At 70.1% G+C, this 56,872-nt stretch carries 51 protein-coding genes (1 of these 51 cut by a window edge); 19 read left to right on the top strand and 32 right to left on the bottom strand.

Going from position 1 to position 56,872, the window contains the following annotated elements:
* Positions 1-184: 184 nt before the first annotated feature.
* On the top strand, positions 185-1,849 hold the full coding sequence (locus ACIBQ1_RS53245) for an alcohol dehydrogenase catalytic domain-containing protein (RefSeq protein WP_397290203.1): 1,665 nt from the start codon (positions 185-187) through the stop codon (positions 1,847-1,849).
* On the opposite strand, the gene ACIBQ1_RS53250 is transcribed toward ACIBQ1_RS53245, so the two are convergent.
* Genes ACIBQ1_RS53250 through ACIBQ1_RS53260 form a run of 3 tightly spaced genes read right to left on the bottom strand, consistent with a single transcriptional unit; the run spans position 1,830 to position 5,641 of the window.
* Positions 1,830-3,797 (bottom strand): acetoacetate--CoA ligase, encoded by a 1,968-nt coding sequence (locus ACIBQ1_RS53250; RefSeq protein WP_397290205.1) that lies wholly within the window; start codon positions 3,795-3,797, stop codon positions 1,830-1,832. The two genes, ACIBQ1_RS53245 and ACIBQ1_RS53250, sit on opposite strands and share 20 nt — an antisense overlap.
* A 57-nt stretch (positions 3,798-3,854) precedes the next feature.
* Positions 3,855-4,712, bottom strand: coding sequence for a serine hydrolase (locus ACIBQ1_RS53255; protein ID WP_397290207.1), 858 nt, complete (start codon positions 4,710-4,712; stop codon positions 3,855-3,857).
* A complete protein-coding gene (locus tag ACIBQ1_RS53260) occupies positions 4,709-5,641 on the bottom strand; it encodes a LysR family transcriptional regulator (protein ID WP_397290209.1) in 933 nt (310 codons plus the stop codon). The genes ACIBQ1_RS53255 and ACIBQ1_RS53260 overlap by 4 nt, the downstream gene beginning before the upstream one ends.
* An 87-nt stretch (positions 5,642-5,728) precedes the next feature.
* Between ACIBQ1_RS53260 and ACIBQ1_RS53265 the strand changes: the two genes are divergently transcribed.
* Positions 5,729-7,312 carry a penicillin-binding transpeptidase domain-containing protein gene (locus ACIBQ1_RS53265; protein ID WP_397290211.1) on the top strand — a complete coding sequence of 528 codons (1,584 nt, stop codon included), beginning with the start codon at positions 5,729-5,731 and terminating at the stop codon, positions 7,310-7,312.
* Here the strand turns inward: ACIBQ1_RS53265 and ACIBQ1_RS53270 are convergent.
* The 5 genes from ACIBQ1_RS53270 to ACIBQ1_RS53290 form a co-directional block, all read right to left on the bottom strand.
* On the bottom strand, positions 7,309-8,013 hold the full coding sequence (locus ACIBQ1_RS53270) for an HAD family hydrolase (RefSeq protein WP_397290213.1): 705 nt from the start codon (positions 8,011-8,013) through the stop codon (positions 7,309-7,311). The two genes, ACIBQ1_RS53265 and ACIBQ1_RS53270, sit on opposite strands and share 4 nt — an antisense overlap.
* A gap of 132 nt (positions 8,014-8,145) precedes the next feature.
* The gene (locus ACIBQ1_RS53275) at positions 8,146-8,772 is read right to left on the bottom strand and encodes an HAD family hydrolase (protein WP_397290215.1); all 627 of its coding nucleotides are present in this window, start codon (positions 8,770-8,772) and stop codon (positions 8,146-8,148) included.
* Positions 8,773-8,871: 99 nt separating this feature from the next.
* Positions 8,872-9,318 carry a DUF2690 domain-containing protein gene (locus ACIBQ1_RS53280; RefSeq protein ID WP_397290217.1) on the bottom strand — a complete coding sequence of 149 codons (447 nt, stop codon included), beginning with the start codon at positions 9,316-9,318 and terminating at the stop codon, positions 8,872-8,874.
* 99 nt (positions 9,319-9,417) lie between these two features.
* Positions 9,418-9,927 (bottom strand): DUF6912 family protein, encoded by a 510-nt coding sequence (locus ACIBQ1_RS53285; RefSeq protein ID WP_397290219.1) that lies wholly within the window; start codon positions 9,925-9,927, stop codon positions 9,418-9,420.
* A gap of 97 nt (positions 9,928-10,024) precedes the next feature.
* Positions 10,025-10,705 (bottom strand): HAD family hydrolase, encoded by a 681-nt coding sequence (locus tag ACIBQ1_RS53290; RefSeq protein WP_397290221.1) that lies wholly within the window; start codon positions 10,703-10,705, stop codon positions 10,025-10,027.
* Between the two features lie 91 nt (positions 10,706-10,796).
* Between ACIBQ1_RS53290 and ACIBQ1_RS53295 the strand changes: the two genes are divergently transcribed.
* Positions 10,797-11,591: a F0F1 ATP synthase subunit A gene (locus ACIBQ1_RS53295; RefSeq protein ID WP_397290223.1), complete on the top strand. Its 795-nt coding sequence runs from the start codon at positions 10,797-10,799 to the stop codon at positions 11,589-11,591.
* Here the strand turns inward: ACIBQ1_RS53295 and ACIBQ1_RS53300 are convergent, their stop codons facing one another.
* The 6 genes from ACIBQ1_RS53300 to ACIBQ1_RS53325 form a co-directional block, all read right to left on the bottom strand.
* On the bottom strand, positions 11,592-12,929 hold the full coding sequence (locus tag ACIBQ1_RS53300; protein WP_397290225.1) for a glycoside hydrolase family 3 N-terminal domain-containing protein: 1,338 nt from the start codon (positions 12,927-12,929) through the stop codon (positions 11,592-11,594). It abuts the gene before it with no gap.
* 72 nt (positions 12,930-13,001) lie between these two features.
* The gene (gene ptsP / locus ACIBQ1_RS53305; RefSeq protein WP_397290226.1) at positions 13,002-14,669 is read right to left on the bottom strand and encodes a phosphoenolpyruvate--protein phosphotransferase; all 1,668 of its coding nucleotides are present in this window, start codon (positions 14,667-14,669) and stop codon (positions 13,002-13,004) included.
* Positions 14,666-14,926, bottom strand: coding sequence for an HPr family phosphocarrier protein (locus tag ACIBQ1_RS53310; protein WP_355371086.1), 261 nt, complete (start codon positions 14,924-14,926; stop codon positions 14,666-14,668). The genes ptsP and ACIBQ1_RS53310 overlap by 4 nt, the downstream gene beginning before the upstream one ends.
* A gap of 94 nt (positions 14,927-15,020) precedes the next feature.
* A complete protein-coding gene (locus ACIBQ1_RS53315; RefSeq protein ID WP_355371083.1) occupies positions 15,021-15,467 on the bottom strand; it encodes a PTS glucose transporter subunit IIA in 447 nt (148 codons plus the stop codon).
* A 10-nt stretch (positions 15,468-15,477) separates the two neighbouring features.
* A complete protein-coding gene (locus ACIBQ1_RS53320; RefSeq protein ID WP_397290228.1) occupies positions 15,478-15,714 on the bottom strand; it encodes a glucose PTS transporter subunit EIIB in 237 nt (78 codons plus the stop codon).
* A 32-nt stretch (positions 15,715-15,746) separates the two neighbouring features.
* Entirely contained in the window at positions 15,747-16,781 is a 1,035-nt protein-coding gene (locus ACIBQ1_RS53325; RefSeq protein ID WP_397290230.1) for an SIS domain-containing protein, read from the bottom strand.
* Between the two features lie 125 nt (positions 16,782-16,906).
* Here ACIBQ1_RS53325 and ACIBQ1_RS53330 point away from each other — a divergent pair, with 125 nt between their 5' ends.
* From ACIBQ1_RS53330 to ACIBQ1_RS53340, 3 genes are all read left to right on the top strand, one after another.
* Positions 16,907-17,647 (top strand): GntR family transcriptional regulator, encoded by a 741-nt coding sequence (locus ACIBQ1_RS53330; protein WP_192790230.1) that lies wholly within the window; start codon positions 16,907-16,909, stop codon positions 17,645-17,647.
* Between the two features lie 28 nt (positions 17,648-17,675).
* Entirely contained in the window at positions 17,676-18,989 is a 1,314-nt protein-coding gene (locus ACIBQ1_RS53335; RefSeq protein ID WP_397290233.1) for a PTS transporter subunit EIIC, read from the top strand.
* Positions 18,990-19,785: 796 nt separating this feature from the next.
* Positions 19,786-20,238, top strand: coding sequence for an Rv3235 family protein (locus tag ACIBQ1_RS53340; protein ID WP_397290235.1), 453 nt, complete (start codon positions 19,786-19,788; stop codon positions 20,236-20,238).
* Between the two features lie 66 nt (positions 20,239-20,304).
* Here the strand turns inward: ACIBQ1_RS53340 and secA are convergent, their stop codons facing one another.
* Complete coding sequence (gene secA / locus ACIBQ1_RS53345) at positions 20,305-23,094, bottom strand: preprotein translocase subunit SecA (protein ID WP_397290237.1); 2,790 nt, start codon at positions 23,092-23,094, stop codon at positions 20,305-20,307.
* A gap of 223 nt (positions 23,095-23,317) precedes the next feature.
* Between secA and ACIBQ1_RS53350 the strand changes: the two genes are divergently transcribed.
* Together ACIBQ1_RS53350 and ACIBQ1_RS53355 are read left to right on the top strand one after the other, a co-directional pair.
* Positions 23,318-23,578 (top strand): HGxxPAAW family protein, encoded by a 261-nt coding sequence (locus tag ACIBQ1_RS53350; protein WP_355371066.1) that lies wholly within the window; start codon positions 23,318-23,320, stop codon positions 23,576-23,578.
* Positions 23,579-24,516: 938 nt separating this feature from the next.
* A complete protein-coding gene (locus ACIBQ1_RS53355; protein ID WP_397290239.1) occupies positions 24,517-25,707 on the top strand; it encodes a winged helix-turn-helix domain-containing protein in 1,191 nt (396 codons plus the stop codon).
* A gap of 593 nt (positions 25,708-26,300) precedes the next feature.
* On the opposite strand, the gene ACIBQ1_RS53360 is transcribed toward ACIBQ1_RS53355, so the two are convergent.
* The 6 genes from ACIBQ1_RS53360 to mtrA all read right to left on the bottom strand — a co-directional run bounded on the left by ACIBQ1_RS53360 (position 26,301) and on the right by mtrA (position 33,521).
* A complete protein-coding gene (locus ACIBQ1_RS53360; protein WP_397290241.1) occupies positions 26,301-26,999 on the bottom strand; it encodes a response regulator in 699 nt (232 codons plus the stop codon).
* 172 nt (positions 27,000-27,171) lie between these two features.
* Positions 27,172-27,828 (bottom strand): ribosome hibernation-promoting factor, HPF/YfiA family, encoded by a 657-nt coding sequence (gene hpf, locus ACIBQ1_RS53365; protein WP_397290243.1) that lies wholly within the window; start codon positions 27,826-27,828, stop codon positions 27,172-27,174.
* Positions 27,829-28,457: 629 nt separating this feature from the next.
* The gene (locus ACIBQ1_RS53370; protein ID WP_397290245.1) at positions 28,458-29,141 is read right to left on the bottom strand and encodes a ComF family protein; all 684 of its coding nucleotides are present in this window, start codon (positions 29,139-29,141) and stop codon (positions 28,458-28,460) included.
* 227 nt (positions 29,142-29,368) lie between these two features.
* Positions 29,369-31,114, bottom strand: coding sequence for an LpqB family beta-propeller domain-containing protein (locus ACIBQ1_RS53375; protein ID WP_397290247.1), 1,746 nt, complete (start codon positions 31,112-31,114; stop codon positions 29,369-29,371).
* Complete coding sequence (gene mtrB / locus ACIBQ1_RS53380) at positions 31,101-32,825, bottom strand: MtrAB system histidine kinase MtrB (RefSeq protein WP_397290249.1); 1,725 nt, start codon at positions 32,823-32,825, stop codon at positions 31,101-31,103. Before mtrB ends, ACIBQ1_RS53375 begins: the two co-directional genes overlap by 14 nt.
* An 18-nt stretch (positions 32,826-32,843) precedes the next feature.
* Complete coding sequence (gene mtrA, locus ACIBQ1_RS53385) at positions 32,844-33,521, bottom strand: MtrAB system response regulator MtrA (protein WP_043620615.1); 678 nt, start codon at positions 33,519-33,521, stop codon at positions 32,844-32,846.
* Positions 33,522-33,793: 272 nt separating this feature from the next.
* Here mtrA and ACIBQ1_RS53390 point away from each other — a divergent pair, with 272 nt between their 5' ends.
* From ACIBQ1_RS53390 to ACIBQ1_RS53410, 5 genes are read left to right on the top strand one after another with little or no spacing between them, the layout of a single operon-like run.
* Complete coding sequence (locus tag ACIBQ1_RS53390; protein ID WP_397290251.1) at positions 33,794-35,059, top strand: glycerophosphoryl diester phosphodiesterase membrane domain-containing protein; 1,266 nt, start codon at positions 33,794-33,796, stop codon at positions 35,057-35,059.
* The gene (locus ACIBQ1_RS53395; protein ID WP_397290253.1) at positions 35,056-35,739 is read left to right on the top strand and encodes a DUF4129 domain-containing protein; all 684 of its coding nucleotides are present in this window, start codon (positions 35,056-35,058) and stop codon (positions 35,737-35,739) included. The genes ACIBQ1_RS53390 and ACIBQ1_RS53395 overlap by 4 nt, the downstream gene beginning before the upstream one ends.
* Positions 35,736-36,914 (top strand): DUF4350 domain-containing protein, encoded by a 1,179-nt coding sequence (locus ACIBQ1_RS53400; protein WP_397290255.1) that lies wholly within the window; start codon positions 35,736-35,738, stop codon positions 36,912-36,914. The genes ACIBQ1_RS53395 and ACIBQ1_RS53400 overlap by 4 nt, the downstream gene beginning before the upstream one ends.
* Positions 36,904-37,884, top strand: coding sequence for an AAA family ATPase (locus ACIBQ1_RS53405; protein WP_397290257.1), 981 nt, complete (start codon positions 36,904-36,906; stop codon positions 37,882-37,884). Before ACIBQ1_RS53400 ends, ACIBQ1_RS53405 begins: the two co-directional genes overlap by 11 nt.
* The gene (locus tag ACIBQ1_RS53410; protein WP_397290259.1) at positions 37,884-39,269 is read left to right on the top strand and encodes a DUF58 domain-containing protein; all 1,386 of its coding nucleotides are present in this window, start codon (positions 37,884-37,886) and stop codon (positions 39,267-39,269) included. The genes ACIBQ1_RS53405 and ACIBQ1_RS53410 overlap by 1 nt, the downstream gene beginning before the upstream one ends.
* A gap of 38 nt (positions 39,270-39,307) precedes the next feature.
* On the opposite strand, the gene ACIBQ1_RS53415 is transcribed toward ACIBQ1_RS53410, so the two are convergent.
* The gene (locus ACIBQ1_RS53415) at positions 39,308-40,300 is read right to left on the bottom strand and encodes a stage II sporulation protein M (RefSeq protein ID WP_397290261.1); all 993 of its coding nucleotides are present in this window, start codon (positions 40,298-40,300) and stop codon (positions 39,308-39,310) included.
* 51 nt (positions 40,301-40,351) lie between these two features.
* On the opposite strand from ACIBQ1_RS53415, the gene ACIBQ1_RS53420 reads away from it, so the two are divergent.
* Positions 40,352-41,290, top strand: a complete 939-nt coding sequence (locus ACIBQ1_RS53420; RefSeq protein WP_397290263.1) for an RDD family protein — start codon at positions 40,352-40,354, stop codon at positions 41,288-41,290.
* Positions 41,291-41,335: 45 nt separating this feature from the next.
* On the opposite strand, the gene ACIBQ1_RS53425 is transcribed toward ACIBQ1_RS53420, so the two are convergent.
* Positions 41,336-42,718, bottom strand: coding sequence for an LVIVD repeat-containing protein (locus ACIBQ1_RS53425; RefSeq protein ID WP_397290265.1), 1,383 nt, complete (start codon positions 42,716-42,718; stop codon positions 41,336-41,338).
* A 76-nt stretch (positions 42,719-42,794) separates the two neighbouring features.
* Complete coding sequence (locus ACIBQ1_RS53430; RefSeq protein WP_397290267.1) at positions 42,795-44,183, bottom strand: LVIVD repeat-containing protein; 1,389 nt, start codon at positions 44,181-44,183, stop codon at positions 42,795-42,797.
* A 168-nt stretch (positions 44,184-44,351) separates the two neighbouring features.
* On the opposite strand from ACIBQ1_RS53430, the gene ACIBQ1_RS53435 reads away from it, so the two are divergent.
* From ACIBQ1_RS53435 to ACIBQ1_RS53445, 3 genes are all read left to right on the top strand, one after another.
* Positions 44,352-44,987 carry a DUF305 domain-containing protein gene (locus ACIBQ1_RS53435; RefSeq protein ID WP_397290269.1) on the top strand — a complete coding sequence of 212 codons (636 nt, stop codon included), beginning with the start codon at positions 44,352-44,354 and terminating at the stop codon, positions 44,985-44,987.
* Between the two features lie 435 nt (positions 44,988-45,422).
* Positions 45,423-45,776 (top strand): hypothetical protein, encoded by a 354-nt coding sequence (locus tag ACIBQ1_RS53440; RefSeq protein WP_397290271.1) that lies wholly within the window; start codon positions 45,423-45,425, stop codon positions 45,774-45,776.
* A gap of 23 nt (positions 45,777-45,799) precedes the next feature.
* Positions 45,800-46,156 carry a YbaB/EbfC family nucleoid-associated protein gene (locus tag ACIBQ1_RS53445; protein WP_397290273.1) on the top strand — a complete coding sequence of 119 codons (357 nt, stop codon included), beginning with the start codon at positions 45,800-45,802 and terminating at the stop codon, positions 46,154-46,156.
* Positions 46,157-46,175: 19 nt separating this feature from the next.
* Here ACIBQ1_RS53445 and ACIBQ1_RS53450 read toward each other — a convergent pair whose 3' ends face one another.
* The 3 genes from ACIBQ1_RS53450 to ahcY form a co-directional block, all read right to left on the bottom strand.
* Positions 46,176-47,138 (bottom strand): hypothetical protein, encoded by a 963-nt coding sequence (locus tag ACIBQ1_RS53450; protein ID WP_397290275.1) that lies wholly within the window; start codon positions 47,136-47,138, stop codon positions 46,176-46,178.
* Positions 47,139-47,218: 80 nt separating this feature from the next.
* On the bottom strand, positions 47,219-48,454 hold the full coding sequence (locus ACIBQ1_RS53455) for an adenosylhomocysteinase (protein ID WP_397290277.1): 1,236 nt from the start codon (positions 48,452-48,454) through the stop codon (positions 47,219-47,221).
* 233 nt (positions 48,455-48,687) lie between these two features.
* Positions 48,688-50,115, bottom strand: coding sequence for an adenosylhomocysteinase (ahcY, locus tag ACIBQ1_RS53460; protein WP_397290279.1), 1,428 nt, complete (start codon positions 50,113-50,115; stop codon positions 48,688-48,690).
* A gap of 102 nt (positions 50,116-50,217) precedes the next feature.
* Between ahcY and ACIBQ1_RS53465 the strand changes: the two genes are divergently transcribed.
* The gene (locus ACIBQ1_RS53465) at positions 50,218-50,556 is read left to right on the top strand and encodes a MerR family DNA-binding transcriptional regulator (protein WP_185070981.1); all 339 of its coding nucleotides are present in this window, start codon (positions 50,218-50,220) and stop codon (positions 50,554-50,556) included.
* Position 50,557: 1 nt separating this feature from the next.
* Here the strand turns inward: ACIBQ1_RS53465 and ACIBQ1_RS53470 are convergent, their stop codons facing one another.
* A complete protein-coding gene (locus ACIBQ1_RS53470; RefSeq protein ID WP_397290281.1) occupies positions 50,558-51,634 on the bottom strand; it encodes an alpha/beta hydrolase in 1,077 nt (358 codons plus the stop codon).
* A 77-nt stretch (positions 51,635-51,711) separates the two neighbouring features.
* On the opposite strand from ACIBQ1_RS53470, the gene ACIBQ1_RS53475 reads away from it, so the two are divergent.
* On the top strand, positions 51,712-53,418 hold the full coding sequence (locus ACIBQ1_RS53475; RefSeq protein WP_397290283.1) for a phosphatidylglycerol lysyltransferase domain-containing protein: 1,707 nt from the start codon (positions 51,712-51,714) through the stop codon (positions 53,416-53,418).
* A 24-nt stretch (positions 53,419-53,442) separates the two neighbouring features.
* On the opposite strand, the gene ACIBQ1_RS53480 is transcribed toward ACIBQ1_RS53475, so the two are convergent.
* The 4 genes in view from ACIBQ1_RS53480 to ACIBQ1_RS53495 are tightly spaced (at most 49 nt apart) and all read right to left on the bottom strand, a layout consistent with a single transcriptional unit that may run on beyond the window.
* Complete coding sequence (locus tag ACIBQ1_RS53480; protein ID WP_397290285.1) at positions 53,443-54,378, bottom strand: cation diffusion facilitator family transporter; 936 nt, start codon at positions 54,376-54,378, stop codon at positions 53,443-53,445.
* 49 nt (positions 54,379-54,427) lie between these two features.
* A complete protein-coding gene (locus ACIBQ1_RS53485) occupies positions 54,428-55,534 on the bottom strand; it encodes an SIS domain-containing protein (RefSeq protein ID WP_397290287.1) in 1,107 nt (368 codons plus the stop codon).
* Positions 55,531-55,698: a Trm112 family protein gene (locus tag ACIBQ1_RS53490; protein ID WP_080042874.1), complete on the bottom strand. Its 168-nt coding sequence runs from the start codon at positions 55,696-55,698 to the stop codon at positions 55,531-55,533. Before ACIBQ1_RS53490 ends, ACIBQ1_RS53485 begins: the two co-directional genes overlap by 4 nt.
* A protein-coding gene (locus ACIBQ1_RS53495) for a phosphomannomutase/phosphoglucomutase (protein ID WP_397290288.1) crosses the window boundary here: on the bottom strand, positions 55,695-56,872 show its 3' portion. 172 nt of this gene lie beyond the right edge of the window; only the last 1,178 of its 1,350 coding nucleotides appear in the window; its start codon lies off the right edge, out of view; its stop codon occupies positions 55,695-55,697. Before ACIBQ1_RS53495 ends, ACIBQ1_RS53490 begins: the two co-directional genes overlap by 4 nt.

Raw genomic sequence — 56,872 nt, forward strand, 5'->3', positions numbered from 1 at the left:
CTCCATGACGGGCCGGGGCCTGCTACCGGGCGCTCCGATGCTTACCCGGACGGGACTTTCACCCGCAGGCCTGGACCAGCTTCCAGGACGCAACACGCAGGCAGCTTACGGGAGGACGATCGCGTATGAAATCTGCATGGATGACGCATTGGTTGTCTCGCCGCCGCCCCCTACGGTGGCCTGCATGAGAACGGTGATGGTCACGGGCGCGACCGGCACGGTCGGCGGACAGGTGGCGGCGCGGTTGACGGAAATGGGGGCCGAGGTCAGGCCGTTCGGCAGGGCCCAGGGCGATCTGGCGGACCCCGGGTCGCTGCCGCTCGACGGAGTGGAGTCGGTGTTCCTGGTGTGGCCCTTCGCCACGGCGGAGGGGGCGCGGGCGGTGGTCGACGCGATCGCGGGCCGGGCGCGCCGCGTGGTCTACCTATCCTCCGCCGCGGTACGCGACCACGAACGCGAGGTCGAGCGGCTGATCGAGAAGTCGGGGCTGGAGTGGACGATCCTGCGCCCGCACGCCTTCGCGGCCAACGCGCTGCGGTGGGCCGCGCAGGTGCGGGCAGGCGTGGTGCGCGGCTCGTACGGCCGGGCCGCCATGCCCGTGGTGCACGAACGGGACCTCGCGGAGGTGGCGGCACGGGCGCTGCTGGAAGAGGGTCACCACGGCGCCGTCTATGACCTGACCGGCCCGGAGTCGATCAGCCAGGCCGACCAGGTCCACCTCATTTCCCAGATCACGAAATTTCCGGCGCACTGGGAGGAGGTCCCGCCCGACCGGACCCGCGCGGAGCTGCTGGCCGGGGGCTGGCCCGCGCCGGTGGTGGACGGCGTGCTCCAGGCCCAGGCGGACCTGGTCAGCCACCCGGCCCCCGTCACGCGGACGGTCGAGGAGATCACGAAGACCGCGCCCCGCACGTTCGGCTCGTGGGTGGCCGAGCACGCCGCGGAGTTCCGCGTTCCCGGCGAGCCGCCCGAGACCATGCGTGCCGCCCGCATCCACGAATACGGGGCCGAGATCCGCTACGACCGGATCCCCACGCCGCGCCCGGGCCCGGGAGAGGTCCTCCTGGAGGTGGCCGCCACCTCGTTCAACCCGTCGGAGGTCGGCCTGCGCATGGGCCTGCTGCGCGAGGTGCTCCCGGTGAGCCTGCCGTGCACGCTCGGCGCGGACGTCTCGGGCACGGTCGTCGCGCTCGGCGCGGGCGTGACGGGCCTGGAGCCGGGGGACCGCGTGTTCGGGCTGGTGGACGGCGCCGCCGCGGAGTACGCGGCCGTGCCCGCGAGCGTCCTGGCCGAAGCGCCGCGGAGCATCCCGCTCACCCACGCGGCCGCCGTCCCGGTGGCCGGGCTCACGGCCTGGCAGGCGGTCCACGAGCACGCCCGCGTCGCCCGTGGCGAGCGGGTGCTGATCAACGGGGCGGGCGGCGGGGTCGGCATGTTCGCCGTCCAGCTCGCCAAGCTCGCGGGCGCGACCGTGTTCGCCACGGCGAGCCCCCGCAGCGCGGCCGCGGTCGCGCGGTACGGCGCCGACGAGGTGATCGACTACACGACCACGCCGCTCCCCGGCGGCATGGACGTGGTGCTGAACCTGGCCGCGCTCCCCGACGGGGACGCCGCCGCCCTGGCCGGGCTCGGGCGGCGGACGGTCACGATCGCCACCCCGATCGAGGGCGGCACCCACTTCGTGGCCCGCAACGACCCGGCTCAGCTGGCCGGGCTCGCCGCCCTCGTCGACCGGGGCGAGCTCGCCGTCGAGGTGGCCGCGGATCGCCCGCTGACCGAGCTGCACGAGGTCCACCACGCGGCCGAGCAGGGCCGAACCCGCGGCAAGATCATTCTGATTCCGGCCTGAAGTGGCGCAGCACCTCGGGGTTGGCCATGGCGTCGGGATTGGCCGCCTGCTCGACGGGCGTGCCCAGCAGGATCTTGCGTACGGGCACCTCCAGCTTCTTGCCGGAGAGCGTGCGGGGGATGCCCGGGACGACGTGGATCTCGTTGGGCACGTGCCGGGGCGACAGCTCCTTGCGCAGGGTGTCGCAGAGGGCGCGTTGCAGCGACTCGGTCAGCGTCGCGCCCTCGGCGAGCGTCACGTACAGCAGCAGCCGCCCCTCCTGCCCGAGCTGCCCGGTGTCGATGACGAGGCTGTCGGCGATCTCGTCGAACCGCTCGACGACCCGGTAGAACTCGCTGGTGCCCATCCGGACGCCGCCCCGGTTGAGCGTCGAGTCGGAGCGACCGTAGATCACGCAGCTCCCGTCCTCGTTGATCTTGATCCAGTCGCCGTGCCGCCACACCCCGGGGTAGACGTCGAAGTAGCTCTCGAAGTAGCGCCGGCCGTCGGGGTCGTTCCAGAACCGCACCGGCATCGACGGCATCGGCGCGGTCAGCACCAGCTCGCCCACCTCGCCGATGACCGGCTTGCCCGCGGAGTCGTACGACTCGACCTTCGCCCCCAGCGACCGGCACGGGATGACGCCCGCCCTGATCGGGTGGAGCACGGTCGCCCCGACGAACCCCGTGCACACGTCCGTGCCCCCGGAGAACGACCCCAGCGGGACCCCGGGCAGCTCCGCGGCCACCCACCCGAATCCCTCGGGCGGCAGCGGCGACCCGGTCGAGCCGATGCCGCGCAGCCGCTCCAGCCCGTCGAGGCGGATCCCGGCCTTCAGCGAGGCCATGATGTACGGCGCCCCGACCCCGAAGTAGGTCACCTTCTCGGAGTCGGCGATCCGCCACAGCGCGACCGGCGACGGATAGGTGGCCGCGCCGTCGTACAGCACCGGCGTGGCCCCCACCAGCAGGGCGCCGATGAGGTAGTTCCACATCATCCAGCCCGTGGTGGTGTACCAGAAGAACACATCGCCTTCGCCGATGTCCTGGTGGAAGGCGAGGGACTTGAGGTGCTCCAGCACCACGCCGCCGTGCCCGTGCACGATCGGCTTGGGCAGCCCGGTCGTGCCGCTGGAGTAGAGGATCCACAGCGGGTGGCCGAACGGCACCCGCTCGAACTCCAGCGGCCCCTCCTCGGCCCGCAGCCCCTCCCAGCCGATCACCTCGCCGTGCGGCACCTCGCGGGTGTGCGCCTCGGCGGGCCCGGCCTGCTGGGGCGCACTGCCCTCGTCGAGCGCCGCCAGGTAGGGGATCCACACGGTCGCGCGCAGCGTGGGCAGCTGGGCGGCGATCTCGTTGACGGCGTCGGAGCGGTCGTACGTCTTCCCGTTGTAGTGGTAGCCGTCGACCGCGATGAGCACCTTGGGCTCGATCTGCTTGAACCTGTCGACGATGCTCGGCACCCCGAAGTCGGGCGAGCCGGCCGACCAGATCGCGCCCAGTGAGGCGGTGGCCAGGAAGGCGATCAGGGCCTGCGGGATGCTCGGCAGGTAGGCGGCCACCCGGTCGCCGCGCCGCACGCCGAGCCGGGCCAGCCCCGCCCGGACGCGGGCGACCTCCTCGCGCAGCTCGTCCCAGGTCAGCTCCTGGCGGGCGCCGTCCTCGGACACGAACACCAGGGCGGTGCCCCCGGCGTGGCGCAGCGCGTTCTCGGCGTAGTTGAGCGTGCTCCCCTCGAACCACGTGACGTCCGGCATCGTCCCGGAGACCACCGGCCCGTCGCCCCGGTCCCCGACCACGTCGAAGTAGTCCCAGATGGACGTCCAGAACTCGCCCGGATCGTCGACGGACCACCGCCACACGTCCTCGTAGGGTCCCGGCCGTCCCAGCCACTCCAGGTACCGGGTCAGCCTGGCCTTCGCCACGACCTCTTCGCTCGGCTCCCAGAGAAGCGCGCCCTCAACAACCATGTGCCCATCCTGTCGCCCGTTCGCGGGAAAGTCATACCCGACCTCCCACATAACTTGCTACCGCCGTAGGTGGTCCACCGCCATACGCGCCGCCGTGCCGATCACCGCGTCGGCGCGCGGCTGGTTGAGCGCGGTGCTGAACGAACGGGTGCAAACGGCCACGGCGTAGCGCCGGCCGTCGGGGTACTCGACGACCCCCGACTCGCTGCGCAGCGTGGGCAGCGTGCCGGTCTTGCCGCTGACCGCGACGTCGTCGTACGGGAAGCCGGAGGCCAGCCGGTGCGGCCACACCTGCATGTTGAGCACGCCGCGCATCCAGGCGCACGACTCCGCAGAGGCCGCCTCGTCCCGCCAGATCATCCCGAACAGCTCGGCCAGCTCGCGCGGGGTGGACCGGTTCGTCCGCTCGGGGTCGAGCGCGCTCAGCCGCGCGATGTCCTCCGGATCCACGAACGGCCACCCGTGCCCGGTGTCGGCGCCCATGCTGCCGAGGAGCTCCCGAGCGCTCCGCGTCACCCGCGTCCCGTCCAGCCCGAACCCGGCCAGCATGCTGTTGACCGTCTCCAACCCGACCCGGCCCAGCACCATGTCGGCCGAGGTGTTGTCGCTCACCGCGATCATCAGGTACGCCAGGTCGCGCAGCGAGATCGTCACGTCGTCGAGCATCGACGAGAGCCCCGTCGACCCCGAGACCCTGTCCTGTGCCGTCACCGTCACGCGTTCGGACAGGTCCAGGAGCCCGGCGTCGGCCTGCCTGCAGAGCGCCGCCAGCAGCGGCACCTTGAACATCGACGCCGTGGGCACCGGCTCGTCCGCCCGGTGTCCCACCTCGTGCCCCGAGTCGATGTCGGCCGCGTACAGCCAGCCCCGCACGCCCGCCGTGCGGAACAGCGCGTCGAAGTCCGGAGTCCTCATGCCAGCATCCCCGGCCTGCGGCTGATCCGCCGCACGGACACCGCGCCCTCGTCCGTCATCCCGGCGCTCTCCTTCAGAGTGCGTACGGCCACGGCCGAGAAGTCGCCGACCAGTTCTTCGATCGGGGCGGCCGCCGCCTGGCGCCAGGCGGTGGAGACCCGGCACGTGATCGGCGAGCCTAGCAGCGGCCGCCAGGCCAGCCCCGGGAGGTCCGCCCTCGGCCCGAACGCCACCGCCGCACCCGCCATGACCAGCCCGAGCCCGGCGCCCTCGTGCACCTGCGCGGGGACGTAGCCGTGGCGGCGGCACTCCGAGAGCATCTCCGCGTACAGGCCCGGTTCGCCCTCCTGGGGCGGCATCAGCAGCTCCCGCCCCGCCAGGTCGGCCAGGTGCACCTCGCCCACGCCGGTGAGCGGGTCGCCCTCGGCCAGCAGCACGCCCTGCGCCTGCGCGAGCAGCTGACCGAAGCGCAGGCCGGGCGCGGCGACCGGGTGGCGGACGAGGCCGACGTCGATCGTTCCCTCCGCCAGCGCCGTCACCTGGTCGGCGGTCCAGATCTCGGCGGGCGCGAGGCGTACGGTGGGGTTGGTCTCGCGGAATCCCGCGACCAGGGCGGCGATGGCGGCGGCGGCCAGGTCGGGCGGGACGCCCACCTTGAGCACCGTGCCCTCGCCCTGCCTGGCCAACTCGTGCAGCCGGTCCACCCTGGCCACGATCTCGCGGGCCTCGCCCAGGAGCAGCCGGCCCGCCTCGGTGAGCCGCACCTGGCGGGCCGAGCGGTCGAACAGCCGCACGCCCAGCTCCTCCTCCAGGCGCTTGATGCGCTGGCTGAGCGGCGGCTGCGCCATGCCGAGCCGGATCGCGGCGTTGCCGAAGTGGAGTTCCTCCGCGACGACGGTGAAGTAGCGAAGGTGCCGGACGAGGTCCACGACCAGCCACTATATCCAGACTTATATCTATAAACCGCCCATACCAGTATTGGACACCTCTGCTGCCTCTCTGGTGTCCTCTGCTCCATGGCACCACAAACGGGGAAAATTCGGCGCCGTCGCTGGCCGTGGATCGTTTCGGGGATCCTGGTCCCGGTCGTGGCGGCGGGAGGCGTCATCTGGGCGCTGCGTACGGAGGGCTCGCCGGAGGAGACGGCCGACAAATACCTGACGGCCTGGTCCGCCCAGGACTATGCGGGGATGCGCGCCCTGGTGGCCGACCCGCCCGCCGACTTCGAGACCTGGCACCGCCGCTTCCGCGCCGACCTCAAGCTCACCGGGGCGGACTTCCACCGCCCCAGGCCGACGGGGGTCTTCGCGTCCTCCACCGACGTCGTCTCCTTCCAGGCCAAGCTGCTCGGGCAGCAGGACTGGACCTACAACGGCCAGCTCAAGCTCGTGGAGCGCGACCGCAGGTGGCAGGTCGCCTGGACGCCCGCCGCCATCCACCCGCTGCTCAAACCGGGCCGCTCGCTGCGCGTCATCTCCCAGCAGGGCGACCCGCTGCGGGTCCTGGCCGCCGACGGCACCGCGATCAACACGCCGGACGCGCCCGGCTCGGTGCAGCAGCTCGTGGAGGGCATCAAGCAGACGTTCCCCGACCGATTCGAGAAGCCGGCCCGCTCCCGGATCGACCTCTACGAGGGGGACGAACCCATCCAGACGGTCGTCCGCGCCGACGGCTACCGCCCGCTCCAGACCACCGTCGACCTGAAGGTCCACCGCGCCGGGGCCAAGGCCCTGGAGGGCGTGAAGCAACCGGCGTCCCTGGTGGCGCTGCGTGCCTCGACCGGCGAGATCCTCGCGGTGGTGAACAAGCCAGGTGGCTTCAACCGGGCCCTGCTCGGCAAGTATCCGCCCGGTTCGACGTTCAAGGTCGTGACGGCCTCCGCGCTGGTCGCGGACGGGGTCGAGCCGTCCCGCCAGGTCACCTGCCCCGCCGAGAAGAACATCGGCGGCTTCCCCTTCCACAACGCCGACTTCGAGGACTTCGGCAGGCTGTCGTTCCAGGACGCGTTCGCGCATTCGTGCAACACGACGTTCGGGGAGATGAGCGTTCGTCAGCTCAACGGCGGGCGGCTGGCGCAGGTGGCCCGCAGCTTCGGCTTCGGCACCCCGATCACCGCCGGCGTGCCCGCCGTACGGGCCGAGTTCCCGGACCCGAAGGACGACACGGACCTCGCCTCCGCCGCCATCGGCCAGGGCCGCGTCCTGGCCAGCCCGCTCAACATGGCCTCGGTCGCCGCCGCCATCGCCTCCGGCGCCTGGATCTCCCCGACCCTCGTCAAGGAGGAGCTGATCCCGGACGCCCAGCCCACCAACCCCCGGCCGCTGGAGGAGGGCGTGGTGGCGGCCCTGCGCAAGCTGATGCCCGCCGTGGTGACGGACGGCACCGCCCACGCCGTCCGGTTCCCCAAGGGCACGGCCGGCAAGACGGGCACCGCGGAGTTCGGGTCCGGCAAGGAGCCGCCGACCCACTCGTGGTTCATCGGCTACCGGGGGGACGTGGCCTTCGCGGTCATCGCCGAGGGCGCGGGCACGGGCGCCGGCGTGGCCGCCCCGGCCGCCGCCCGCTTCCTCGCCGCTCTGGACCCGGGCGCCGAAGGCTAGGCGATGCGGCCGACCGGGGAGGTGAGGCCCGCCACGGCCGCGACGACCTCGGAGGCGTTGGAGAGGTCGGGCAGCACCACGTCGGCTCCCGCCTCGCGGAGTTCGGCCGCCATGGAGCGTCCCGAGGCGACCCCGATCATCGCCGCGCCGCCGATCTTGGCGGCCTGGACGTCCCGCGTGGAGTCCCCGATCACGACCGTGTTGGCCGCGGTGAACGGCGTGCCCAGGCGTTCCTTGGCCCGCGACTGCGCCACCTGCAGCAGCGTCGCCTTGGGGTAGACCTCCTCGCCGTACCCGCCCAGCGTGAAGTCGATGTGCTTGTCCAGCCCGAACGCCTTGAGCTTGTGCACGGCGTTGCTCTTGATGGTCCCGGTCAGCACCGTCTGGATCACGCCGTCGAGCCGGGACACCGACTTCAGCGCGTCCTTGGCCCCCTGCATCATCCGCCCCTCCTTGGCCAGCCGCCCGCGCCGGTCGGCGAAGGCCACGGCGAGCGCCGACAGGAACTTGGGCAGGTGGTCGTCCTCGGCCAGGATGCCGTTGACGGCGAGCGTCTCGAAGATGATCTCGGAGTCGGGGCGCCCCAGCGGGGGCACGAGTTTGACCAGCGGTCGCCCGGTGACGAAGCGGAACGCCTCCGCGTAGGCGTCCCTGGTCACGATGGCGACGTCGACCAGCGTCAGGTCGATGTTCCACAGCACAAGGCGGTTGATGGCAGCCTCCTGGGGGGGTGACCCTGCATAGGGTACGGCGGGCGCCGCCGTTCTGTTCAGTTACGGTAGGGCCGGCGCCATGCCCGTGGTCGACGCCTCGGCGATTTGGGCATGAAGGCCCTACGCGTGATCCAGCGCGTCCGACAGCGTGTCGACCACGGGGAACCCGGTGCTCTCCAGGTCGGCGCGGGTCGTCATCCCGCCCGTGTACAGCACCGCCTTGGCCCCCACGTGCCGCGCGGCGAACCCGTCGTCCATGCTGTCGCCGATCACCAGGATCTCGCCGGGATCCACCCCGATGGCCTGGATGTGGGCCGCCATGTGCGCGGCCTTCTCACCGCCGGTCGTGCCCAGCAGCCCGTCGACCCGGGTGAAGTGCCGGGTGATGCCGAACGAGTCGACCATGGGCACCAGGTGCGCATGTGGCGCCATCGAGCAGAGCGACTGACTGCCCGTCCAGCTCGTGAGGGCCAGCACGGCGTCGGCGGCCAGCGCGCAGGCGTCGCTCAGCCGGAAGTAGTGCTCGTGGAACCCTTCGTCGAGCAGCTCCCACTCCCCCTCGGTCAGGGGGCGGCCGAGCAGGCGCTCGTAGGCGACCCAGATGGGCCGGGTGTAGACCGCGCGGAAGCCGTCGACGGTCACCTCGGGAAGCTCGTACGGCTTGAAGACCGCGTTGGTGGCCCCGACCACGGCCTCGATGTCGTGGAAGAGCGTGCCGTTCCAATCCCAGATGATGTGCTTTGTCATGTTGCGACAAGCTTAGACGGCACGTGTGACGTTTCGATGAACGCCCAACGCAGGGGCCGCGACCATCCGGCCACGGCCCCTACGGAGAGCCCGGAGAGCCTACTTGCAGGCCTTGCCGGTGGTGCCGGCGCCGTTCTGGCCGCCGCGGCCGCCGTTCCACTGGACCGAGGCACTGCCCCAGGCGCACATGTTGTTGGCCCAGATCATGTTGCCCCAGTGCCGGCCCTTGTTGCCCTTCTTGTAGCGGAACTGGTCGTACCGGCCGTCCTTCGCGGTCACGGTGATGGTGCCGCTCCCCGAGGTCGGCACCCGGACCTCGACCCAGTTGGTCTTGCACTTGAAGGACCACCAGAGCTTGATCGTCCCGACCTCGCCGTCGACGCGGCCCTTGATGGGGGCCGTCCGGACCACCTTGGCCGAGTTCCAGCAGCCCGACTTGGCCGGGTCCTGGTGGTCGTACGGCTTGGCCTGCGCGTTCGCGGGCCCGCCCGCCAGCAGGACCGCTGCCATGGCGCCCACGGCAGTGGCCACGACTCGAAGCTTCACTTGGACCGACTCCTTGCGTAAACAACACTTGCTAGATCGGGACCCTAGCGAGGATCGGCTCGAAACGGTCAAGGAAGTGTGATCGATGTAACGCCTCCGTTATGTGCCCAGAAGGTCAGGAATCTCCTGTGTCGCGTACCACATGAGCTCGTGCGCCTCGGCCCCGTCCACGGTGAATCTGGCGTCGTCGTCGCCCTCGTCCGCGGCCGGCAGCGCGGCGACCGCGGCCTCGACGTCGGCGGTCGCCTCGTGGTCGTCGACGTGCACCGCGGCCACCTTGGCCAGCGGGATCGGGTCGGCGAGGCGCACTCTCGCCCGTTCCTCGAGATCGACCCCGGCGGAGACCGAGCGATCCGGCACCTCGGCGGCGACCACCACGCGCCGGGCCGCGATCTCGGCGCCGTCGGCGCGGCCGGCGGCCAGCATCCGCAGCGAGGCACGGGCCGCCTCGGTGAGCGCCACGTATTCGAGCTCCTCGGTGTCACCCGAGGCGTACCACTCGGTCAGCGCGGGGGTCACCGCGTAGCCGGTCAGCGGGGCCGGGCCCAGCTCTCCCGCCTCGACCGCCTGGGTCAGGGCCGGGAGAGTGCACGGCAGATAGACGCGCATGACGAACCTTTCGTGCTTCTTTCTGGCCGAGCTCAGCTCGGCGTGCCGGGACGGACGTCCGCGTCCGGCGGGCCCGTCTCAGCGTGCAAGGGCTCTATCATGCCCGCCGCAGCGTGAGACGGAGGAGAGACTCGAGTTCCTCGATGGTCGAGTTGGCATCTTTGTGATGAATGCCGGCGATGCCGAGCGCGCGGGCGGCCAGGATGTTGGCCTCGATGTCGTCGATGAACACGCACTCCTCGCAGGTCAGACCGATCAGCTCGACCGCGTGGCGGTAGATGCGCGGCTCGGGCTTGCGCATGCCCACCTCGCCGGAGATCACGACCGCGTCGAAGAGCCCGTCCCACTCGGCCCGGGGATACTCATTCGACCAAGAGTTAGATACCAAACACGTTTTGACACCATTTTTCCGCACATCGCGGAGCATGTCGTACATAGCGTCAACGCGGGCAAATCCCGCGAACATCCGGTTCAGCAGCCCTTCGGCCACGGGCGGCACGCCGTCGACGGTCAGCAGCCGGGCGGCGAGGTCGCGCTCGAAGGAGGAGCCGTCGATCTCGCCCCTTTCCAGCGCGTGGACGACGCTCTCGCCGTCGCCGTCGCCATTCCCGTAGGCGTGGTCGACCAGCCCCCGCATCACCCGGCGGTAGAGGTCGCCGTCGATCCTGTCCGCCGCGATCCAGCGCGCGATGGCGTCGGAGAGGCTGGTCGTCAGCACGCCGCCCCAGTCAATGAGCACACCCGTAAGCACCGTTCCAGAGTAGAACGTCACCGACACATATAAACCGTTAAAACCCCATAAAAGGGTCGCCCGATATGTCCGGTTAGGGTGTGCTTCCAGCGATAGTCGCTACCCAGAAAGGACCGCCGTGCGGACGACGATCCTGATCACCTCCCCCGACCGATGGACCGCCCCGGGACTGGAACTGTTCGAATTCGCGCCGATCTTTCCCGGCGGCCCGGAATGGTTCACCAAACCGGTGCTCATCGCCCTGCTCAGCTCGGCCATCGCCATCGCCCTGTGCTGGGCCGCGTTCGCCAAGCCGAAGATCGTCCCCCGCGGCTGGCAGAGCATCGGCGAGTACGCGTACATGTTCGTACGCGACCACATCGCCCGCCCCAGCCTCGGCGCCGACTCCGACCGGTGGATGGGCTTCCTCCTCACGATCTTCCTGACCGTGCTCCTCTGGAACCTGATGGGCATCATCCCGCTCGTCCAGTTCCCCCTCGCCGCGCACATCGCCTTCCCCCTGGTGCTGGCGCTCATCGTGTACGGCACCAAGGTCTACCTCGGCGTCCGGCACCACGGCGTGCGCGGCTACCTGAGGGGCATCGTGCACCTCCCGGGCCTGCCCGGCTGGGCGTACGGGATCTACGCCCCGATGATCCTGGCCGAGGTGTTCATCACGTCGCTGTTCACCCACTTCGTCCGGCTGTTCGCGAACATGTTCGCCGGCCACATCCTCGTGGCCTTCTTCAGCTCGGTGGGCTTCTGGTTCCTGTTCGAGCGGCTCACCCCGCTGGGCGCAGGCCTCGGCGTCGTCGGCGTGCTGATGACGATCGTGATGACCGCGTTCGAGATGTTCATCCAGTTCTTGCAGGCGTTCCTGTTCGCCATGCTGGCCGGGATGTTCATCGCCGGCGGCCTGCGCGGCGCGCACTAGCTAGCGCGTGACCTGGGCGGCCAGCTTGCGGTGCGCCGCGGAGCGCACCACGCCGGCCGCCCTCCCCGCGTCGGCGGCCGGGGCCTCGGGCAGGTAGCCCTTGGCCTGCTTGAGCGTGAGCAGCCGGGTGACGGACTGGTCGAGCCGCTCCTTCGAGATCCGGCCCGACCGCACCGCCGCCACCACCGCCTGGTACGCCTTCGGCAGGTCGTTCGGCATGAGCAGCAGGTCGGCCCCGGCCAGCACGGCGCGCACCGCGATCTCCCCGTCGGCGTACTTCTTGCGCACGCCCTCCATGTTGAGCGCGTCGGTGGAGATCACGCCCTTGAAGCCGAGCTTCTGCCTGAGCAGGCCGGTCAGGATGGGCTTGGACAGCGTGGCCGGGTCGCCCGACGGGTCGAGCCTGGGGAAGACGATGTGGGCGCTCATCACGGCGTCCACGCCCGCGCCGATGGCCGCTTTGAACGGCGGCGCGTCGATCTTCTCCCACTCCGCCTTCGTGTGCTTGATCACCGGCAGCCCGGTGTGGCTGTCGACGTCGGTGTCGCCGTGGCCGGGGAAGTGCTTGGCGCTGGCGGCCACCTTCGCCTCGCCGAACCCCTTGACCGCCCCCGCGACCATCTTCGCCACCCGCGCCGGGTCGTTGCCGTAGGCCCGGCGGCCGATGACCGGGTTCTTCGGGTTCACGTTCACGTCGGCGACCGGGGCGAAGTCGAGGTTGACGCCGAGCGCGCGCAGCTCCTCGCCGGTGGCCCTGGCCACGGCCCGCGCCCGGTCGGGGTCCTTGGTCGCGCCGAGCTCGGCTGCCCCGGGGAAGTCGGTCATGATCGCGGACATTCTGGCCACCAGGCCGTTCTCCTGGTCGGTGCCGATCAGCAGCGGCACGTCCTTGGACGCGCGTTGCAGGCCGTTGGTGAGGCCGACGACCTGGCCGATGCCCTTGATGTTCTGCGGGAAGAGGATCACGCCGCCGAGGTGGTATTTCGCGATCACCTTGGCCGGGGTCTGGGCGCCGTACCTGGCCTGGTTCTCGCCCGACACCGTGTCGGCCGCGGTGCCGTACAGGACGGGCATGAAGAGCTGGCCGACCTTCTCCTCGACGCTCATCTTCGCCAGGGCGCGCCCGACGGCGTCCTGGCGCGCCTGCGGCGGGCTCTGCGGCGGCGCCGTCTGTGGTGCCGTCTGTGGTGCCGTCTGTGGTGCCGTCTGCAGGGTCGCCGCCTGCGGCGGTGCGGCCTTGCCTCCTCCGGTCGGGGTCGCACCCGCCGGGCTGCCGTCCGAGCCGCAGGCTGTCAGAGCGATCGCGAGGAGTCCTGCCGTACCGATCCGTCGAAGCATGACTCCAAAGGTATCCATCTGACGACCCGCAGCAGACCGTCCCTTTACCTGGTTGGCCGGATGCGGACCCGGCTACAGCCCCAGCAGGGCGAGCCCGGGCAGGTGCACGCGGGCCGCCGCACGCGCGTGGGCCGCCGTCGTCTGCGCCCGCGCGGCCTCGGCGGCACGCAGGCACTGGTCGAGCGTGTGCGCGGCCAGCACGGCGCGTACGGCGGGCAGCGCCGCGGCGGCCATCGACAACGAGGAGACCCCGAGCCCGACGAGCACGCAGGCCAGCGCCGGGTCGGCGGCCGACTCGCCGCAGACGCCGCACGGCTTGCCGATCTTCGCCGCGGCGGCCGCGGTGATGGCGACCAGGTCCAGCAGCGCGGGCAGCCACGGGTCGTGCAGCGCGCTCACGGCGCCGACCTGGCGGTCCGCGGCGTAGGCGTACTGGGCGAGGTCGTTGGTGCCGATCGAGACGAAGTCCACCCGGGCGAGCAACTCGCGGGCACGCAGCGCGGCCGACGGGATCTCGACCATCACGCCCACGTTCGTCAGGCCCCTGGCCCGGCACTCCTGCGCGAACCAACCGGCCTCCTCGGCCGTGGCCACCATCGGCGCCATCACCTGGAGCCCCTCGGCGGCGACGGCCGCCAGCGCGGCAAGCTGCGCGTCCATGACCTCGGGGAACCTCCGGAGCCTGCGCAGCCCCCGCTCCCCGAGCGCCGGGTTCGGCTCGGCGGGCGCGGGCATGAAGGCCAGCGGCTTGTCCGCGCCCGCGTCCAGCGTCCGCACGACCACCTTGCCGCCGGGGAACGCCTCCAGCGCCGCGCGATAGGCCCGCCGCTGCTCCTCGGTGGAGGGCGGCTCGGCCCTGTCGAGGAAGAGGAACTCGGTGCGGTAGAGCCCGATCCCCTCGGCTCCCGCGCCGCGGGCGGCGTCGAGGTCCGCGGGGCCGCCGATGTTGGCCAGCAGCGGGACCGGGTGCCCGTCGGCGGTCCTGCCGGGGCCCTTCGCCGCGGAGATCGCCGCCTGCCGCGCGGCGTCCGCGCCGACCGCCTCGGCCACGTCGGACTCGGCCGGCTCGACACGTACGGCTCCCGTCGTGCCGTCGGCCATCACCCGGACTCCCGGCGGGATGTCCAGCGCGCCGTGGCAGGCCACGACGGCGGGCACGCCCATCGCCCTGGCCATGATCGCGGTGTGGCTGGTGGGCCCGCCCTCCTGGGTGACGAACGCGGCGATGTCCTCCTTGCGCAGCAGCGCCGTGTCGGCGGGCGCGAGGTCCCTGGCGACCAGCACGTACGGCTCCTCGGGAGCGACCGGGAGCCCCTGCATGGCGTGCCCGTAGAGGAGCGCTATCACGCGGTCCCTGATGTCGACGAGGTCGGCGGCCCGCTCGCCCAGGTAGCCCCCGGACCCGGCCAGCACGTCCCGATATTTCGTGAAAGCCTCAAAAACCGCCCTCGGGGCGGCCAGGCCGCGGTCGATCAGCGTTCGCACCTTGACGACGAGCCCGGGATCCTCGGCCATCAGCGCCTGGGCCTTGAGTATCTCCTCGGCCTCGCCGCCCGCCTGGTTCCCCCGGGCCTCCAACTCGCCCGCGACCTGCGTGAGCGCGGCCATCGCGCGCTCTTTCTCCTGCTCCGCCTCACCGGTGTAGGTGGCGCCCTCGGGGGGTTCGGGCACGGAGGCGGTCAGAACGTACGCGGGGCCGTGCCCGATGCCCGGGCTGACCCCAACCCCCCGCAGGTTCATGGCGTCGCGGCGATCGCGGCCAGCTCGTCGAGGATCTGCTCCGACCCCTCACCCTCCGCGCTGATCACGACGGTCTCGCCCTGCTTCACGTCCAGGGCCATGATCGCGAGAATGCTCTTGCCGTTGACCTGCTCGTTGCCGTGGGACTTCGTCACCGTGATGTCCATGGGGGCCTGTTTCGCCCGCTGGACGAACGTCGCGGCGGGGCGGGCGTGCAGCCCTACCTCGGCCGCCACAGTGACCTTGCGCTCACCCATTACTCCTCCTTCTGGTGCCGGTCCAGACCAGCTGGACCCTCGTGCGATGGCGCGTGTACATTCTGCCGTCTCCCCGAACCCGCTCGTTCCGGAGCTATTCCCAGCGGAAGAGCTCGTCCCCTGCGTGAACTGCCCCCTCCGCGACCTCGGTCACGGACTCCGAGAGGGCGTCGAGCGCGACGACCGGGCAGACGGGCGAGCGGCCGCCCGCCTCGACGACCGCCGGGTCCCAGGCCACGACGGGCTGCCCGGCGCTCACCCGGTCGCCCTCGGCGGCCAGGAGCTCGAACCCCTGGCCTTTGAGCTGGACCGTGTCGATGCCCAGGTGCACCAGCACGCCTCTGCCGTCGTCTCCGACGATGACGTACGCATGCGGATGCAGTTTCATGATTTTCCCAGCTATGGGGGCAACGGCCTTCCCCGGCCCGCGCAGCGGGTCGATCGCCGCCCCCGGCCCGACCAGACCGGCGGAGAACACCGGATCGGGCACGGCGGCCAGCCCCACAGCCGCCCCCTCGACCGGGGCGAGAACAGTCGTCATGATCTCGCCCTTAGCCGATGATGTCCTCGATGTCGCTGGCGATGGTGTCCGCCTCCGGCCCGACGACGACCTGGACCACGTTTCCCGCGGCCATCACGCCGTGCGCGCCCGCCGCCCTGAGGGCGGCCTGATCCACCTTGGACGCGTCGTGCACCTCGGTGCGCAACCGGGTGATGCAGGGCTCTATATCGATGATGTTGTCGGCCCCGCCCAAACCGGCGATGATCGCGTTCGCATCAGCCGCCATCGGCCCTCCCTAGGCTCTTGTGACCAGGCTAATCAGTCGGTCTGGGTGACCTTGTTCAGCCCGCGCGGCGCGTCGGGGTCGATGCCGAGCCTGCGGGCCAGCGCCTCGGTGAGAAGCTGCCCGGGCACGATCAACCCCATCGGCGCCACCCATTCGGGCAGGTCGGGGCCGTTCAGCGCGGCCGTGCCCGCCTGCGCGAGCGCGTCGCCGCCGCCGATCGTGTACGCCGCCGCGCCCGCGGCCACCACCCGCTCGGCCAGCGCGACCGTACCGGGCAGGGTCGGGCTGTTCTCGGCGGCGACCAGCAGCGCCGGGGTGTCGGCGTCGACCACGGCGATGGGGCCGTGCAGCAGGTCGGCGTAGGACAGGCCCATGGCGTGCAGGTAGCAGGCCTCCTTGAGCTTCAGCGCCGTCTCCAGGGCCGTCGAGAACGCCAGCCCGCGCCCGGACACGACCACGCCCGGCTTGTCCAGCAGGCCCTCGACCACGGCCTCCAGGTCGCCCGGATCGCTGATCAGCTTCTCCACCGCGTCGGGCACCCGCCGCAGCTCCGCCGCGTCCACGTCGGCGCCCAGCCCCAGCGCGAGCACGGCCAGCGCCGCCAGCTGCGTCGTGTACGTCTTGGTCGCAGGAACGGCCTTCTCCTCCCCGGCGACCGTGCACAGGGCCACGTCGGCGGCCTGCGCGAGGGGGCTGTCCGCGCCCCCGTTCGTGATGCCGACGGTCCTGGCGCCGCAGTCCTTGGCCCAGGCCAGCGTCTCGACGATCTCCTCGGTGCGACCCGACTGCGAGATGGCGACCGCCAGCACCCCGTCCAGGTCCAGCTTGCGCTTGTACGTCGTGGCGATGGAGGGCGCGGCCAGCGCGCACAGACGGCCCGCGTGTGATTCGACCAGGTATCGCCCATAAACTGCAGCATTGTCAGAGGTGCCGCGCGCGATGAACAGCAGCTGGCGAGCCTGCTCGCCCACTGCTCTCACCTCGCCGACCCTCGGCAGCAGGGAGTCCAGGGTGGCCCGCAGCGCGGCCGGCTGCTCCGCGATCTCGCTGCGCATCTTCGTGGTCATCTCGGGCTCTTTCCTTGATCGACTTCGACGCGGACTTGACCGTCTTTCGCGACATGTGGTCTAGTCCGGACTAGACCAGTACGAACCATAGCCCATAGCCAAGGCTGCGATCGAGGGGAGGATCCGTGGCGCACATCGATCCGGACAGCCCGGTGCCCAAGTATTTCCAGCTCCGCGAGATCCTGTTGGACCTCATCGACAGCGACGAGCTCAGCATCGGGGCGGCCATCCCGTCCGAGCGCGAGCTCTGCCAGCGCTTCGGCCTGTCCAGGATGACCGTACGCCAGGCGGTCGACCACCTCGTGTCCGAGGGCCGCCTGCACCGGGTGCCCGGCAAGGGGACGTTCGTCGCCCGGCCCAAGATCGAGCTGGCGCTGCAGCTGACGTCGTTCACCGACGACATGAGGGCGCGGGGCATGATCCCGGGTTCGCGCGACCTCGATCGCCGGATCGTGCGGGCCAGCGCCCACCTCGCCAAGGAGCTGGGGATCCAGCCGGGCGAGGAGGTGCACTTCATCGAGCGGCTGCGCACCGCCGACGGTGAGCCGCTGTCCATCGAACGGGCACACATCCCGGTCAAGCTCGCCCCCGACCTCGGCTCCCACGACTTGTCGGAAAAATCACTGTATGAGCTTCTGGAGAGCCGCTACGGCCTGGTCATGGACGCCGGCGAGCTCACCATCGACGGCGGCATCGCCGACCCGAGCGACGCGGACCTGCTGAAGCTCCCGCGCGGCGGCGCCGTACTGCTGCTGCAGCGCAGGTCGTTCGCCGGCGGCGTCTGTGCGGAGTTGGGCGTGTCCACGTATCGTGCGGACCGTTACCAGTTGCGCACCATCCTGGAAATGCCCGTAAGACGGGGCTGAGGCCTCACCCGGCTCGGAGGAACGCCCGGTGAACGAGACCACCGCCGCCCGGCCTTCGCCGTTCGCTCGCGTGATGACCGTGCTCCAGCGGCTGGGCCGCTCCCTCATGCTGCCCATCGCCGCCCTGCCCGCGGCCGCCCTGCTGCTGCGCTTCGGCCAGCCCGACATGCTCGGCTCCAACGGCGCCGAGCCGGGCGGCCTGGCCGACGTGGCCGGGTTCGCCTGGATGAACCAGGTCGCCGACGTGCTGGCCGCGGCCGGCGCGGCGCTGTTCGAGAACCTGCCGCTGCTGTTCGCCGTGGGCGTGGCGATCGGCTTCGCCCGCAAGGCCGACGGCTCCACCGCCCTGGCCGCCGTGGTCGGCTACCTGGTCTTCGACCGGGTGACCAAGGTGATGTTCTTCGGCTCCGACATCCGGGACACCGTCCTCATCAGAGAGGCCCAGCCCCAGGGGATCAAGGAGATCATCAACTACGGCATGCAGAACCCGACCAAGGTCCTCGGCGGCATCGTCATGGGCCTGATCGCCGCCCTGCTCTGGCAGCGCTTCCACCGCATCAAGCTGCCGTCCTGGCTGGCCTTCTTCGGCGGGCGCCGGTTCGTCCCCATCATCACCTCCATCGTGGCCCTGCTCATCGGCGTGGTCTTCGGCTGGCTCTGGCCGGTGATCGGCGAGTGGATCCGCCACGCCGGCGAGGCCCTGGCCGCCATCGGCCCGATCGGCACCGGCATCTACGGCCTGATCAACCGCCTCCTCATCCCCCTCGGCCTGCACCACTTCGTCAACTCCGTCGTCTGGTACGTGGTGCCGCAGTGCGACGTGGGCGGCCGCGTCCTCGGCGGGGACTGGAACTGCTACTTCGGCGGCGCCCCGCACTCCGGCCAGTTCATGGCCGGCTTCTTCCCCATCATGATGTTCGCCCTGCCCGCCGCCGCCCTCGCCATGTGGCGCGCGGCCCCACCCCACCGCCGCGCCACCGTGGGCGGCATCATGCTGTCGGCCGCCCTGGCGTCGTTCGTCACGGGCATCACGGAGCCGATCGAGTTCGCCTTCATCTTCGTGGCCCCCCTGCTGCTGGTGGTCCACGCCATCCTGACCGGCCTGGCCATGGCCCTGACCACGCTGATCGGCGGCCAACTGGGCTTCGGCTTCTCGGCCGGCCTGCTCGACATGCTCCTGAACGCCAGCAAGTCGAATACCGAGAATTTGCCCGGGATCCTGATATTGGGGGTCATTTACGGCGCCGTCTACTACGCCGTCTTCACCTTCCTCATCCGCAAACTCAACATCATGACCCCAGGCCGCGAACCAGAACCAGACGTCGACTCAGGCGAAACCTAACCCCACCCCAACCCCCACCCCACGGGCACCCTCACCCCCCCCAGCCACCCCACGCGCGATCCCACGCACCCCGACCACCCCATAGGTAAGCCCCACCCGCGCCAGCCACCCAACGGGCGATCTCCGCACGCCCCAACCACCCAACGGGTGACCCTGCGCGCCGCTCTACGAGACGCACAGCACCGCCACGCCCACTCCCCCAAAGCACTGCCTCAGCGGAACACCCCACAGCCAAGCCACCAGCCCAACCACGCCCACAAGCCGTACCGCCACCCCGTGCGCCTCCCCCGCCCGCGCTTCAAAGCGCCGCGTCGGCGAGACGCCTCACAGCCGAGCCCGGCGCCACCCAACGGCGCAAACACGGCACCCACCAGAGCGCCCAGCCACCGCCTCCGCAAAACGCAAGCCACCGGCCCCAGCGACACCCACAAGCAGCACCGCCACCCCAAGCACCCCACCCGACCCGCACCCCGAAAGCGCCGCGTCGGCGAGATGCCCCATAGCCAAGCCCGGTGCCGATAAACGGCGCGAGCCACGCGGTGCCCGCAATTAAGGGACGACTACTAAGCCATAACTAGCATGGCCTAAAAGGTTTGAGCCATCCCCAACCCAGCAGATCGCGTCCGAAAGACCCTGCCACCCCCACCCCAGGGGAATCCAACTTCCAGAAATCTTCTCCAGCAAAGGCGGACAAACCCATCCACCCCCAGGAGAAGTTGGCGGCATTTGTATTCCTAGCCCGGACCGAAAACTCCTTATAGCGATTCTTTCTTCGCTCAAAGAATTTGGAGGATGCGTGTCAACAACCCCCCGCATCGGCGTCACCCCCACCCCCGAACCCCCGTACGACGAAGACCAGTCCACCCCGGAAATCGCGACCCCGGAAAACCACGGCGCCCTGGCCCTCGACCCGCATCCCCTCGTATGGGGCCCGCCCGGAGCCATCCCCGATGAGCGCAAGTTGCGCCATCTGGGCCAGGCGCTGGCCGAGGTGCTCGCGGGTCGCCGCCCGCCGGAGACCGTGGCCGACAGGCTCACAGCCCGCGCCTACCGGGAGCTGGTCCAGGCGGGGCAGATGATCCACACCAGCCGCCCGCCGTTCGCCGGCAGCGTGCACGTCAAGGAGCCGAGGGAGGGCGCGGTGGAAATGTGCCTGCTGTTGCACTGCGGCGACCGCAATCGCGTCCTGGCGATACGCCTCGAACGGAGAGGCACCCAATGGCTCTGCACAGACTTCGAAACAGCGTAGAAAAGCGTAGAGAAAAAGCAGCAGAAAAAAGAGACCCCCACCGAGAGGTGGGGGTCTCAGAAAGCGTCAGGCCGCGTTCTTGGGATCGCCGTGGCAGCGCTTGTACTTCTTGCCCGACCCGCACGGGCAGGGCGCGTTGCGCTCCACGTTTCCGTAGGCGGCGCGCTCCGCCGAAGTGGTGCGGACGCGGGTGTGCTCGACCTCGCCCTGCTCGCCGGGCGCCGAGTACTCGAGCTCGGCCGGGCGATCAGGCCCGCGCAGCCCACGCGCGATGATCGAGCGGGTCTCCGCGAGGACCGCGTCCTCCTCCTCGACGATCGGGTTCTCCTGCACCTCGACCTCAAGGTTGAACAGGAACCCGACCGAGTCCTCCTTGATGCCTTCGAGCATCGCGGCGAACATCTCGAAGCCCTCGCGGGCGTACTCGATCTTGGGGTCCTTCTGCGCGTAGGCCCGCATGCCGATGCCCTCGCGCAGGTAGTCCATCTCGTACAGGTGCTCGCGCCACTTGCGGTCGAGGACCGAGAGGATCACGCGGCGCTCCAGGTCGCGCGTGGTCTCGGGGCCGAACTCCTCCTCGCGCCTGGCGTACGCCTCGAGCGCGTCGGCCTTGACCTTCTCGGAGATGAGCTCGGCGGACAGCTCTTCGCGGCTGCCGGCCTCCTCGACGAGGTCCTCGATCCTGACCGAGACCGGGTAGAGCTCCCCGAACGCCTTCCACAGCTTGTCGAGGTCCCACTCCTCCGCGAAGCCCTCGGAAGTGGCGCCCTGCACGTAGCCCTCGATCACCTCGCCGATGAAACCGCGCACCTGCTCGTGCAGGTCGGCGCCCTCAAGCACGCGGTGGCGCTCGGCGTAGATGACCTTGCGCTGGCGGTCCATGACCTCGTCGTACTTCAGAACTTCCTTGCGGATCTCGAAGTTCTGCTGTTCGACCTGGTGCTGGGCGGAGGCGATGGCCTTGGAGACGATGCCCGACTCGATCGGCTGGTCGTCGGGGATCTGCAGCCTGGTCATGATCATTTCGACCCTGGCCGAGTTGAACAGGCGCATGAGGTCGTCGCCGAGCGACAGGTAGAACCGGGACTCACCAGGGTCGCCCTGACGGCCGGAGCGGCCGCGGAGCTGGTTGTCGATGCGGCGCGACTCGTGGCGCTCGGTGCCGAGGACGTAGAGGCCGCCGAGCGAGGTGACCTCGTCGTGCTCGGCCTTGACCGCCGCCCTCGCCTTCTCCAGCGCCTCGGGGTAGGCCTTCTCGAACTCCTCCGGCGTCTCGACCGGGTCGAGGCCGCGCTGGCGCAGCTCGAGGTCGGCGCGGAACTCGGAGTTGCCGCCGAGCATGATGTCGGTGCCTCGACCGGCCATGTTGGTGGCGACGGTGACCGCGCCCTTGCGCCCGGCCTCGGCGATGATCGACGCCTCACGCGCGTGGTTCTTCGCGTTGAGCACCTCGTGCTGCACGCCGCGGCGCTTGAGCGCCTTGGACAGCCGCTCGGACTTCTCCACCGAGGTGGTGCCGACGAGCACCGGCTGCCCGGCCTCGTAGCGCTCCTTGATGTCCTGGACCACCGCGTCGAACTTGGCGTCCTCGGTCTTGTAGACCACGTCCGCCTGGTCCTTGCGGACCATCGGCCGGTTGGTCGGGATCGGGACGACACCCAGCTTGTACGTCTGGTGGAACTCGTTGGCCTCGGTGGCGGCCGTACCGGTCATTCCGCTCAGCTTGGAGTAGAGGCGGAAGTAGTTCTGCAGGGTGACCGTGGCGAGAGTCTGGTTCTCGTCCTTGATCTTCACGCTCTCCTTGGCCTCGATGGCCTGGTGCATGCCCTCGTTGTAGCGGCGGCCGTGCAGGATGCGGCCGGTGAACTCATCGACGATCAGGACCTCGCCGTCGGCGACGATGTAGTCCTTGTCCTTCTTGAACAGCTCCTTGGCCTTGAGCGCGTTGTTCAGGAAGCCGACGAGGTGGGTGTGCTCGGGCTTGTAGAGGTTGTCGATGCCGAGCCAGTCCTCGACCTTCTCGACACCGGCCTCCAGGATGCCGACCGTGCGCTTCTTCTCGTCGACGATGTAGTCGCCGGTGCTCTCCTCGCCCGGGTTCTTCGCCTCGACGCCCCTGCGCAGGCGGGGCACGATCTTGGCGAACTCGGTGTACCACTTGCCCGACTGCTCGCCGGGGCCGGAGATGATCAGCGGCGTACGGGCCTCGTCGATCAGGATGGAGTCGACCTCGTCGACGATCGCGAAGTTGTGGCCGCGCTGCGCGCACTCCTCGAGCGACCACGCCATGTTGTCGCGCAGGTAGTCGAAGCCGAACTCGTTGTTGGTGCCGTACGTGATGTCGGCCTCGTACTGCTTGCGGCGTTCGTCGGGCTGCTGGCCTGCGACGATGCAGCCGACCTGGAGACCCAGGAAGCGGTGGATGCGCCCCATGTTGTCCGCGTCACGCTTGGCCAGGTAGTCGTTGACCGTGATGACGTGGACGCCCTTGCCGGAGATCGCATTGAGATACGCCGGCAGCGTACAGGTCAGGGTCTTGCCCTCACCGGTCTTCATCTCCGAGATGTTGCCCATATGGAGATTGGCGCCGCCCATGATCTGCACGTCGTAGGGTCGCTGGCCGAGCACGCGGCGGGCCGCCTCGCGCACGGTCGCGAACGCCTCGGGAAGCAGATCGTCGAGCGATTCACCGTCTGCATGGCGCTGCTTGAACTCATCCGTCAGCGCACGCAACTCCGCGTCGGACAGGCTCGTGAAGTCGTCCTCGATGGAGTTGACCTGGTCTGCGATCCGCTTGAGCTTGCGCAGGATCTTGCCTTCGCCGGCACGTAGGATCTTGTCGAGAATGGCTGCCACTTTATGTAAAGCTCCTCGCAGGTCTACCCCGGCGGCGCCGCCAGGAGGAGAGGCCGAGACAAACTTCCCCGTTGCCATCGTAGGCGGTTCCGCAACCTGACACAGCCACCGTGATGATGAGGGCGCCACACTCGTCTGGGAGAATGGGTCAAGGCAGAGGGTATGCCGGTTGAGAGCCGGCTCGCACCATTAAGCGCGATAACCGGCAAAGGAAGGATTAGTCATGGTTGAGGGGAAGAAGTCGGGGCATTCGGAGGAACTCGGCAGCCACGCCGGGCGGGCGTCGTCGTGGCTGGCGGTGACGGTGATGCTCGTGGGCACGGTGGTGGCCGGCTTCGGCCTCACGGCCGCCAACTGGACGCTCGTCTGGGTCGGCGCCGGCGTGTTCGTCGTGGGCGGCGTCCTGGCCCTCGTCTTCGATATCTTCACCGATGTCGTGATCGACGCGCCCCGTGTGGGCATGCACGCCGAAGATCACCGCTGACGCAGGCTTCACCGGGCGGGCGCCCACCCCACGGGTGGCCCGCCGGCTCCCATCTCCCGCGCTCTTCACGCCGTACGCCGAGCGTCTCGACGATGGCGAACGTGGCATTCGTAATAGACGAGCACAATCCCCGTAATGCCGAGCCCGCTGCGCGTGTCGAGCGAGGATGAACCCCCTGGGTCACGCCCGCGCCGGACGAACCTCACCCCGGCACCCTGGCCGGTCAGGGGATGACGGGCGACCCCCGGATCACGCGCCCGTCGGACGGACCTCGACCTGGCCGACCGGGGGGTGACGGGCAGTCCCGGGGGGTTACGGCAGTCCCGGGGGGTTACGGCAGTCCCGGGGGGTTACGCGGTCGCCGGACAGACCTCGGCCACATGCCGCCGAGCGCCCCTGCCCCTGAACCACGCGCATGACCGCCCCCAGCGCCGGGGTCGGACGCTGACGCGAGGGGCCGGACACAGACGCCCGAGGGTCGGACGCTGACCCGAGGGGCCGGACACAGACGCCGGGGGGTCGGACGACCGCTGGGCGTGGTCAGGGGGTGATGGGGTGTGGGCGATGCATGGCGCCCAGGGTGCTACGGCGGGCCCCGATGGTAGGTGGCCGAATGGGGTTCTGTGGATGCGGGCGTGTTATCCACAGGGCCGGGGAGATCCGCCAGTGTGGAGGGACAACTGCGGGCGACGGGTGCGCGCGGGCGAGCTGATGCCGGGGCAGGGTACGGACCAGGTGCGGGCCGAGTGCGGACGGCGGGCCGGCGCGGGCGGTGCTGGTGCCAGGGTCGAGGGGAGCGGCCGGGGGCGGGCTGCGGGCTGGGCGTGAGCGATGCGGGCGCCAGGGCGGCGGGCGTGGGCGGCGGGTTGGGTGCGGGCGGGTTTTGTCGGTGGGCGTCGCTAGATTGCTCGCATGCATCGCCGTACGCAAACGCAGACATGACCGGCACCACCGACCTGACCCCCGATGAGGCGCGCCGGATCATCCTCCGCTCCCAGGGCTTGATCGGCGCCGACGCGCGCAAGGGTGGGGCGCATGCGATGCTGCGCAGGCTGGGCGCCGTGCAGCTCGACACGATCTCGGTCCTCGCCCGTTCCCACGAGTTGGTCGCCTACGCCCGCCTGGGCGCGGTGGGCAGGCCCAGCATCGAGCGGGCCTACTGGCACAACCCCGCCCAGAGCTTCGAGTACTGGTGTCACGCCGCCTGCATCCTGCCCATCGAGCACTGGCCGCTCTACTCGTTCCGGCGCCGGGCCTACCGTAAGCGGCGCTACCGCTGGCACGAGGTGCCCGACGGGGTGGACAAGCTGCTCGAGCAGGTTCGTGAGCAGGGCCCGCTGACGACCTCGGACGTCGGCGGCGCCAAGAACGGCGGCCCGTGGTGGGACTGGTCCGACTCCAAGATCGGCCTGGAGTGGCTGCTCGACATCGGCGAGCTGGTCTGCACCCGCCGCGTCGGCTGGCGGCGCGTCTACGACCTGGCCGAGCGCGTGGTCCCCGCCGACTTCCTGGCCGATGACCTCTCCGACGAGGAGTGCGTCGTACGCCTGGCCGCCGTGGCGGGCCGGTCTCTGGGCGTGGCCAACAGGACCGACCTGATCGACTTCCTCCGCCTCAAGGGCGAGTACGCCACCATGCTCGACGAGGTCCTGCGCAGCGGCGCGGCCGGTCTGGTGCCGGTGACGGTCGCGGGCTGGCCGGGCAAGATGGGCTCCCCCAACGCCTGGGCGGACCCGGTGGCGCTGGCGTCCGAGCCGCGCGGGCGTCACCGCACGACGCTGCTGTCGCCGTTCGACTCCCTCATCTGGCACCGCGGCCGCACCGAGCGCGTCTTCGGCTTCCAGTACACGCTCGAGCTGTACGTCCCCAAGCACAAGCGGGTCCACGGCTACTTCACGATGCCCGTGCTGGCGGGCGGCCGGCTGATCGGCCGCGTCGACCCGGCCCGCGAGGGCAGCACGCTGGTGATCCGGCAGCTCCACCTGGAGCCGGGCCTGTCGCCCGCCAGGTGGGCCGACGCCCTGGCGGACGCCGTGTGGTCGGCGGCGGAATGGGTGGGCTGCGACGCAGTACGCGTCGAACGGACCGATCCGCCCGAGCTCGCCACCATGCTGAGTACGGCCCGGTGATCATCTCCGATAAGCCTGGGGCGGAGCCCGCCTGCAGCCAGACGCCGCTCGTCGCTCCCCGATGCCGCTCGATGTTGCCGGACGCCCTGTCTGCTGAACCCCTCAGGCACCGCCCGACGATCTTCCGATGCATGCCGTCTCCAGGGACCGGCCCGACGATCCTCCGATGCGCACCCCTCCAGGCACCGCTCGGTGACCTCCGTCCGATGCATGCCTCTCCAGGCATTGCCGGGTGATTCTCCGGTGCGCGCCTCTCCAGGCGCCACCCGATGCCCCTTCCAGGCGCCGCTTGATGCCCTGTGACGAAACCTTCACGCGTCGCCCAATGGGCCTCAGGCAACACCCCGACGGCCCTCCGGTGAACGCCCAGCCCCGCCGCCGTCTGGTGGAGGCGCCGGCACGACGGTGTCAGGTGGGCGGGCAGCGGTGACCGGCTGCGCCCCCGGCCGTCCAGGCAGTGGATGCCCTGGGGCGGGCGGTGTGCCCGGCGTGGCCTGGCCGCCGAAGCTCGGGAAGCTCTGGGGGTGGCATGGCCTGGCCGCCGAAGCTCGGGTAGCCCTGAGGTGGCGCGGCCTGGCCGGTGTGGGCCGGGGCTAGGTGATTTCCAGCATGCGCTCCCGTACCGCGTACACCACGGCCTCCATCCTCGAGTGCAACTGCAGCTTGTCGAGGATGTTGCGGACGTGGTTCTTCACGGTGTTCTCGGAGATGAACAGTTGCTTGGCGATCTCGCGGTTGTTCATCCCCTTGGCCACCAGCCGCAGGACCTCCATCTCGCGATCGGTCAGGCGGGGGACGGGGAGCTGGGGAGGGCGCTCGGACTCCTTGCGGCTCATGCTCTGGAACTCGCTGATGAGCTTGGCGGCCATCGCCGGGTTGATTAAGGACTGGCCCCCGTGCACGCCGCGCACCGCGGCCGGCACGTCGTTGATCTGGACGTCCTTGAGCAGATAGCCGGTGGCGCCCGCCTTGATGGCTTCGAAGAGGTCTTCCTCCTCGTCGCTCACCGTCAGCATGATGATGCGGGTGCTCGGGACCGAGGCCTTGATGCCCTTCGTGGCCTCGATCCCGTCCTGCCGCGGCATGCGCACGTCCATGAGCGCGATGTCGGGCATGAGGCGGTTCGCCAATTCGACCGCCTCCTGCCCGTCGCTCGCTTCGCCGACCACCTCGATGTCGGGCTCAGCGGCCAGCGCGAGAGCCAGGCTTCGCCGGATCAGCTCGTGATCGTCAACGATCAACACGCGGATCGGCTCGCTCGCCGACGTGCGGACCTCGCCGGACTCGGTCACGAGGCCTCCTTGATCCGCCTCGCGACAGCCTTTGCCTCGCTTCGCTCGCTCATCTGAACCTGACTGAGCTCGCTCACGTCTCCTCCTCGTCGGGGGGCCAGAGCCGTTGAACCGCAATGATGGCACGGGTACCGCGGTTCTCGGGTGGTCGAGAAGATCTTTTAGCGCGCGATCATGGCTCTACGAGCCGCAACACGCCGTAGTTGTAGCCGCGTCTGTTGTAGACGACGCACGGCTGGCCGCTCTCCTTGTCACGGAACAGGTAGAAGTCGTGCCCGACCAGCTCCATCTCGAGGAGGGCCTGGTCGATGGTCATGGGTTCCGCTTTGTGGAACTTCTCTCGAACGATGAGCGGCCCTTCGCCGTCCATCTCGATCGGGACGATGTCGTCGTAGCGCTGGTCGCGCCGGACCTGCTCGTCCTCGTCGGCCTCGCTGGGGACGGTGGCCGCCCGCGGGGTCAGGTCGGCGACGTCGGGGAGCGTCGCGGTGATCTCCGCCACAGAGGGCGGGCAGTGGTTGCCGTGGTGAACCTTGCGCCGGTCGGCCAGCCGCCTGAGGCGGCCTTCCAGCTTGTCGAGGGCCATGTCGAGGGCTGCGAATCGGTCGTCGGCCGAGGCTTCGGCGCGGATGGCCGGTCCTCGAGAGTGAATGGTGAGCTCGACGCGCTCGCGCTGGTCGGCGAGGCGTGGATTGCGTTCTTTCGACACCTCCACGTCGACTCGGATGAGTTTGTTGTCCAGACGTTCGATCCTGGCCAGCTTGGTCGTCACTTGGTCACGGAACCGATCACTCACTCCGGTGTGCCGGCCCTTGACGATGATGTCCATGCAACAGCCCCCCTTCGGTCTAGCGACTGAGCACGAGCGCCCGACGACGTGCTTGCCGGACGAGGTCTTCTGTCTGCCTTTCTGTCACCGTTACCCTCTTCCGACTCTGCGTCACCGGGGAACTCGGTTGGCACCCGCCCGGCCGACCTGGTCTTCGACCCCACATCCGCCTGCTGAGGGTTTCGCAGCTCTGTTGCCACTACTGCCCTTCTCTTCTGGCGAGGGACATCTGGACCCTCGGGAAGGCAGGACTTACCCCTAAGCCGCACCGTGATCGGTCGACAAAGAGTCGCCTTACGTGGACCGTTTTGCCTGCGGCTGGCATCGGCTAGCAGAGCCGGGGACCCCGACTCTGCGCAACCACGGACCCGAACGGGTGCCATGTCAGAACGCTATCCGCATCCTGGGCGAATGTCAGCCGGAGGATCGGCCAAAGGATCACGTACCGTGATTTTCCCGAGGTTCTCATGGCCTCCCAAATGCCCCATTTAACCGATCGGCAACCCTTATGAGTGTGGGGCTCCCGTCCACTGAGCAGCCCCACCGCCACCTTGGGGGAAGTGACATGTGGCCTCCAGGTGAGGATAGCGATTTGGATCTTTCTTTACGCACCGTAACCGTAATCCTTTTCAAGATCTTCGGCGTGTCGCGGCCACGGTCGCGGCCAGCGGCACCTCGACCCCTGCCGAGCTCAGCGCCCTGGCGGCCTCCACCAGGGTGGCCCCGGTCGTGACGATGTCGTCCAGGAGCACCACACAGGCCGCTGGAGGGCCTTTCGCGGCCCGCCGCACCTGGAGTGACCCCGCGAGGTTGGAGCTCCTCTCGGCGGAACTCAGCCCCGCCTGATCGGCCACCCGCCGCACCTGGCCCAGCGCCGGCCAGGTGACGGCCCGCATGCCCCACGCCCGCAGCTGCCCCGCGGCCAGCACCGCCAGCCGCCCGACCGGGTCGTGGCCCCGGTGCCGGCGCGTGCGCCGCGCGCTCGGCACCGGCACCACCGCGAACCGCCCGCCGGCCCAGGGTGCCTTCGCGCCGTTCGCCGCCGTCACGACGGTGAACGCCACGGCCTCCGCCAGCACCCCTGCCAGCGCCACCGCGCCCCGCTCCTTGTACGCCACGACAGCTCTGCGCACCGCGCCCTCGTACGGCGCCGCGGACCAGCAGTCGGGCAGGCCGCCCGGCACGGGCTCGGGCAACCGCCTGGCGGGCGCGCCCACGAGCTCGGCATGACAGCCCGCGCACCACCGCCCGCCTTCGGCGCCGCACCCGGCGCAGGACTGCGGGAGGACGAGGTCGAGCACGGCGGTCAGCACGCGTGCCAGAATGCCGCCCGCGACCGACAATTTCCGCGCCGGCGACCGACGGTTGCACCCGCGCCCGCCACCCGCCCGCGCCCGACCGACCGACCGACCGACGATTCCACCTGCGGCCGCCGCCCGCCCCCGGCCGACGGTTCCGCTCAAGGTCGCCGCCCGCCCGCGACCGACGGTTCCCGCCCGCGGTCGCCTCCCGGTGGGCCGGCCCGGGCAACCGCCGGTGGTCAGCCCAGGGGGAAGAGCGGGGTGTTGGCGCCGGATTCGATCTTGGTGGTCCAGGACTGCCGGTCCTGGCTGAGCTCCATGATCTGGTTGCTCTTGTCCGTCTTCGCCTCGGCCAGCACGCGGTCGTTCACCGCCGCCACCGACACGAGCGGCTCCTTCAAGGGCACCCCCTCGACCTCGCCGTCCCCCACGTTGATCTCGTTGAGCACCTGCCCCGCCTTGCTCTTCACCAGCACCAGCAGATGCTCGTCATCCCCCCAGGCCACGTCGATGATGCTGGTGCCGCCCTCGATGGTGGTCAGGGCATGGACGTTCCCCAGCATGATCCCCGCCGCCCCGCCCGTGAGCGCGCCGATCTGGACCGTGTTCTGCCCGGTGGTGATCGCCACCCGCACCCCGTCCCTGGCGATCCTGAGCCGGGTGACGTCCAGCCCGGTCAGCTTGGGCGAGGAGATCCGCTGGGGTCCCTTCCCGCTCATCGGGTCGTACCGGAGCAGGGCGGCGTTCGTCCGGTCGTAGGTCCACAGGGACCCGTCCCGGTGCCACGTCGGCGCGGTCAGCTCGCCCTGCATGACCTCCTGCCAGCGCCCCGACTGCGTCACCGCCGCGACCGAGATGCCGGTCGAGGTCCTGGCGGCGACATACCCGCCGTCCTTGGAGAGGGCGAAGTCGTGGAAGCCCTCGCGCTCCTCCCCCGCCGGGCCCGGCACGGAGCCCGCGGGACCGTCCTTGCTCATGTAGTGGACGGCGCCCTCGCTGATGTAGTACGCGGTGTCGCTGGTGGCGTCCAGCCAGTCGTCGTCGGAGTCGGGCCGGTCGACGGAGTAGGACTCGCCGTCCACCTGGATCTCGATGACGCGGCCCTTGGCGATCTCGTTCTTGTTGAGGCTGTACCTGATCTGCGCCCGCAGGGAGTCCTCGGCGCTCAGGTCCAGGGGGTCGAGGGGACCGGAGAGGTTGATCACCACGCGGTCCTCGCCGGACCTGATCGACTGGACCTTGGTGCCGGACGGGAAGCTCGTCGTCACCGCCCCCTGCAGGGCCGCGGTGGGGCTCTTGAGCAGCCGCTCCAGGATGGTCTGCGCGTACGTCTCCGTCGGCTTCAGCCGCAGGCGTACGCGGTCCACGACCAGCGTGTTCGGGCTGTTGCCGTTCACGTAGTAGAGGTTCGTGGGCCGGTACGCGCGGGCCACGTCGGAGTTGGTGAGCAGCAGCCCGTTGGGCAGGCTCCTGACGAGGTAGCCGCCTCCCTGGGACTTCACGAGCTCGACGGTGTAGTCGTCCCACTGACCCTCGGTGGGGGCGTACGAGTCGTCCTCGTTGATGCGCGCCACCCACCGGCCCTTGAGCATGACCTTCTCCACCGGCCCCAGGTCGTCACTCTGCGGGGGAGGAACGACCTCGAACGCGTCGTCGACCACCGTCACCGGACCCGAGGCGTTCCACTTCGCCCGCGCCTCCGGGGTCAGGTACTGGGGCAGGACGGTCGGGTCGTCGGCGTAGGCGGCCATGGCCGCCTGCAGACCCCTGATCGTCTGCTCCTCGTTCCAGGTCTTGTCGGGCGGAAGGGCGATCATGCGGTGGAACGGCTTGCTCAGCGGGTCGCCGCTGCCGGCCTCGTTGACGGTGAGGGGCCCGGTCACGGGGATCACGGTGCAGCCGGTGCCCGCGCAGGCCACGGCGACCACGATCGCGATCAGCGCGCCGAGCCGCCAGGCCCTCTCGCGCCGCCTAGTCCTCGTCATGGCCGGCCCCGTCCGCCGAGGCCGGCAGCAGCACCGGCGTCATGGACGTTCGCCACGTACGTCGCATCTCGATCTCCGGCGGCACCAGCGACAGCGGGGAGCCCTTCAGATCGGCGCCGGCCGACCTCGGCAGCGTCAGCCTGAACTGCGAGCCCTCCCCCGGCTGTCCCCATGCCTGCAGCCAGCCGCCGTGCAGCGTGGCGTCCTCGCGGGAGATCGCCAACCCGAGCCCGGTGCCGCCGATCGTGCGCGCCCGCGACGGGTCGGCCCGCCAGAACCGGTCGAACACCATCGTGTCCTCCCCGCCCTTCAGCCCGATCCCGTGGTCGCGCACGGCGACCGCGACCGCGTCGCGGTCGGCGCCGACGGTGACCACGATGTCCCTGCCCTCGCCGTGCTCGATGGCGTTGAACAGCAGGTTGCGCAGGATCCGCTCGACCCTGCGGTTGTCGATCTCGGCCATGCACGGCTCGTTGGGCAGCCGGAGCTCGAAGCGGGTCGTGTGCCGCTCGGCCAGCGCCTCGGAGTCGGCGATGGCCCGCAGCACCACGTCGCGCACGTCCACGGAGTCGAGGTCGAGCGTGGCGGCGCCGGCGTCGTAGCGGCTGATCTCCAGCAGGTCGGCCAGCATCGACTCGAACCGTTCGAGCTGGGCCTGCATGAGCTCCGCCGAGCGGGCGGCCATCGGGTCGAAGTCCTCGCGGGCGTCGTAGAGCAGGTCGGCGGCCATGCGCACGGTCGTCAGCGGGGTGCGCAGCTCGTGGGAGACGTCGGAGACGAACTGCCGCTGGACCTGCGAGAGCTCCTCCAGCTGGTGGATCTTCAGCGTCAGGTTCGCGGCCATCTCGTTGAACGAGTTCGCCAGGCGGGCCAGGTCGTCCTCGCCGCGCACCTTGAGCCGTTCGTCCAGCTTGCCGGCGGCCAGGCGCTCGGCGGCCTGGCGCGCCAGCCGCACCGGGGTGACGACCTGGCGGGCGACCAGGTACGCGATGGCGGCCAGCAGCAGCACGAGCCCGAGGCCGACCACGACGATGGCCAGCCGGACGTTGGACAGCAGCTCCTCCTCGTCCGTGAACGGGAAGAAGTGGTAGACCTCGTAGCTCTGCCCGGTGGAGGGCACGTGCACGGTGCCGCCGACCACGTACGTGAGCCTGGGCTGGCTCTCGCCGACGAACTTGATCTTCTCGATGGACCCGACGGTCTTCTTCTGCACGTTGTGCCGCAGGCTCTCCGGCACGTTCGACGGGACGACACCCCCGGACGCCCGCGACTGGCCCGGGGTCGTCTCGTTGAGGATCAGCACGTCGTAGCGCTTCTTGGAGCCGTTCTCGCCCGATCCGGTGACGATGTCCATGACGTCGTCGAGCGGGCTGGCCGAGCCCTTCTTGCCGCCGTCGGCGGGCTTGGCCGGGTCGTCGGCCTCGGGCGCCAGGGCGTCGGCGATCTGGAGGCGGTCGGCGAACGCCTCGCTGGCGGAGGAGCGCTGGCTGCTCTGCACGACCGACCGGTTGATCTGCTCGGACAGGAACGTGCCCAGCACGACCACCACGATCACGGAGATCACCAGCGTGCTGGTGACCACCTGGAGCTGGAGCGACCGCCTCCACACGCTCCGTGTCCTGCCTGCCGCACGGCGCACCCGCCGGCGAACGCCGCCGAGAATCTGGCGGAATGTCCGTCGGCGGAAGCGTTTCTTCTTCGCCGGGGGCACGTCAGGACGAGGCGCGGGCTAGGCGGGGCCGGCTTTGTAGCCGACGCCGCGGACCGTCACCACGATCTCGGGGTGCTCGGGGTCCTTCTCGATCTTGGCCCTGAGCCGCTGCACGTGCACGTTGACCAGCCGCGTGTCGGCGGCGTGGCGGTAGCCCCAGACCTGCTCCAGCAGGACCTCGCGGGTGAACACCTGGCGCGGCTTGCGGGCCAGCGCGACCAGCAGGTCGAACTCCAGCGGCGTGAGGTTGATCGTCTCCTCGCCCCGCTTGACCGAATGCCCCGCCACGTCGATGGTGATGTCGCCGATCTGGAGGATCTCGGGGGTCGGCTCGTCGGTGCGGCGAAGCCGCGCGCGCACCCGGGCCACGAGCTCCTTCGGCTTGAACGGCTTGACGATGTAGTCGTCGGCCCCGGACTCCAGCCCGAGAACGACGTCGATCGTGTCGCTCTTGGCCGTGAGCATCACGATCGGAACCCCCGACTCAGCCCTGATCCTGCGTGCGACGTCGATGCCATCGGCCCCCGGCAGCATCAGGTCGAGCAGAACCAGATCCGGGCGTGTGTCCCGGAACGCATCGAGGGCCTTGTCGCCGTCGGAGACAAAAGACGGCTCGAAGCCTTCCCCTCGCAGGACGATCCCAAGCATCTCGGCGAGAGCGGCGTCGTCATCGACGACCAGCACGCGACCTTTCATGGCCCCTCATTCGTTCTACGCATTATGGGACATACCCGCACGATCGCTGAAGGTTACCCTTGGTCGGCCCATGAGCGTGACATGAGCCATGCAAAAGGCGAATTTTAGGTCCGCCCCCCGCGACCGCAATCTCAAGTCTGCGGCAACAGAGCAACTTTCGGCCATCCCCTGGACGTGAACCTCGGCTGGATTCGCCATGGAATACGGGCTTGACGCGACGGCGAATGCGCTCAGCGACACCAATGCCCCGTTCAGCATGCCAGGATTGGGATATGTCAGACGGTCACGGTCCCCCGCCCGAGACGCCATCAGGCTGGTCGGCCGAACAGCCCCCGCCATACAGCGCCCCGCCGGCCTCCCCGTGGACCGCGCCAGGCGCGCCGCAGCAGGCGCCCTACGGGCAGCCGAGCGCGCAGCCGTACGGGGAGCCCCTTCAGCAACATCAGCCACTGGGACCCGGGCCCCAAACACCTTATCCGCCCCATCCGCATCCTCAGCCCGGTTACGGCTACGCGCCGCCCCCGCCGGCGCTCAGACCGGGGATCATCCCGCTGCGCCCGCTGGGTCTCGGCGACATCCTCGACGGCACGATCAAGCTGATCCGGTCCAACCCGAAGGCCGTGCTCGGCCTGTCGGCCGTCGCGGCCCTGCTCGCGGCCGTGCCGCTGGCCGTCGGCCAGGCGTTCGTGCTCGACGGCATGAGCGGCGCGCTCACCGACCCCGAGAGCATGGCCACCACCTCCGGCCAGCTCACCGGCGTCGCCGCCCAGTACGGCGGCACGCTCGTCTCGTACGCGGTCCAGTTCGTCGTGGTCACGCTGCTGACCGGCGTGCTGACCCGGATTCTCGGCCGGGCCGTCTTCGGCGGAAACCTGTCGGCCGGGGAGGCGTGGCGGCTCGTCAAGGGCAGGGTGCCCGCGCTGTTCGGCGTCGTGGGCCTGATGACCGCCATCATGGTGGTGCCGCTGGTCTTGATCGTGCTGCTCATCGTGGTGATCGCGATCAACGTCCCCTCCGACGGGGTCGGCCTGATCCTCGGGCTGACCTTCCTGTTCATGATCGTCTACCTCGGCTACTACCTGTTCTTCACGACCCGCTTCGCCTTCGCCTCGCCCATCGTGGTGCTGGAGGGCAGAGGAGCGATCGACGCCATGCGGCGCTCGTGGCACCTGGTGACCGGCGACTTCTGGCGCGTCTTCGGCATCCTGCTGCTCACGTCCCTGCTGGTCGGGCTCGTGGCGGGCGTCCTGTCGGTGCCCTTCACGCTGGCGGGCACGCTGTTCGGCATGTTCGGGGCGGGCTCGGTGGTCACCACCGTCGTGTCGGCCGTGCTCATCGCCGCCGGCGGCACGCTCGGCTCGATGCTCACCTATCCGTTCCAGGCCGGGGTCGCCGGGCTGCTCTACGCCGACCGGCGCATGCGCAGCGAGGCGTTCGACCTCGTGCTGCAGACGGCGGCCATCGAACAGCAGCGCCAGGGATGGGTGCACGCCTCCGCGGACGAGCTCTGGCACCCCTCCAACTCCGCCAGGCCGTGAGCCCGATCGACAGGGAGGAGGCCGCGCGCCGGGCCGCGGAGGAGCTCCTCAAGCCTGCGTACGAGAAGGAGTCGTGGCCCGACCTGATCTACCGGCGGGTCATGCAGTTCCTCGGCGACCTGGTGGACAGGGCCGCGGGCGGCGGCACCGCCGGTGGGATCATCGCCTCCGTGATCATCGTGCTGATCATCCTCGCGCTGATCGTGCTGATCTCGTGGCGGTTCCGCAAGGCCACCCGCAAGAACGCGCTCACCGTGGGCGGGCTGTTCGGGGAGCGGGTGATGACGGCGGCCGAGCACCGGACGGCGGCCGCCGGGCTGGCCGCCGAGGGGCGCTGGACCGAGGCCGTCCAGGAACGGCTCCGCGCCATCGCCCGTGACCTGGAGGAACGCGCGCTGGTCGACGGCATGCCGGGGCGCACGGCCGACGAGCTGACCCGTGAGGCGGCCCTCTCGCTGCCCGGCTTCGCCACGAGGCTGGCGGCGGCGGCCCGGTCGTTCGACGACGTGACGTACGGCGGGGTGCCGGGCACGCGGGAGGCGTACGAGGCGATGACCGACCTGGACGAGCAGCTCCGCCAGGCCCGGCCGGTCCCGGTCGGGGCCGGCGCGGCGGCCACGGCCTGGACCCCGGTCGGCGCGGCCCCGGGCGAGCGGCCCGGGGCGGGTGGGACGGCATGAGCGTCCTCACGCGGCCCGCGGCGGGCCCGTCCTACCCGACCTCGCCCACCCCGCGCTCCACCTGGCGCGGCAGCCGGATCATCGTCCTGCTCGGCCTCATCGTCGTGCTCGTCGCGGTCGCGGGCGTCCTGTTCGGCCCGGAGTCGCGCCCATCACGGGCCCTGGACCCCGACGACACCACCCTGGCGGGCTCCAAGGCGCTGGCCGAGGTGCTCAGGTCGCGGGGCGTCGCGGTGGACCGGGTCGACTCCGTCGAAGCCGCCGCCGCCAAGGCCACGACCGGCAACCGGCTGCTGCTGATCACCGACATGTCGTACTTCGAGGAATACAGCCTGGCCCGGATCCAGGGCGACCGGCTGATCGTCGGCGACGTCCCCGGTCTCCACGCCCTCGCCCCCGGCGTGCGCAGCGAGCCGGGCCTGGCGCGCACGCGCTCGCGCGAGCCCGAGTGCGCGCTGCCCGCCGCCACGGCCGCGGGCAGCGCCTACCTGGGCGGCGCCGTCTTCACCGGCCCCTCCGGGGCCACCGGCTGCTACCCGGCGGACGACGGATACACGCTGGTCAGCTTCCCGCAGGCGGGCGGCGTGACCACGGTCGTCGGCGACGGCGGCTTCATGACCAACCAGCGCCTGGCCGAGGACGGCAACGCCGCGCTCGCACTCAACCTGATCGGCACCGGCAGGCCCGTGACCTGGCTGGTCCGCCCCCAGACCCCGCCGCCCGCCGCCGAGCTGCCGGGCGAGCGGGGCAAATCCATGTACGACCTCATGCCCGAGAGCATCCGCTGGACCGTCTACATGTCCCTCATCGCCCTGGCCGTCACGGCGTTCTGGCGGGGCAGGCGGCTGGGCCCCGTGGTGACGGAGAAGCTGCCCGTCATCGTGCGCGCGGCCGAGACCGTCGAGGGCCGCGGCAGGCTCTACCGGGCCAGGCGCGCGCGGCAGCGGGCGGCGGAGTCGCTGCGCGAGGGCGCGATCGACCGGCTCACGCCCAGGCTGGGGCTCGGTTCGGGGGCCGGGCCGAACGAGGTCGTCGCGGCGCTCGCCGCCCGCACCGGCCAGGACCCTCAGCAGGTCGGCGCGGCGCTCTACGGGCCGCCGCCGGCGGACGACGCCGGGCTCGTCGGGTTGGCCGGATATCTGGACTTCATCGAAAGGCAGGTCAGTGAACTCTGAGGAGACGTTCCGCGTCACGGGCTACGGCGACTCGGCCAGGGAGGCGCTGGGCGCACTGCGCGCCGAGGTGTCCAAGGCCGTGGTCGGCCAGGACGCGGTGGTGACGGGGCTGGTCATCGCGCTGCTGTGCAGGGGGCACGTGCTGCTCGAAGGCGTGCCGGGCGTGGCCAAGACGTTGATGGTGCGTACGTTGTCGGCCGCCCTGTCCCTGGACTTCAAGCGGGTGCAGTTCACGCCGGACCTGATGCCGGGTGACGTGACCGGCTCGCTGATCTACGACGCGAAGACCGCCGAGTTCGAGTTCCGCGAGGGCCCGGTGTTCACGAACCTGCTGCTCGCCGACGAGATCAACCGCACCCCGCCGAAGACCCAGGCCGCGCTGCTGGAGGCGATGGAGGAGCGGCAGGTCAGCGTCGAGGGCTCGGCCCGGCCGCTGCCCGACCCGTTCGTGGTGTGCGCGACGCAGAACCCCGTCGAGTACGAGGGCACCTACCAGCTTCCCGAGGCCCAGCTCGACCGGTTCCTGCTCAAGCTGACCGTGCCGCTGCCTCCGCGCGAGCAGGAGATCTCGGTCCTCGAACGGCACGCCCGCGGCTTCGACCCGCGCGACCTGAGCGAGGTCAAGACCGTCGCCACGGCCGACGACCTGGCGGCCGGGCGCGAGGCGGTCTCGAACGTGCACGTGGCGCCCGAGGTGCTCGGCTACATCGTGGACGTGGCCCGCGCCACCAGGAACTCCCCGTCGCTGCAGCTCGGCGTCTCCCCGCGTGGCGCCACGGCGCTGCTGGCGGCCTCGCGGGCGTGGGCGTGGCTGTCCGGGCGCCAGTACGTGACTCCCGACGACGTGAAGGCGCTGGCCAGGCCCGCGCTGCGGCACCGGATCCAGCTCCGGCCCGAGGCCGAGCTGGAGGGGGCGACCGCCGACGGCCTGCTCGACGGCATCCTGGCCTCCGTCCCGGTCCCGCGCTGATGGCTCTCACGGGACGCGCCGGGCTGGTCGCGGCGATCGGGATCGTCGTGGTGCTGCTCGCGCCCCGGCCCGGGGCCGCGCTGGCCGGGGTCTGCCTGCTGCTGGCCGCCGCGATCGTGGTGGACCTGGTGTTCGCCGGCGCCGTGCGCCCGCTGAGGTTCCACCGTTCCGGAGACACGCTCGTACGGCTCGGCCAGCGGGCCACGGTCGAGCTGATGGTCGAGAACCTCGGCCCCAGGCGGGTGCGCGGCGTGCTCAGGGACGCCTGGCCCCCGTCGGCGGGCGCCACGCCGCGCGTCGCCGACCTGAACGTGCCCAAGGGCGAGCGCCGCAAGATCACCGTGACGCTCGCCCCGACGAGGCGCGGCGACCGCTCGTCCGTGGCGGTCACGGTGCGCTCGGTCGGGCCGCTGGGCCTGGCCGCCCGCCAGGGCAGCCACCGGGCGCCGTGGTCGGTACGCGTGCTGCCGCCGTTCCTGTCGCGCAAGCACCTGCCGTCCAGGCTGGCCCGGCTGCGCGAGCTGGACGGCCAGCACCCGGCGCTGGTGCGCGGGCAGGGGACGGAGTTCGACTCGCTGCGGGAGTACGTGGTGGGCGACGACGTGCGCTCCATCGACTGGCGGGCCACGGCGCGCCGCAACGACGTGGTCGTGCGCACCTGGCGTCCGGAACGCGACCGCCGCGTGCTGATCGTGCTCGACACCGGCCGCACCTCGGCGGGCCGGGTGGGCGACGCGCCCATCCCCATGTCCGGCTCCATGTCTGGGGCCACCGCGGGCGGCGGCGGGCTGCTGGTGCGGCCGGATCCGCGCCCGGCGCCCGGCTGGCCCCGGCTCGACTGGTCGATGGACGCCGCGCTGCTGCTGGCCGCGCTGGCCGCCAGGGCCGGTGACCAGGTCGACTTCCTCGCCTACGACCGGGCGGTGCGCGCCTGGGTGGGCGGGGCGTCGCGTACCGAGCTGCTGTCGTCGCTGGTCAACGTGATGGCGCCGATCGAGGCGGAGCTGATCGAGGCCGACTCGCAGGGCATGGTGGCGGCCATCCTGTCGCGGGCCAAGCGGCGCTGCCTGGTCGTGCTGCTCACCGACCTCAACGGGGCGGCCCTCGACGAGGGGCTCATGCCGGTGCTCTCCCAGCTCTCCTCGCGTCACCTGGTGCTGGTGGCGGGGGTGTCGGACCCGCGGGTGGCGGCGATGGCGGGGCGCCGGGCGTCGGCCGAAGAGGTGTACGACGCGGCGGCGGCCGAGCACGCCCAGCTCGAACGCAGGCGCATCACGGCCCGGCTGCGGCGGCACGGGGTGGAGGTCGTGGACGCGCCTCCGGAGGACATCGCCCCCGCGCTCGCGGACGCCTACCTGGCCCTGAAGGCGGCCGGACGGCTCTGAGCGCCGGGCAGCTCCTGGGCCTCAGGGACCGGCGGGGCTCAGGCCGTCGGGGCGACGTCCGGCGCGCGTTCGAGGTCGCCGGTCTCGTTCTGGCGCAGGGCACGGCGGCCGAAGGCGATCACGTACGTCAGGAAGGCCACCTCCGCGAGCACGCCGATGCCCACGCGCGCCCACGTCGGCAGCCCGGAGGGCGTGACGAACGCCTCGATCAGGCCCGACACGAACAGCACCACGACCAGCCCCAGCGCCACGCTCATCACCGCCCGGCCCTGCTCGGCCAGCGCCTCCACCCGCTTGCGCGGCCCCGGGTCGATGACCGTCCAGCCCAGGCGCATGCCGACCGCCGCCGCCAGGAACACGGCGGTCAGCTCCAGCAGCCCGTGCGGCATGATCAGGCCGAAGAAGATGTCCAGCTTGTCGCGGGAGGCCATGAGGCCGCCGGAGACGGCGACGTTCGCGGCGTTCACGTAGAGCACGTACGGGATCGGCAGGCCGAGCAGCACCGAGTAGATGATCGTCTGCGCCGCGACCCACGCGTTGTTCACCCACACCTGGCTGGCGAAGGAGGCGGCCGGGTGCTCGGAGTAGTAGTCGGCGAAGTCGTGGTCGACGAGCTGGGCGATCTCGTCCGGCGAGCCGATCGACGCCTGGACGTCGGGGTTGGCCGCCACCCACGCGCCCATCACCCACGCCACCGCCACGAACGCCAGCGTGCTCCCCAGCCACCACCACCGCGCCCGGTAGGCCACCACGGGGAACGACACCGTGAAGAACCTCACCAGCTCCCGCCAGGCGGGCGTGTGCGCCCCGGTCACCGCCGACCTGGCCCGGGCCACCAGCGCCGACAGCCGCCCGGTCAGCATCGCGTCCCTGGACGAGGAGCGCACGATGGAAAGATGGGTGGACACGCGTTGGTAGAGGTCGACCAGTTCGTCCACCTCGGCACCCGTCAGCGACGAGCGGCGCTTGACGAGGTGGTCGAGCCGGTCCCATACGGGGCGGTGTGCTGTGACGAACGCATCGATGTCCACCCGAACATTCTGGCCGCTCTAACACCAGCACATAGCCGTTAGGCTCCACATATGTCTGAGGTTGTGACCGGCGACGCGGTCGTCGTCGAAGTGCGGATCGCCCAGATGCCCTCGCGGGCGCTGGCGGTCGTCATCGACATGGTCGTGCAGTTCACGGTGCTGATCGCCGCCTATGCGATCTTAGGCGCATTCTCGGTCGTCTCGGACTCGGCCATGCTGGGGGCCGCGATGATCGTGTTCGTGGTGCTGGTCCTGGTCGGCTACCCCGTGATCTTCGAGTCGCTCAGCAGGGGACGCAGCCTCGGCAAGCTCGCACTCGGGCTCCGGGTGGTCAGCGACGACGGCAGCCCCGAGCGCTTCAGGCAGGCGCTGTTCCGCGGCCTGGCCGGGGTCGTGGAGTTCTGGATGCTCTCCGGGGCGCCCGCGCTGATCGCGTCGCTGGTCTCGCAGCGGGGCAAGCGGCTCGGCGACGTCTTCGCCGGCACCATCGTGATCTCCGAGCGGGCGCCGCGCGACTCCGGGCAGCTCATCGTGATGCCGCCGCCGCTGGCGGCCTGGGCGGCGACGCTGGAGCTCTCCCAGCTCCCCGACGAGGTGGCGCAGGCGGCCCGGCAGTACCTGTCGCGGTGGCACGACCTGTCGCCGCAGATCCAGCATGAGATGGGGGTGCGGATCGCGACCCAGGCGGCGTCCTTCGTCTCGCCGGCGGCGCCCGCGGGGGTGCCGCCGCACGCGTACCTGAGCGCCGTCCTGGCCGAGCGCCGCAGGAGGGAGCAGGCCCGCTTCGCGCAACGCGCCGCCAACGGCCGCCCGACCCAGACTCCCCAGGCCCCTTACGCCCAGCCGTTGCCGCACCAGCCCCCGCCCCCGGCGCCGTACCAGCAGCAGCAACCGCAGGGGCCTTACCAGCAGCAGCCCCAGGCGCCGTACCGGCCCCCCGCGCCGGAGCCGCCGAGGACGACTCCGGGCGGGTTCGCGCCACCTCAGTGAGCGGCCGGCCCAGTGAGCAGCCCGCTCAGTGAGCGGCCGGATCGGTCAGTCGTGCCACCCGTTGCGGTACGACTCCTGCGTCTGCACGTTCAACCGGTCGGTGCGGACGTGCCGGGCGCTGTTCGTCAGCCGGTCGGTGACCTTGACGACGTCGAGGCCCTCGTGGAAGTCGGCCGCGTAGATGTAGCCGTTGTAGTAGTACGCGGACCAGATGCCGCCGCCACCGCCGGCCGAGCGGGGACCGCGCTCGAAGTAGCCGATCTCCCTCGGGTTGGCCGAGTCGGTGAAGTCCCACACCGACAGTCCGCCCATGTACCAGGCCTGGACCATGATGTCCCGACCCTTGACCGGGATCAGCGAGCCGTTGTGCGCGACGCAGTTCTCGCTGTCGGCCTGGTAGCGCGCGATCTTGAAGTAGCTCTTGAACGTGAACTGCCCGTTCGAGATGTCGTAGATCGCGTCCGCGCCGCGGTTCGGCCCGGTGGCCTCGTTGCAGGTGGCCGCGCCGCCGCCACCGAGCTCGTCGGTGAAGACGACCTTCCTGGCGTCGTTGCTGAAGGTGGCCGAGTGCCAGAACGCGAAGTTCGGGTCCGTGGTCCTGGCCGTGACCTTCGGGTTCAGCCGGTCCGAGATGTCGAACAGCACGCCGTCACCCATGCACGCGCCCGCCGCGATGTCCTTCTCGGCGTAGGCGGTGATGTCGTGGCAGCCGCTGGTCGGCACGAGCAGGCCGGGCTGGGTCTCGTTGCCGCCGTCGGGGAAGACCACCGGGGTGGCCGCGACCGCCGCCGCCGTCGGGTTCCTGAGCGGCACCTTGATGATCGAGATCTTGTCGTGCGGTGGCTGGCAGTCGGGGAAGTTCGCCGCCGGCAGGTAGGACGAGACGTAGATGTAGACGTTCTTGTTCCGGTCGCGGCCCTTGCCCGGCACCATCGTCAGGGTGTGGGAACCGCAGTTGGTCTCGATCGACTTGATGTACTTCGGGTTGGCCTTGTCGGAGACGTCGAAGATCCGGACGCCTTCCCACGACTCCTTGACCGACGCGGACTGCGAGGTGCTGTTGCACGAGTCGTCGTTGCGCGAGGAGTCCACGGCGGTGAACAGCAGGTTGCCGTAGACGCTGACGTCCATCTGGGAGCCGGGGCAGACGACGGAGCTGACCGGCTTGGCCTTCTTGGGGTTGCTGATGTCGTAGATCGAGAAGCCGCCGTAGTTGCCGACGTAGGCGTAGTCGCCCTGGAAGGCGATGTCGGTGTTGATGGTGCCGGCGATGGGGGCGGGCTTGGGGATGTTCAGCACGTGGGTCACGTTCGGGCTGGTGACCACGGTGTCGGGCGGCGGGATGTCGGCGGCCAGGGCGGGCACGCCCGTCAGCGCTAACGCGACGGCGGCCGCGGCCATGACGAGGGCACGGCGCGGGTTGGACACTCCGTTACTCCTTATCGCATATGAACGGATAACTGAAAACGGCGAGGACCCGGTCGGGGCCCTCGCCGCCTGGTGATCAGTGGCCGTGTTCGGGGTACGACGTCTGGGTCTGCGCGTTGAGTGAGCGCATCTTGACGCCGTTCGCCCGGTTGGTACGCCAGTCGTTGATCTTCAGCACATCAAGGCCCAGGTTGAAGTCGGACCCGTAGATGTAGCCGTTGTAGTAGTAGGCGGACCAGAAGCCGCCGCTGAGCGCCGGCGCGGTGTTGTCGGGACCGCGCTCGAAGAACGCGATCTCCTGCGGGTGGGCCGAGTCGGTGAAGTCCACCACCGAGATGCCGCCCTGGTACCACGCCTGCACCATGATGTCGCGGCCCTTGACCGGGATCAGCGAGCCGTTGTGCGCCACGCAGTTCTCCGTGTCGGCCTGGTGGCGCGAGATCTTGAAGTAGCTCCTGAACTGGAGCTTCCCGCGCACGATGTCGTAGTACGCGTTGGCGCCCCGGTTCGGGCCGATGGCCTCGTTGCAGGTCGCCCTGGTCCCGCCGCCGAGCTCGTCGGTGAAGATGACCTTCGTGCCGGTGTTGTTGAACGTGGCCGAGTGCCAGAAGGCGAAGTTCGTCTCGTCGCGCACAGTCGCGGTGATCTTGGGCTGCTCGGGGTTGCGGATGTCGAGCAGGATGCCGTCACCCATGCAGGCGCCCGCGGCGATGCCCTTCTCCGGGTAGGCCGTGATGTCGTGGCAGCCGGTGGTGGCGGACTTCCCGTCCGGGTAGGGCAGCTGGACGCCGCCGTAGCCGCCGTCGGGGAAGAGGTTCGGCGTCGCGATGACCGTGGCGGCCGCCGGGTCGCGCAGCGGCACCTTGATGATCGAGATCAGGTCATGGGGCGGCTGGCAGTCGGGGAACGCGGCGCTCGGGCTGTAGGACGAGACGTAGATGTAGACGTTCTCGCGCCTGCGGTCGGGCACCAGCGTGTTGGTGTGGGAGCCGCAGTTGGTCTCGACCGACTTGATGTACTTCGGGTTGGCCTTGTCGGAGACGTCGAAGATCCGGATGCCCTCCCACGACTCCTTGACGGACGCGGGCTGCGAGGTGCTGTTGCACGAGTCGTCGTTGCGCGAGGAGTCGACGGAGCCGAAGAGCAGGTTGCCGTAGACGGACATGTCCATCTGGCCACCGGGGCAGACGACCGAGCTGACCAGCGATGTCCGCTTCGGGCGCTTGATGTCGTAGATCGAGAAGCCGTAGTAGTTACCGACGTAGGCGTAGTCGCCCTGGAAGGCCATGTCCGTGTGGATGTCGGACAGAGCCTGAGGCTTGGGCACGTTGGTGACGTGCTTGATGTTGGGGCTCATGACGATCTCGCCCGGAGCCGGGATGTCCGCGGCCTGCGCCGGTAAGACGGTGCCTGCCATGGCCACGACCGCCGCGACCAGGGTGAAGGCCCTGCGGAGGGTGAACACTCGGGATCCTCCTATAAAGGGGGCATAAATCTACGCCATCCTCGCCTTTCACCCCTCAGCTGGCCAGCAGGCAACTTGTCAATTTTTGTTCCGTTTCACCCTCTTTAAATTTGTCCACTTATGGCCTAGAGTGCGCATTCTCAACCGAGTCAGTCAGGGAGGTTGTGGGTGCGCGCCGCGCTCATTGTGGTCATGGGCATGGTCGTTGCCCTCTCCGGCTGCACCTCCTCCGGCCCGCCGCCGGCCCCACGGGCCGACTCGACCGCCCCCGTGATCGCTCCCGGCCGCCCAGGAGAGCAGGCCAGGACGCTGTCTCCGGGCGAGGCCGCCACCGCCGTCCCCTCGGCCACGGCCAACGCGGCCGACATCAAGTACGTCCAGGACATGATCATCCACCACCGGCAGGCCCTGGACATGTCGCTCCTCGCGCCCAACCGGGCCGAGTCGGCCCAGCTGAAGAGCCTGGCGAGCCGGATCAAGGACGCCCAGGGGCCGGAGATCCAGTTCATGACGACGTGGCTGCGGGAGCAGCAGCAGGCGGTGCCCGAGCATCACGCGGCACATGAGGGCATGCCGGGGATGGCCACGCCCGCCCAGCTGGAAGCCTTGAAGGCGGCCAAGGGCAAGGACTTCGACCGGATGTTCCTCGATCTCATGATCAACCACCATCTGGGGGCGATCAAGATGTCGGAGCAGGTGCTGACCAGCGGCTCCCACATCCGGGTAGAGGAGCTGGCCGGCGACGTCAGCGTGACCCAGGCGGCCGAGATCCGCCGCATGCAGCAGATGCAGTCCGCCCTGTAGCAACCGCTTCACCACTGCGACCGCTCCCCTGGTCGCGCCTAAAGCATAGTATACCTGCGGGTAATATGGGTTTACATAGGGGCACACCGACGAGGAGGATGTCGCGTCATGGCAGAGTCACCAGCTCCGTCCCCATCACCCACGTCGTCCCCATCACCCACATCGTCACCGTCTCCCACGGGGACCCCGACGCCAACCCCCACGACCCCGGACCCCACCCCGTCGACGCCGGGCCCCAGCCCTTCAACCCCGGCGCCCAGCCCTTCGACCCCGACGCCCAGCCCGAGTCCGACGTCCCCAAGCCCTTCACCCACGCCCACTCCCACACCCACCCCGACGCCCACCGAAACCGCCGGGGCGTCACCGACTCCCTCTGCCACCGCGTACCCCACCCCGTCGCCGACCTCGCCCGCGCCCGTTCCCGAACGACCGGGCATGCCGAACACCGATGTCCGCGGGAGCACCTTCACGAGGGCGGCCGGCGGGTTCACCGTCGAGCACGACGATCTGGCGAGGGACACCCGGCGGATCCTCGACGCCATCGCCGCACTGGGCGATTTCGCCGGCACGGACGAGACGGCGAACACGTTCAGGCAGGGCTATTCCGCCGCGCTGAAGAAGGCCGAGACCTACGTCAACGCCCTGCGCGACGTCTATCCCGAGGTCGCCGAGCGGCTGGCCGGCATGAAGACCGGCTTCGACGTCGCGCACTGGGCCAGCGTCGAATCCCTGCCGAAGGTGGCCGACCCTCCCGGGTACTCGAAGCCGGACAAAAAGTTCAAGCCCTGACATCGCCTGGAGACGGAGACCTGATGACGACCACGCCCGACGGCGGCACTCCTTTCCTCGACGAGGAGATGCAGCGCCTGCTCGCCCAGTTCCAGACCGACACCCGGGAGCTCGAAGAGTTACGGGACGGCCTCAACGACCTCCGCGGCCGAGGTGAGGCGGCCAACGGCCAGGTGACGGCCGAGGTGCTGCCGAGCGGCGCGCTCAGCGGCCTGCGCATCGACCCGCGGGCGATGCGGCTCGGCTCGGACGCGCTGGCGGAGGCGGTGCTCGCCGCCGCGAACGCCGCCGCCGCGGACCTGACCGCGCGGATGGCCGGGATGATGACGGACGGCCTGACCCCGTTCGCGGACGAGGTCAGACGGTTCAGCCAGGACTAGCGACCGTGGTCACCGGCACTCAGTACCCGCGCCAGCGCCTGAACTGGTCCTGGCCCGCGGCGACGCCCAGCTTGGCGAGCATCTGCTCCCAGGTGGGCAGCAGGCTGGCCGGATCGTCGATCACGTCGCCGGGCCGGTTGAGCGCGTTCCCCGTGGTGGTGAAGATGGAGGACCCGGTCAGGAACACGATGGCGTCCTGCGCCGCCTTGTTCTTCGGCAGCAGGTTCGCGACCCTTCCGAAGTTGGCGGGATCCACATGGTAGAAGACCATGCACGCCGCGAAGTTCTTCACCATGTACTCGCCGCGGTCGCCCCACGACCCCATGTCCTCACCTCTCGCCAGCTTGACCCCGTCGACGAGCACCTGGTCGAGGGCCGTGTAGGCGAGGGTGCCCCCGGTGGCGTAGATGAACCGCTTGCCCACCGCATGATTGAACATCCTGAGCAGCAGCCCCGCCTGCTTCCTGCGCATCGCCCAGTTGATCAGCGTCTGGACCTTCCTGTCGATGGCCGGCCAGCAGAAGAACATCAGCAGTTCGAGCCACTGGATCATGGCCATCGTCCGGAGCGTGTGCTGGACCTGCTCCAGCATGTCCGCATAGTCGTCGACCGCGTCGGCCAGCCCGCGGATGTACGCGGACACGTGCGGCGGATAGGGCGCGACCTCGTCGTTGAAGTACTTCCTGAACGCGTCGATGCCCGCGCCGGAGCTGGGCGGCCGCCACACCGCGCTCGCGACCTCCTCCACGTCGTCCAGGCTGACGTCCACCCGCTTGGCCAGCTGCCGCAGCAGCCCCGCGGCCTCGCGCGCCTTGGCCGGGTCGCCGTCGGGGTACGCGACGGCCAGCATCTGCAGGACCACGGCGCCGACACCGACCGCGGAGAACAGGAACCCTGCCTTCGGCAGGGACTTGGGGGACGGACTCACGTAGCAGAACCTTTCTCCACCACCGAACCTCCTGATCTCCGAGATCAGGATCATCCGACCATCCTGCCACTAAAGTGAACAAATGGCATACAAAGCCACAAATCTTCACTTCGCCGGCGTAGGGCGGCTCCCGGCTAGGAGCCGACCCGCCAGGAGTGCAGGTAGTCCTCCTGCTCCGGCGTGAGATCGTCGATGCCGATCCCGGCCGCGGCCAGCTTCAGCTTGGCGACCTCGTGGTCGATCTCCTCCGGGACGTCGTAGACGCCGGGGTCGAGGCGGGAGCGCTCGCCGACCAGCCAGGCCACGGCCAGGGCCTGCGCGGAGAACGACATGTCCATGACGGCCGCGGGATGGCCTTCGGCGGCGGTGAGGTTGACCAGCCGCCCCTCGGCGAGCAGCAGCAGCCGCCGGTTGTCGGGCATCACGTACTCGTCGGTGTTCGGCCGCACCCCGCGGTGCACCTCTGTGGCCAGCTCGTCCAGCGCCCGCACGTCGATCTCCACGTCGAAGTGCCCGGCGTTGGCCAGGATCGCGCCGTCCTTCATGACCGCCAGGTGCTCGGCCCTGATCACGTCGCGGTTGCCGGTCACGGTGACGAAGAGGTCGCCGAGCATCGCCGCCTGCGCCATGGGCCGGACCTCATACCCCTGAAGGGTCGCGTCGAGCGCCTTCACGGCGTCGATCTCGGTCACGATCACCCGCGCGCCGAACCCCTTTGCCCGCTCGGCCACGCCCCGCCCGCAGAACCCGAACCCGGCCACGACCACCGTCCGCCCGGCCAGCATGGTGTTGGTGGCGCGCATGATGCCGTCGAGCGTGGACTGCCCCGTGCCGTAGCGGTTGTCAAACATGCGCTTGGTCCGCGTGTCGTTCACGGCCACGACGGGGAACCTCAACGCGCCCTCGGCTGCCATCTGCCGCAGCCGGATGATCCCGGTGGTGGTCTCCTCGCACCCGCCCGTGACGTGTTCGAGCAGGTCGGTACGTTCGGTGTGGAGAATGTTGACCAGGTCGCACCCGTCGTCGAGCACGAGGTCGGGTTCGAGGTCGAGCGCCTGGTGGATGTGCCGGTAGTAGGTGGACCGGTCGACGCCGGCCCGCGCGTGCACGGCGATCCCGTAGGAACGCAGCGCCTCGGCCACGTCGTCCTGCGTGGACAGCGGATTGGATGCGGCGAGCGCGATCTCGGCCCCGCCCGCCTTCAGGGCCCCCATCAGGACGGCCGTCTCGGCGGTGACGTGCAGGCAGGCGGCGATCTTCAGCCCGTCCAGCGGCCGTTCGAGGCCGAACCGCTCTCCGATCGCGGTCAGCACCGGCATCGAACGAGCTGCCCAGGAGATCTGCCGCTCGCCACTTTCCCAGAGATCCATGCCAGCCCTTTGCGCGAAGAAGACGGCCAAGAATACGCGTCGTCACGGCGAGCGGCCCGTGAGCCTTCACGACCGGCCATGACGGACGGCCACTGGCGTCGGCGCGTGCGGCCCACCGTGCGCAGCCGTAAAGAATGAAGGGTTTGAGCGGCGCGCGGCCCACCGTGCGCAGCCGGGGTTGGTAGCGGAAAGCTCCGGGAGGTGGGAAACCCCCTCCCGGAGCTCGCGAGAATTCAGTACCGGTAGTGGTCGGGCTTGTACGGGCCCTCGACGTGGACGCCAATGTAGGCGGCCTGCTCCTTGGTGAGCTCGGTGAGCTTGACGCCCAGGGCGTCGAGGTGCAGGCGGGCGACCTTCTCGTCCAGGTGCTTGGGCAGCGTGTAGACGCCGATAGGGTATTCGGCCGTCTTCGCGAACAGCTCGATCTGCGCGATCACCTGGTTGGTGAACGAGTTGGACATGACGAAGCTCGGGTGGCCGGTGGCGCAGCCGAGGTTCATCAGGCGGCCCTCGGCCAGGACGATGATCGAGTGGCCGTCGGCGAAGACCCACTCGTCGACCTGCGGCTTGATGTTGTTCTTGACGATGCCGGGCAGCTTGGCCAGGCCGGCCATGTCGATCTCGTTGTCGAAGTGGCCGATGTTGGAGACGATCGCCTGGTGCTTCATCTTCGCCATGTGCGCGGCGGTGATGATGTTGAAGTTGCCGGTGGAGGTCACGAAGATGTCGGCGATGCCGACGACCTCGTCCAGCGTGGTCACCTGGAAGCCGTCCATGGCCGCCTGGAGCGCGCAGATCGGGTCGATCTCGGTGACGATGACGCGGGCGCCCTGGCCGCGCAGCGCGTCGGCGCAGCCCTTGCCGACGTCGCCGTAGCCGCACACCACGGCCACCTTGCCGCCGATGAGCACGTCGGTGGCGCGGTTGAGGCCGTCGATGACGGAGTGGCGGCAGCCGTACTTGTTGTCGAACTTGGACTTGGTGACCGAGTCGTTGACGTTGATGGCCGGGAAGAGGAGCTGGCCGTTCTTGTGCATCTCGTAGAGGCGGTGCACGCCGGTCGTGGTCTCCTCGGTGACGCCCTTGATGCTCTCGGCGATCGCGGTCCACCGCTTGTCGTCGCCGACCGTGCGGGTGAGCAGGTCGATGATGACGTGCCACTCCTCCGGGTCGTCGGCGGTGGCGGCCGGCACGGCGCCCGCCTTCTCGTACTCGGCGCCCTTGTGCACCAGCAGCGTGGCGTCACCGCCGTCGTCGAGGATCATGTTGGGGGTGTCGCCGCCGGGCCAGGTGAGGGCCTGCTCGGTGCACCACCAGTATTCCTCCAGCGTCTCGCCCTTCCAGGCGAACACCGGCACGCCCTTCGGGTCGTCCGTGGTGCCGTCGGGGCCGACGACCACCGCGGCGGCGGCGTGGTCCTGCGTGGAGAAGATGTTGCAGCTGACCCAGCGGACCTCGGCCCCGAGCGCGACGAGCGTCTCGATGAGGACGGCCGTCTGGATCGTCATGTGCAGGGAGCCCATGATCTTCGCGCCGCGAAGGGGCTGGGAGGCCGCGTACTCCTTGCGAATCGCCATGAGGCCGGGCATCTCGTGCTCGGCGAGCCGGATCTCCTTGCGGCCGAAGTCGGCAAGTGAAAGGTCTGCGACCTTGAAGTCCATCGGGTTTCCCCTCGCGTCACTGATGGTTGTCCCGACGAGTTTAGGTGGCCTTTCGGCGGGTCCGCATCACGGGGCGGCCAAAACTGACGTAAGAATGTAAGAATGCGCATCACGGAGGCCGCGAAGCGGCTCGGCATGTCCCCTCGGATGCTCCGATACCGGGAGGCGCTCGGCCTGCTGCCACCCGTGCGGGAGCAGGGTGCGCACCGGCGGTTCGGGCCCGACGAGCTGGCGGCGGTGGCTCAGGGGGTGGAGCTGGAGAAGCAGTTCGACGTCTCGCCCGCGGAGCTGGCGTTCGCGTTGCGGGTGCTCAGCGAGCCCACGGTGGCGGCGGCCGTCCGTGACCTCGGGGTACGGATCGGGCGGATCCAGGTGCCGCGACGGGCCCTCGACTTCGAGAAGGAGAAGGCGCTGCGCCTCCTCCGCCCCTCGGGCCGCTGACTCAGGCGGCGGGCGTGACGAGTTGCTGGGCCAGCCAGGGGAGGGCCTGCGGGAGCTCGCGGTTCCAGGTGTTGAAGTTGTGCCCGCCGCTGGGCAGGATCAGCGAGGACGCCCGCATCGGCGGCTTCACCGCGCTCAGGAACCCCATGGTCGCGAGATAGTCGCTCTCCCCCTTCCTGCTGCTGGTGACGAGCACGTTCACGGGGGGCGCGGGCAGGTTGGCCAGCCGCCACATGAGGTCGTTGCGCTGTTCGAGCAACTTGTCCTTGTGGAACAGGTCTCCGGTGGTGCCGTCGAGGATCGTCTTGAAGTAGCCCGACTGCGAGACCGCCGCGGAGAACTGTTCAGGATGGCTCATGACGATCTTGAGTGCGCAGTAGCCGCCGGTCGAGCCGCCCAGGATGCCCCACGAGTCCCGGCCCTCCGCCACCCGGTAGTGAGTGGTCATGTCATGTTTGACGTCGTTCGCGAAGTACGCCTGGACCTGCGGCCCGTTCGGCACGTCCACGCACTCGGTGTCGCGCGGCAGCACCACGCTGGGCCGCATCATGACCAGGATCGTGGGCTTGACCTGGTGCTGGGCGATGGCCTTCGCCATCCGGCCGGGCAGGTCGAGCCGGGTCATGAGATTGCGCGGGTCACCCGGGTAGCCGGTGAGCGCGATGATCGCCGGGAAGCGCTCCGTGGTGTGCTTCAGGTACGCCGTGGGCAGGAACACGTACGCCTCCTCGCTCAGATGCGTGGACGGCCCCGGCATGATCACCTGTTCGATCCGCCCGCCCGGCACCGAGCGGCTGCTCAGCACCTGCAGTCCCGAGGCGGCGACCGTGATCGGCGCCGTCGCCGTGTCGGTGCCCAGCAGGTCGCTCCAGGAACTGTAGAAGGCGAAGTACTGGTTGACCGCCAGGCCCAGCGCGGCCAGCGTGAACGCCTGGCAGACGCCCAGCGCGCCCACCCGGCCCAGCACGGCGCCCCAGCGGGCCGCGCTCAGCCGCGGCCACCACCACACCGTCGCCACCAACGCGGCCACTGCCAGCACCGAAACGGTCACCAGCAGCCCGATTGAGTTCAGTCCCATGAGGTACGGGATACAGGGAGGGCCGTAAGCAGGGAGTTAACATGGAGATTACCCGGTGGGGTCTTCAATCTCGGAGTGTGAAGCGCTCCTGGATTCCGGCCGTCGCCGCGTACGCGTCGCTGGTGATCGGCCTGCTGGACATCAGCAAGGTTGTGTTCCCCCACTTCGAGCACAGCCGGATGGGCGAATGGACGGACATCCTGCCCGGCATCGTCACGACCGTCGCCAGAGCGTCCTCCCTCGTCGTCGGCATCATGCTGATCATGCTCGCGCACGCGCTGCGCCGCGGGAAGGTGCGGGCCTGGCGCGCGGTCGTGGTGCTGCTCCCGGTGAGCGCCACCATGAGCTTCGTGCATCTGCACCCGGCCTCGGCCGTCATCAGCCTGGCCCTGCTGGCCCTGCTCGTGTGGGGCAGGCGCGAGTTCTCCGCGCTGCCCGACCCGCGCTCGCGCTGGCGCGCGCTGGGCAACCTGCTCGTGCTCGGCGCCATCGACGTGGGTCTCGGCTACCTGATCGTCAGCGCCCGCCCCCATGTGCTCGTGGGCCGTCCGAGCGGGCTCGACCGGCTCGAACACGTGCTCCTCGGCCTGGCCGGGATCGAGGGCCCGGTCACGTTCACCGTCGAGCGGGTCTCGGACCTGGTCTACTTCTCCCTGCTCGCGCTCGGCACGCTCACCGCCGTCTCGACGCTCTACCTGGCGCTGCGCCCCGAGCGACCGGCCGCCGAGCTCACCCAGGACGACGAGCGGCGCCTGCGCGCCCTGCTCGCCCAGCACGGCGAACGCGACTCGCTCGGCTACTTCGCGCTGCGGCGCGACAAGAGCGTGCTGTTCTCCCCCTCGGGGAAGGCGGCCATCGCCTACCGCGTCGTGTCCGGGGTCATGCTGGCCAGCGGCGACCCGATCGGCGACCGCGAGGCGTGGCCGGCGGCGATCAAGGTGTTCATGAACGAGGCCAGGCGCCACGCCTGGGTGCCCGCCGTCATCGGCTGCGGCGAGACCGGCGGCGAGGTCTGGACGCGCGAGGCCAAGATGTCCGCGCTGGAGATCGGCGACGAGGCCATCGTCGAGGTCGCCGACTTCACGCTGGAGGGCCGCGCCATGCGCAACGTCCGCCAGATGGTCAACAGGACCGAGCGGAACGGCTACACGTGCCACGTGCGCCGCACCGCGAGCCTGACCGTCCAGGATCGCGAACGCATCCAGCAGGCGGCCGACTCCTGGCGCGGCACCGAGACCGAGCGCGGCTACTCGATGGCGCTCGGCCGCTTCGGCGACCCGGCGGACTCCGAGTGCCTGGTGGCCACCGCGCACAAGGACGGCGAGCTCAAGGCCGTGCTGCACTTCGTGCCGTGGGGACCGCACGGCGTCTCGCTCGACCTGATGCGGCGCGACCGCGACGCTGATCCGGGGCTCAACGAGTTCCTGATCGTCAAGACCCTCCAGGCCGCGCCCTCCCTGGGCGTCACGCAGGTCTCACTGAACTTCGCCATGTTCCGCGCGGCCCTCGCCCGCGGGGAGCGCCTCGGGGCCGGCCCGGTGCTGCGGGCGTGGCGGACGTTGCTGATCTTCCTGTCGCACTGGTTCCAGATCGAGTCGCTGTACCGGTTCAACGCCAAGTTCCGGCCGATCTGGGAGCCGCGCTTCGTGGTCTATCCGAACGCCCGCGACCTGCCCCGCATCGGTGTCTCGGCGTTGCAGGCGGAGGCGTTCATCACCCTGGGCGGTCTCCGCCGGCCGCGCCTGCGCCTGCCCCGCCTGCGCCCGGCCCAGCTCACGTCGTGAGCCGGGCCCGGCCGGCGTCGGGGGTCAGCTCGTCGAGGGGGAGGCGCTGCGGAGGCGGTCCAGGTCGGGCTCCAGGTAGATCACGCGGGCGATCGGCACGGCCTCGCGGATGCGGCGCTCGGCGTCGTCGATGCCCTGCGCGACCTCGGCCGCCGTGTCGTTGTACGCCACCGCGATCTTGGCCGCGACCAGCAGCTCCTCGGGGCCCAGGTGCAGCGTGCGCATGTGGATGACCCTGGCGACCTCGGACGAGCCCTCCAGCGCGGCCCGGATCTGGGCCTCCATCTCGGGGGTGGCGCCCTCGCCGACCAGCAGCGACTTGGTCTCCATGGCCAGCACCACCGCGATCACGGCCAGCAGCACGCCGATCATCAGGGTGCCGACGCCGTCCCAGACGCCGTTGCCGGTGACGACCGCCATCGTCACGCCGAACAGCGCGAAGATCAGGCCGAGCAGCGCGCCCAGGTCCTCCAGCAGGATGACCGGCAGCTCGGGCGACTTGGACCGGCGGACGAACGCGACCCACGACTGCTTGCCGCGTACGGCGTTCGACTCCTGGATGGCCGTGCGGAACGAGAAGCTCTCGGCGATGATCGCGAAGATCAGCACCGCGAACGCCCAGATCGGCGCCTGCACCTGCTCCGGGTCCGAGAGCTTGTGAACGCCCTCGTAAATCGAGAACACCGCGCCGATCGTGAACAGCACGACCGCCACCACGAAGGCGTAGAAGTAACGTTCGCGGCCGTAGCCGAAAGGATGCTCCTTCGTGCTGGCCCTGGCCGCCCGCTTGCCGCCCACCAGCAGCAACACCTGGTTGCCCGAGTCGGCGACCGAGTGAATGCCCTCCGCCAGCATCGAGGACGACCCGGTGAAGAAGGCGGCCACGAATTTGGACACGGCGATTGCCAGGTTCGCCGCCAAGGCCGCAATGATCGCTTTGGTACCGCCGCTCGCGCTCACCGGTCTTCTCCACTCATAAAGATCACGTACAAAGGCCTGAAAAAGGATCCTATTGCGAAATTCTGGCCTTCAGCTCAGTGATCGCCGACACTGGGGTCGGATCGATGGCATATCCGAGCGCCAGATACGTGCTCGCGTAGTCGCCGAGCGCGATCAGCGTGGCCATCCGCTCCAGCGGATGCTCGCCCTCCGCCGACAGCTCCGTCACCGGGACGTCGCGCTCTCGCGCCAGCCGTACGGACGTCTCGCGCCGGCGCGTCACCTGCGGATGCTCCTCGACGTCGCGCAGCACGACGAGCCGGAGCGTGCGCCCGGCGGTGTCGGCGAAGATGTCGCGCTCGGCCAGCGGCCCGTCGAAGACCTCGACCTGGTTGTGGCCCACCTCGGGCAGCTCGCCGTGGACGGCGGGGTATTTCGCGTTCGTGTTGAGCTGGCAGGCCAGCCGGTACGCCGCCACCGACGCGACCGGCGACGACCCCCAGATCATCGGCACGCTCTCGGCCAGATCCATGGCGAGCGACTTGCCGGGGTTGATGAACGACTCGCTGGACGGCCGGCACCGGTGGGCCATGTCCTCCAGCGTCTTGGCCACCCGTTCGAACAGGTCGGCGTCGGCCTGGACGAGCCGCAGCGCGGCGGCGGCCACGATGACCGGGGTGGCCAGCAGCCAGAGGCTCGCCCTGGACTGCCCGTTGACCGGCACCGGCACGTAGATCGCCGAAGCCTGGGTGGCGATGGCCGCCAGCGGGGAGCCGGGGGCGCCCACGCCGAGCAGGGTGCTGCCGCGCCGCACGGCCTGGGTGGCGACGGACAGCGTCTCGTCGGCGTCGCCTGAGCCGGACACGGCCACGACCAGGTCGGTGGCGCCCACCCAGCCGGGGAGCTGATAGGAGCGCAGCGACACGATCGGCAGCGGCGCGCCGTTGCCGACGACCGCCGCCAGGATGTCGCCGACGATGCCCGAGGCGCCCATGCCCGCGACCACGATGGCGCGCGGGCGCCCGTGGTCGGCCAGGCGGTCGACGCGGGTCTCGACCGCGGTGCGATAGCCGGTGCGTACGTGCGCCGCCGAGGAGGCGACCGCCGGCAGCATCCCGCCGGGATCGGCCTCCCTGAGGTGACGCTGGTCGTCGAGCCGCTCCGGCTCCCAGGTCACGGCTTCCTGGCCTCGTCGACGAGCAGGACGGGGATGTCATCCCGTACCGGGTAGATCAGGCCGCAGCCCGTGCAGACCAGCTCCTCGGCCTCGTTCTCGGCGCGCAGGGGAGCCTTGCACGCCGGGCAGGCCAGGATCTCCAGCAGCCAGTCGTCGATCTTCACTCTGACACCCTTCCCACGATGGCGAGGACCTCGTCCTTGATCGCCTTCATTGTGCTCTCGTCGGCCGCCTCGGCGTTCAGCCTGAGCAGCGGCTCGGTGTTGGACGCCCGCAGGTTGAACCACCAGCCCGGCCCGGTCACGGTCAGCCCGTCGAGCTCGTCGAACTCCCCCCGTGCCGCGAACGCCTCCCGCACCCGTCGCAACGCCTCGCCCTGGTCCGCCACGGCGCTGTTGACCTCGCCCGAGGCGTGGTAGCGCGAGTAGACCCCCACCACCTCCGACAGCGCACGCTCCTGCTCGCCCAGCGCGGCCAGCACGTGCATCGCCGCCAGCATCCCGGAGTCGGCGAACCAGAAGTCGCGGAAATAGTAGTGGGCCGAGTGCTCGCCGCCGAAGACGGCTCCCGTGCGGGCCATCTCGGCCTTGATGAAGGAGTGCCCGACCCGCGTGCGCACGGGCACACCGCCCTGCTCGCGCACGATCTCGGGAACGGCCAGGGACGTGATCAGGTTGTGGATGATCGTCGACCCGGGGTGCTTGGCCAGCTCGCGCGTCGCGACCAGCGCCGTGACGGCCGACGGCGAGACCGAGCGCCCCTGCTCGTCGATCACCCAGCACCGGTCGGCGTCGCCGTCGAAGGCCAGCCCGATGTCCGCCCCGCTCTCGACCACGGCCCGCTGGAGATCGACGAGGTTCTGCGGCTCGATCGGGTTGGCCTCGTGGTTGGGGAAGTTTCCGTCCAGCTCGAAGTAGAGCGGGGTCAGCTCGATCGGCAGCCCCTCGAACACGGCGGGAACGGTGTGCCCGCCCATGCCGTTACCGGCGTCCACGACGACCTTGAGCGGCCTGATGCGCGACAGGTCGACGAGCGTGCGCAGGTGGTCGGCGTACCCCTGCAGCAGGTCCTTCTCGATCACCGACCCGCCGGGCGCCGCCGTGAAGCCCATCAGCTCCGCGGCCCTGTCGCGGATGTCGACGAGCCCCGTGTCGCCGCCGATCGGGACCGCGCCGGCCCGGCACATCTTCATGCCGTTGTAGCGGGCGGGGTTGTGGCTGGCGGTGAACATCACCCCGGGCAGCCCCAGGCTCCCGCTGGCGTAGTAGAGCAGATCGGTGGAGCCCAGCCCCGCGTGCACCACGTCGGCGCCGCGCGAACAGGCGCCCCTGACGAACG

Origin of the sequence: Nonomuraea sp. NPDC050153, assembly GCF_044460125.1 — a bacterium.
Lineage (GTDB): Bacteria > Actinomycetota > Actinomycetes > Streptosporangiales > Streptosporangiaceae > Nonomuraea.

Coding starts and splice junctions, on each gene's coding strand:
- ACIBQ1_RS53245 (WP_397290203.1), top strand. CDS start 185: ATGAGAACGGTGATGGTCACGGGCGCGACCGGCACGGTCGGCGGACAG.
- ACIBQ1_RS53250 (WP_397290205.1), bottom strand. CDS start 3,797: ATGGTTGTTGAGGGCGCGCTTCTCTGGGAGCCGAGCGAAGAGGTCGTG.
- ACIBQ1_RS53255 (WP_397290207.1), bottom strand. CDS start 4,712: ATGAGGACTCCGGACTTCGACGCGCTGTTCCGCACGGCGGGCGTGCGG.
- ACIBQ1_RS53265 (WP_397290211.1), top strand. CDS start 5,729: ATGGCACCACAAACGGGGAAAATTCGGCGCCGTCGCTGGCCGTGGATC.
- ACIBQ1_RS53275 (WP_397290215.1), bottom strand. CDS start 8,772: ATGACAAAGCACATCATCTGGGATTGGAACGGCACGCTCTTCCACGAC.
- ACIBQ1_RS53285 (WP_397290219.1), bottom strand. CDS start 9,927: ATGCGCGTCTATCTGCCGTGCACTCTCCCGGCCCTGACCCAGGCGGTC.
- ACIBQ1_RS53300 (WP_397290225.1), bottom strand. CDS start 12,929: ATGCTTCGACGGATCGGTACGGCAGGACTCCTCGCGATCGCTCTGACA.
- ptsP (WP_397290226.1), bottom strand. CDS start 14,669: ATGAACCTGCGGGGGGTTGGGGTCAGCCCGGGCATCGGGCACGGCCCC.
- ACIBQ1_RS53310 (WP_355371086.1), bottom strand. CDS start 14,926: ATGGGTGAGCGCAAGGTCACTGTGGCGGCCGAGGTAGGGCTGCACGCC.
- ACIBQ1_RS53315 (WP_355371083.1), bottom strand. CDS start 15,467: ATGACGACTGTTCTCGCCCCGGTCGAGGGGGCGGCTGTGGGGCTGGCC.
- ACIBQ1_RS53320 (WP_397290228.1), bottom strand. CDS start 15,714: ATGGCGGCTGATGCGAACGCGATCATCGCCGGTTTGGGCGGGGCCGAC.
- ACIBQ1_RS53325 (WP_397290230.1), bottom strand. CDS start 16,781: ATGACCACGAAGATGCGCAGCGAGATCGCGGAGCAGCCGGCCGCGCTG.
- ACIBQ1_RS53350 (WP_355371066.1), top strand. CDS start 23,318: ATGGTTGAGGGGAAGAAGTCGGGGCATTCGGAGGAACTCGGCAGCCAC.
- ACIBQ1_RS53355 (WP_397290239.1), top strand. CDS start 24,517: ATGACCGGCACCACCGACCTGACCCCCGATGAGGCGCGCCGGATCATC.
- hpf (WP_397290243.1), bottom strand. CDS start 27,828: ATGGACATCATCGTCAAGGGCCGGCACACCGGAGTGAGTGATCGGTTC.
- ACIBQ1_RS53375 (WP_397290247.1), bottom strand. CDS start 31,114: ATGACGAGGACTAGGCGGCGCGAGAGGGCCTGGCGGCTCGGCGCGCTG.
- mtrA (WP_043620615.1), bottom strand. CDS start 33,521: ATGAAAGGTCGCGTGCTGGTCGTCGATGACGACGCCGCTCTCGCCGAG.
- ACIBQ1_RS53390 (WP_397290251.1), top strand. CDS start 33,794: ATGTCAGACGGTCACGGTCCCCCGCCCGAGACGCCATCAGGCTGGTCG.
- ACIBQ1_RS53400 (WP_397290255.1), top strand. CDS start 35,736: ATGAGCGTCCTCACGCGGCCCGCGGCGGGCCCGTCCTACCCGACCTCG.
- ACIBQ1_RS53410 (WP_397290259.1), top strand. CDS start 37,884: ATGGCTCTCACGGGACGCGCCGGGCTGGTCGCGGCGATCGGGATCGTC.
- ACIBQ1_RS53420 (WP_397290263.1), top strand. CDS start 40,352: ATGTCTGAGGTTGTGACCGGCGACGCGGTCGTCGTCGAAGTGCGGATC.
- ACIBQ1_RS53440 (WP_397290271.1), top strand. CDS start 45,423: ATGCCGAACACCGATGTCCGCGGGAGCACCTTCACGAGGGCGGCCGGC.
- ACIBQ1_RS53445 (WP_397290273.1), top strand. CDS start 45,800: ATGACGACCACGCCCGACGGCGGCACTCCTTTCCTCGACGAGGAGATG.
- ACIBQ1_RS53450 (WP_397290275.1), bottom strand. CDS start 47,138: ATGATCCTGATCTCGGAGATCAGGAGGTTCGGTGGTGGAGAAAGGTTC.
- ACIBQ1_RS53455 (WP_397290277.1), bottom strand. CDS start 48,454: ATGGATCTCTGGGAAAGTGGCGAGCGGCAGATCTCCTGGGCAGCTCGT.
- ahcY (WP_397290279.1), bottom strand. CDS start 50,115: ATGGACTTCAAGGTCGCAGACCTTTCACTTGCCGACTTCGGCCGCAAG.
- ACIBQ1_RS53465 (WP_185070981.1), top strand. CDS start 50,218: ATGCGCATCACGGAGGCCGCGAAGCGGCTCGGCATGTCCCCTCGGATG.
- ACIBQ1_RS53470 (WP_397290281.1), bottom strand. CDS start 51,634: ATGGGACTGAACTCAATCGGGCTGCTGGTGACCGTTTCGGTGCTGGCA.